Annotated in this window: 45 protein-coding genes and 7 pseudogenes (1 of these 52 only partly in view); 24 read left to right on the forward strand and 28 right to left on the reverse strand. The window is 42.4% G+C overall.

Annotation, left to right across the window (positions count from 1 at the left end):
• From melB to PGQ33_RS11635, 4 genes are all read right to left on the reverse strand, one after another.
• Positions 1–1,232, reverse strand: partial view of a melibiose:sodium transporter MelB gene (gene melB / locus PGQ33_RS11620; protein WP_117835955.1) — the 5' portion only. Its footprint begins 187 nt before the window's first position; only the first 1,232 of its 1,419 coding nucleotides appear in the window; it begins with the start codon at positions 1,230–1,232; the stop codon falls past the left edge of the window.
• Between the two features lie 177 nt (positions 1,233–1,409).
• A complete protein-coding gene (locus PGQ33_RS11625) occupies positions 1,410–2,327 on the reverse strand; it encodes an AraC family transcriptional regulator (protein WP_270205771.1) in 918 nt (305 codons plus the stop codon).
• Between the two features lie 196 nt (positions 2,328–2,523).
• Positions 2,524–3,762, reverse strand: a complete 1,239-nt coding sequence (locus PGQ33_RS11630; RefSeq protein ID WP_270205772.1) for a sensor domain-containing diguanylate cyclase — start codon at positions 3,760–3,762, stop codon at positions 2,524–2,526.
• A gap of 228 nt (positions 3,763–3,990) precedes the next feature.
• Complete coding sequence (locus PGQ33_RS11635) at positions 3,991–4,749, reverse strand: GntR family transcriptional regulator (RefSeq protein ID WP_270205773.1); 759 nt, start codon at positions 4,747–4,749, stop codon at positions 3,991–3,993.
• A gap of 416 nt (positions 4,750–5,165) precedes the next feature.
• Here PGQ33_RS11635 and PGQ33_RS11640 point away from each other — a divergent pair, with 416 nt between their 5' ends.
• Together PGQ33_RS11640 and PGQ33_RS11645 are read left to right on the forward strand one after the other, a co-directional pair.
• Entirely contained in the window at positions 5,166–5,927 is a 762-nt protein-coding gene (locus PGQ33_RS11640) for a creatininase family protein (protein ID WP_270205774.1), read from the forward strand.
• A gap of 12 nt (positions 5,928–5,939) precedes the next feature.
• Positions 5,940–7,016, forward strand: a complete 1,077-nt coding sequence (locus tag PGQ33_RS11645) for a M42 family metallopeptidase (protein WP_195502451.1) — start codon at positions 5,940–5,942, stop codon at positions 7,014–7,016.
• Between the two features lie 176 nt (positions 7,017–7,192).
• Here PGQ33_RS11645 and PGQ33_RS11650 read toward each other — a convergent pair whose 3' ends face one another.
• Genes PGQ33_RS11650 through PGQ33_RS11660 form a run of 3 tightly spaced genes read right to left on the reverse strand, consistent with a single transcriptional unit; the run spans position 7,193 to position 9,197 of the window.
• Entirely contained in the window at positions 7,193–8,134 is a 942-nt protein-coding gene (locus PGQ33_RS11650; RefSeq protein ID WP_270205775.1) for a TlpA disulfide reductase family protein, read from the reverse strand.
• A 42-nt stretch (positions 8,135–8,176) separates the two neighbouring features.
• On the reverse strand, positions 8,177–9,064 hold the full coding sequence (locus PGQ33_RS11655; RefSeq protein ID WP_117558043.1) for a 4Fe-4S binding protein: 888 nt from the start codon (positions 9,062–9,064) through the stop codon (positions 8,177–8,179).
• Complete coding sequence (locus PGQ33_RS11660; RefSeq protein ID WP_020435933.1) at positions 9,057–9,197, reverse strand: CD1871A family CXXC motif-containing protein; 141 nt, start codon at positions 9,195–9,197, stop codon at positions 9,057–9,059. Before PGQ33_RS11660 ends, PGQ33_RS11655 begins: the two co-directional genes overlap by 8 nt.
• Positions 9,198–9,344: 147 nt before the next feature.
• Between PGQ33_RS11660 and PGQ33_RS11665 the strand changes: the two genes are divergently transcribed.
• Positions 9,345–10,223, forward strand: a complete 879-nt coding sequence (locus PGQ33_RS11665) for a sensor histidine kinase (RefSeq protein WP_270205791.1) — start codon at positions 9,345–9,347, stop codon at positions 10,221–10,223.
• Positions 10,224–10,356: 133 nt separating this feature from the next.
• Here PGQ33_RS11665 and PGQ33_RS11670 read toward each other — a convergent pair whose 3' ends face one another.
• Positions 10,357–11,205, reverse strand: coding sequence for a LysR family transcriptional regulator (locus PGQ33_RS11670; protein ID WP_055248695.1), 849 nt, complete (start codon positions 11,203–11,205; stop codon positions 10,357–10,359).
• Between the two features lie 352 nt (positions 11,206–11,557).
• Between PGQ33_RS11670 and PGQ33_RS11675 the strand changes: the two genes are divergently transcribed.
• Both PGQ33_RS11675 and PGQ33_RS11680 read left to right on the forward strand, forming a co-directional pair.
• A complete protein-coding gene (locus PGQ33_RS11675) occupies positions 11,558–13,306 on the forward strand; it encodes an ABC transporter ATP-binding protein (RefSeq protein WP_117824030.1) in 1,749 nt (582 codons plus the stop codon).
• Positions 13,307–13,308: 2 nt separating this feature from the next.
• Positions 13,309–15,039, forward strand: a complete 1,731-nt coding sequence (locus tag PGQ33_RS11680; RefSeq protein ID WP_243273172.1) for an ABC transporter ATP-binding protein — start codon at positions 13,309–13,311, stop codon at positions 15,037–15,039.
• 174 nt (positions 15,040–15,213) lie between these two features.
• On the opposite strand, the gene PGQ33_RS11685 is transcribed toward PGQ33_RS11680, so the two are convergent.
• The 7 genes and pseudogenes from PGQ33_RS11685 to PGQ33_RS11715 all read right to left on the reverse strand — a co-directional run.
• Positions 15,214–16,548, reverse strand: coding sequence for a D-serine ammonia-lyase (locus PGQ33_RS11685; RefSeq protein ID WP_270205776.1), 1,335 nt, complete (start codon positions 16,546–16,548; stop codon positions 15,214–15,216).
• 293 nt (positions 16,549–16,841) lie between these two features.
• Positions 16,842–18,032 (reverse strand): site-specific integrase, encoded by a 1,191-nt coding sequence (locus PGQ33_RS11690; RefSeq protein ID WP_009271880.1) that lies wholly within the window; start codon positions 18,030–18,032, stop codon positions 16,842–16,844.
• 77 nt (positions 18,033–18,109) lie between these two features.
• Positions 18,110–18,313, reverse strand: coding sequence for an excisionase (locus PGQ33_RS11695; protein WP_004613735.1), 204 nt, complete (start codon positions 18,311–18,313; stop codon positions 18,110–18,112).
• Between the two features lie 374 nt (positions 18,314–18,687).
• Positions 18,688–18,849 (reverse strand): annotated as a pseudogene (locus tag PGQ33_RS11700) (helix-turn-helix domain-containing protein); the annotation flags it as partial.
• Positions 18,829–19,020: pseudogene (locus PGQ33_RS17040) on the reverse strand (conjugal transfer protein); the annotation flags it as partial. The pseudogenes PGQ33_RS17040 and PGQ33_RS11700, both read right to left, overlap by 21 nt.
• 17 nt (positions 19,021–19,037) lie before the next feature.
• Complete coding sequence (locus PGQ33_RS11710) at positions 19,038–20,045, reverse strand: bifunctional lytic transglycosylase/C40 family peptidase (RefSeq protein ID WP_008787622.1); 1,008 nt, start codon at positions 20,043–20,045, stop codon at positions 19,038–19,040.
• Positions 20,042–20,281, reverse strand: a pseudogene (locus PGQ33_RS11715) (YtxH domain-containing protein); the annotation flags it as partial. The gene PGQ33_RS11710 and the pseudogene PGQ33_RS11715, both read right to left, overlap by 4 nt.
• 155 nt (positions 20,282–20,436) lie before the next feature.
• On the opposite strand from PGQ33_RS11715, the gene PGQ33_RS11720 reads away from it, so the two are divergent.
• A complete protein-coding gene (locus tag PGQ33_RS11720; protein WP_005339720.1) occupies positions 20,437–20,763 on the forward strand; it encodes a YdcP family protein in 327 nt (108 codons plus the stop codon).
• A 15-nt stretch (positions 20,764–20,778) separates the two neighbouring features.
• Positions 20,779–21,039, forward strand: a pseudogene (locus PGQ33_RS11725) (YdcP family protein); the annotation flags it as partial.
• A 76-nt stretch (positions 21,040–21,115) separates the two neighbouring features.
• Here PGQ33_RS11725 and PGQ33_RS11730 read toward each other — a convergent pair.
• A pseudogene (locus PGQ33_RS11730) lies at positions 21,116–21,607 on the reverse strand (VaFE repeat-containing surface-anchored protein); the annotation flags it as partial.
• A 609-nt stretch (positions 21,608–22,216) separates the two neighbouring features.
• Between PGQ33_RS11730 and PGQ33_RS11735 the strand changes: the two are divergent.
• Positions 22,217–22,405 carry a hypothetical protein gene (locus PGQ33_RS11735; RefSeq protein WP_270205777.1) on the forward strand — a complete coding sequence of 63 codons (189 nt, stop codon included), beginning with the start codon at positions 22,217–22,219 and terminating at the stop codon, positions 22,403–22,405.
• Positions 22,406–22,469: 64 nt separating this feature from the next.
• Here the strand turns inward: PGQ33_RS11735 and glsA are convergent, their stop codons facing one another.
• Positions 22,470–23,420: a glutaminase A gene (gene glsA, locus PGQ33_RS11740; RefSeq protein ID WP_008371229.1), complete on the reverse strand. Its 951-nt coding sequence runs from the start codon at positions 23,418–23,420 to the stop codon at positions 22,470–22,472.
• Positions 23,421–23,611: 191 nt separating this feature from the next.
• Between glsA and PGQ33_RS11745 the strand changes: the two genes are divergently transcribed.
• Positions 23,612–24,847, forward strand: a complete 1,236-nt coding sequence (locus PGQ33_RS11745) for an MFS transporter (RefSeq protein ID WP_270205778.1) — start codon at positions 23,612–23,614, stop codon at positions 24,845–24,847.
• Between the two features lie 107 nt (positions 24,848–24,954).
• On the opposite strand, the gene PGQ33_RS11750 is transcribed toward PGQ33_RS11745, so the two are convergent.
• On the reverse strand, positions 24,955–25,851 hold the full coding sequence (locus PGQ33_RS11750) for a LysR family transcriptional regulator (RefSeq protein ID WP_117835992.1): 897 nt from the start codon (positions 25,849–25,851) through the stop codon (positions 24,955–24,957).
• A gap of 244 nt (positions 25,852–26,095) precedes the next feature.
• Here PGQ33_RS11750 and speB point away from each other — a divergent pair, with 244 nt between their 5' ends.
• The 7 genes and pseudogenes from speB (at position 26,096) to PGQ33_RS11785 (ending at position 34,676) form a co-directional block, all read left to right on the forward strand.
• Positions 26,096–27,046 (forward strand): agmatinase, encoded by a 951-nt coding sequence (gene speB, locus PGQ33_RS11755; RefSeq protein ID WP_055155955.1) that lies wholly within the window; start codon positions 26,096–26,098, stop codon positions 27,044–27,046.
• A 103-nt stretch (positions 27,047–27,149) separates the two neighbouring features.
• Positions 27,150–28,631: a YjiH family protein gene (locus PGQ33_RS11760; RefSeq protein ID WP_243263207.1), complete on the forward strand. Its 1,482-nt coding sequence runs from the start codon at positions 27,150–27,152 to the stop codon at positions 28,629–28,631.
• A gap of 76 nt (positions 28,632–28,707) precedes the next feature.
• Positions 28,708–29,757 carry a LacI family DNA-binding transcriptional regulator gene (locus tag PGQ33_RS11765; RefSeq protein ID WP_008371226.1) on the forward strand — a complete coding sequence of 350 codons (1,050 nt, stop codon included), beginning with the start codon at positions 28,708–28,710 and terminating at the stop codon, positions 29,755–29,757.
• 175 nt (positions 29,758–29,932) lie between these two features.
• Positions 29,933–31,885: pseudogene (locus PGQ33_RS11770) on the forward strand (glucose PTS transporter subunit IIA).
• 111 nt (positions 31,886–31,996) lie between these two features.
• Positions 31,997–33,421 carry a glycoside hydrolase family 32 protein gene (locus PGQ33_RS11775; protein WP_270205779.1) on the forward strand — a complete coding sequence of 475 codons (1,425 nt, stop codon included), beginning with the start codon at positions 31,997–31,999 and terminating at the stop codon, positions 33,419–33,421.
• A 360-nt stretch (positions 33,422–33,781) separates the two neighbouring features.
• Complete coding sequence (locus PGQ33_RS11780; RefSeq protein ID WP_055155958.1) at positions 33,782–34,276, forward strand: GNAT family N-acetyltransferase; 495 nt, start codon at positions 33,782–33,784, stop codon at positions 34,274–34,276.
• Positions 34,277–34,367: 91 nt separating this feature from the next.
• The gene (locus PGQ33_RS11785; protein ID WP_270205780.1) at positions 34,368–34,676 is read left to right on the forward strand and encodes a hypothetical protein; all 309 of its coding nucleotides are present in this window, start codon (positions 34,368–34,370) and stop codon (positions 34,674–34,676) included.
• Between the two features lie 22 nt (positions 34,677–34,698).
• Here PGQ33_RS11785 and PGQ33_RS11790 read toward each other — a convergent pair whose 3' ends face one another.
• Positions 34,699–35,586 (reverse strand): Rpn family recombination-promoting nuclease/putative transposase, encoded by an 888-nt coding sequence (locus tag PGQ33_RS11790; protein WP_055248710.1) that lies wholly within the window; start codon positions 35,584–35,586, stop codon positions 34,699–34,701.
• Positions 35,587–35,834: 248 nt separating this feature from the next.
• Between PGQ33_RS11790 and PGQ33_RS11795 the strand changes: the two genes are divergently transcribed.
• The 4 genes from PGQ33_RS11795 to PGQ33_RS11810 all read left to right on the forward strand — a co-directional run bounded on the left by PGQ33_RS11795 (position 35,835) and on the right by PGQ33_RS11810 (position 39,177).
• Positions 35,835–36,614 (forward strand): HD domain-containing protein, encoded by a 780-nt coding sequence (locus PGQ33_RS11795; protein WP_270205781.1) that lies wholly within the window; start codon positions 35,835–35,837, stop codon positions 36,612–36,614.
• A 281-nt stretch (positions 36,615–36,895) separates the two neighbouring features.
• Positions 36,896–37,288: a GntR family transcriptional regulator gene (locus PGQ33_RS11800; protein WP_117836004.1), complete on the forward strand. Its 393-nt coding sequence runs from the start codon at positions 36,896–36,898 to the stop codon at positions 37,286–37,288.
• Positions 37,285–38,700: a hypothetical protein gene (locus PGQ33_RS11805; protein WP_270205782.1), complete on the forward strand. Its 1,416-nt coding sequence runs from the start codon at positions 37,285–37,287 to the stop codon at positions 38,698–38,700. Before PGQ33_RS11800 ends, PGQ33_RS11805 begins: the two co-directional genes overlap by 4 nt.
• A 129-nt stretch (positions 38,701–38,829) precedes the next feature.
• Positions 38,830–39,177 (forward strand): Hpt domain-containing protein, encoded by a 348-nt coding sequence (locus PGQ33_RS11810; protein WP_117824018.1) that lies wholly within the window; start codon positions 38,830–38,832, stop codon positions 39,175–39,177.
• A 66-nt stretch (positions 39,178–39,243) separates the two neighbouring features.
• Here the strand turns inward: PGQ33_RS11810 and PGQ33_RS11815 are convergent, their stop codons facing one another.
• Genes PGQ33_RS11815 through PGQ33_RS11845 form a run of 7 tightly spaced genes read right to left on the reverse strand, consistent with a single transcriptional unit; the run spans position 39,244 to position 44,119 of the window.
• On the reverse strand, positions 39,244–40,299 hold the full coding sequence (locus PGQ33_RS11815; protein WP_270205783.1) for a type IV pilus twitching motility protein PilT: 1,056 nt from the start codon (positions 40,297–40,299) through the stop codon (positions 39,244–39,246).
• A 19-nt stretch (positions 40,300–40,318) separates the two neighbouring features.
• The gene (locus PGQ33_RS11820) at positions 40,319–40,771 is read right to left on the reverse strand and encodes a hypothetical protein (RefSeq protein ID WP_008371201.1); all 453 of its coding nucleotides are present in this window, start codon (positions 40,769–40,771) and stop codon (positions 40,319–40,321) included.
• Between the two features lie 4 nt (positions 40,772–40,775).
• Positions 40,776–41,174, reverse strand: a complete 399-nt coding sequence (locus PGQ33_RS11825; RefSeq protein WP_270205784.1) for a hypothetical protein — start codon at positions 41,172–41,174, stop codon at positions 40,776–40,778.
• A 10-nt stretch (positions 41,175–41,184) separates the two neighbouring features.
• Entirely contained in the window at positions 41,185–41,673 is a 489-nt protein-coding gene (locus tag PGQ33_RS11830; protein ID WP_270205785.1) for a DUF4860 domain-containing protein, read from the reverse strand.
• 12 nt (positions 41,674–41,685) lie between these two features.
• On the reverse strand, positions 41,686–42,024 hold the full coding sequence (locus tag PGQ33_RS11835; RefSeq protein ID WP_055248727.1) for a hypothetical protein: 339 nt from the start codon (positions 42,022–42,024) through the stop codon (positions 41,686–41,688).
• Between the two features lie 12 nt (positions 42,025–42,036).
• Complete coding sequence (locus tag PGQ33_RS11840; protein ID WP_270205786.1) at positions 42,037–43,089, reverse strand: type II secretion system F family protein; 1,053 nt, start codon at positions 43,087–43,089, stop codon at positions 42,037–42,039.
• Positions 43,090–43,147: 58 nt separating this feature from the next.
• The gene (locus PGQ33_RS11845) at positions 43,148–44,119 is read right to left on the reverse strand and encodes a transglutaminase-like domain-containing protein (RefSeq protein WP_270205787.1); all 972 of its coding nucleotides are present in this window, start codon (positions 44,117–44,119) and stop codon (positions 43,148–43,150) included.
• A 189-nt stretch (positions 44,120–44,308) separates the two neighbouring features.
• Between PGQ33_RS11845 and PGQ33_RS11850 the strand changes: the two genes are divergently transcribed.
• Entirely contained in the window at positions 44,309–45,553 is a 1,245-nt protein-coding gene (locus PGQ33_RS11850; RefSeq protein ID WP_270205788.1) for a BTAD domain-containing putative transcriptional regulator, read from the forward strand.
• A gap of 47 nt (positions 45,554–45,600) precedes the next feature.
• A complete protein-coding gene (locus PGQ33_RS11855; RefSeq protein WP_270205789.1) occupies positions 45,601–46,032 on the forward strand; it encodes a hypothetical protein in 432 nt (143 codons plus the stop codon).
• A 592-nt stretch (positions 46,033–46,624) separates the two neighbouring features.
• On the opposite strand, the gene PGQ33_RS11860 is transcribed toward PGQ33_RS11855, so the two are convergent.
• Together PGQ33_RS11860 and PGQ33_RS11865 are read right to left on the reverse strand one after the other, a co-directional pair.
• Entirely contained in the window at positions 46,625–47,707 is a 1,083-nt protein-coding gene (locus PGQ33_RS11860) for a P1 family peptidase (RefSeq protein WP_270205793.1), read from the reverse strand.
• A 68-nt stretch (positions 47,708–47,775) separates the two neighbouring features.
• Positions 47,776–48,285, reverse strand: a complete 510-nt coding sequence (locus PGQ33_RS11865; protein WP_117836398.1) for a peptidylprolyl isomerase — start codon at positions 48,283–48,285, stop codon at positions 47,776–47,778.
• Positions 48,286–49,085: 800 nt separating this feature from the next.
• On the opposite strand from PGQ33_RS11865, the gene PGQ33_RS11870 reads away from it, so the two are divergent.
• Together PGQ33_RS11870 and PGQ33_RS11875 are read left to right on the forward strand one after the other, a co-directional pair.
• Positions 49,086–49,979 carry a hypothetical protein gene (locus tag PGQ33_RS11870; protein ID WP_270205790.1) on the forward strand — a complete coding sequence of 298 codons (894 nt, stop codon included), beginning with the start codon at positions 49,086–49,088 and terminating at the stop codon, positions 49,977–49,979.
• A gap of 280 nt (positions 49,980–50,259) precedes the next feature.
• Positions 50,260–50,561, forward strand: a pseudogene (locus PGQ33_RS11875) (hypothetical protein); the annotation flags it as partial.

Consider the following 50,561-nt stretch of genomic DNA (forward strand, 5'->3'; position numbering starts at 1 on the left):
TTGTATCCTACAATCTGAAGACCAATTCCTGTTAATCCACCTGCTACTGCCGTAGCTGCCTTCATAAGAAATGTCTGTGCAGAGCATGTTACGCTTTCATTTCGTACACCAAATTTTACTTCTCCATAGTCGATAACGTCTGCCATACAGCATGTTGTTACTCCAAGTGAAAGACCTGATCCGAAGAAAAGCAGTGCACAACATACAACAACTAATACATTACTCTGTGGTGCTACATATCCTGCTGCACCGAGCAGTACAAATCCAGCAATTGGAAGTCCACATGCAAATGCGTATACCTTTTCACGGCTAATTTTTGCTGCGATTTTTGGGAAGCATAAAAGTCCTGCCATCTCAGCAATAATTGCAAATCCAAAGATAGAATACAGATATTCATCGTGGCATACACATTTGAAATAATACACAGCAAAGCTTTTTGCAATCTGTGTACAAAGGTTAAATGTCAAAAGTAATCCGATAAATGCAAGCAACTGATCATTTTTTACAATTACATGAAATGCCTGTTTCAGACTTGTCTTTTCTGCTGATATACCTACTGTTGATTCCTCTTTTACATTAAATACAGTAATTCCGATTGTAACGATGAAAATAACTGCGATAATAATTGCAAAAAGTGTATATCCTTTTTCTGCGTAGAGATTGCTCTCGCCTGCTGCTTTATTCAGGTAATTGATAATATAAAGCCCAAATGTTGCTACTGAAAATCCTGCAAGACTTGCGAAAAATCTTGGAATCACGGATACTTTCTCGCGTTCGTGCGGATCATTTGTCAAGTTCGGAAGCCATGACCAGTAAGGTACATCCATGATCGTATAAGTCATTCCATATAAGATATACATAACGGATACATATACGTACAATGCTGTTCCTGACAGGTTAAAACTGTGGAATAACAAAACAAATACAACTGAATTTACCAATGTTCCGATTACAAGCCAGATTCTGAATTTACCAAAACGTGTATGTGTATTGTCAACGATCATTCCCATCATCGGGTCATTGATCGCATCCCATATTCTTGCTACCAAAAACAGTACGCCGACAAATGCCGGTGCCAGATACAAAGTATCTGTAAAATAAAGCATTAAAAATGCTCCTACTAAATTGCAAATCGCATCTTTGCCGATTGCTCCAATTCCAAAACATAATTTTTCTCTTGTAGACGCATATTTATATTGCGGATTTTTCTGAGTTTCTTTTTGATTTTCCATGATTCTCCTCCTCTAATACTCTTTTGTTTATTTGTTATCTGAGTGAAGAAACCTGTGCACTTGTTCCTTATATCTGCTGATACTAGTATAGCGTACAAAAAAAGACATCCGTTATACCTTTTTGTTAAGTATTATATCTCAAATGTTAGGTATCGGATGTCTTTTTCAACATTTCGTCTATTCTTTTTCGACTTCTCCTACATAAATTTTTTTATGTTTCTTGTATTCTTTCAGTTCGTTTTGTGCACTGATCAATCGTTCTCGGGCAGCCTTTCTGTTATCATTACGATATTGGGTCGGCGTCATTCCCATTTTCTGTTTAAATACTTTGCCGAAAGCAAGTGAATTGCGATAACCACAAGAAACTGCGATTTCCTCCACAGATAGATCTGTAAGTGCGAGCTGCTCCTTTCCTCTGGAAATTCGAAATTCCGTCAAAAATTCTTTCGGAGAGATTCCAAGACTGTTCATAAATATTGTATATAAATAGCTTCGATTTAGTGCCAAATAATTTGCTATATCTTCCACTGTGATTTTCTGTGAATAGTAATTCTTTATATAGGCAATTGCTTCCTGCACATGTATGCTTTCTTTTGTATCATTCGAATATTGCTGAATTTCAATCCCACGAGCCAGTACTGAGAAAAACTGATAGAGCTTTCCCTGGAGATAATAAAGATTTTCTGCAGTTGAACACGTATGATGAAGCATTTCAAATACAATTTCTTTCAGTTCTTCTCCATATTCACACTCGCATGTAAGCTGACGACTGTTCAGTCCGAGATCTCCGACAAATCTCTGTGCCTCCGTACCACCAAATCCTACCCAAAGGTAAGACCATGGGTCCGTTTTATCTGCCTGATAAAAGGTAAGGCTTTCTGGTTCAATCAGAAAAGCCTGTCCTTCTTTCAGCGGATACTTCGTTTCACCTACCTGATAGATACCTTTGCCCTTCATTACATAATGCAAAATATAATTGGGTCTTGCGGCTGGCCCGTAGCTATGTAATGGCTTGCATTCTGCAAATCCGCAGAAACACAAATGAAAATCTTTAAACTTTGGTTTCAACAGTTGTAATACGTAAGAATCTTCCATAATCTGTATCCTCTCTTAATCCCTAAGATCACAAGCACTTTCCAGTCATGCTTACTTTTGCTGTTGCTCACTCAGCAATAGTTAGTTTAACCGTTTTCCTTATTCTATCGCAGTATCGTGTTATTCTTCCATCAGTTTTCAAACCAAGTATTAATATGAAAATAGATCATACGCTCTCTTTTTTTGCAATATTTTATTATCTTGCGAATTTATCATTGTAACGAATATGCATATCTTTCCAATCCATGAACAATACGTAAAATACCTTTCCGTATTGCGAGTTCTCTACAATTCTTCCATGATCAAGCACAGAAAAATAAGTTCCGTCAGCTTTTCGAAGATGGAAGTGAATATAGTCATTTTCATTACCACTGTCAATCTGTTCCCAGATACTTGATTCTATCTGTTGCTGTTCATCTTCCCGGATCAAGTTGCGAAAACTTTTCTTAGTAAGTCTGAACAGTTCATCTATATCTTTATATCCTGACATATGAAGAAATTCATCATTTGCAAAAAATAGTTCATCATCTTCTTTGTCAGCTCTGTATATGATGAATGCACCTGGAAGATGTTCCGCGATATCCTTGAATGCGAATCCAAGCTGTTTGCGGGCACCTGACCGAAATCCTTCTCTGTAGACCATACATCCATTTTTTCCATGAAGCTTTATTTCATAAAGAGCGGCATCTGCGCAGCGCATGAGTTGTGAACGATTGGATGCAAATGTTGGATATTCTGCATATCCTAGAGAAATATAAAATGCATGTTCCTTACCATGGTATGAGAATGATTTAGGAAGTTTGGTGAATTTCTGCAGCTGTATATCTGCTTCTGCAAAGGTACAATTTGGTAAAAGAATGCAGAATTCGTCACCACCATTTCTTCCAAGTAATGCATCGGATGGGAAAAAAGTCTTCATGCTGTCTGCAAGATTCTTTAGTGCCCTGTCTCCGTAATTATGTCCATAGATATCATTAATAAACTTGAAATCATCGATATCAAGGAGCGCAGCCACAAAATGTGCTTTTGGATTTTTTTGAATCATTTTTTCTGCAAATTCATCAAATCCATAGCGGTTATAAATATTTGTAAGAGAATCTGTGTGCGCCAGTATCTGAAACTTTTTCTTATGTTCTTTTGCTACTAACCATACTCTGGTAAGAACTGACAGGAGAAGGCTTATTGTAAGAAATATTCCGATGATGATTATCAATAATGTGGCATTTCTCCATCCACTTTTAGGAGTTACTTCAAATTTCCAGTTTTCATCTCCTATTGTAAATGTATAAGAAACAGGACGATTTATTTGCCCATCTGATTGATAAACCACTTTATAAGTATCACTCCATGGAGCGTCTGTTTTGTATACAATCAAACTAACAAGGCATATGCCCAGTAAAAAAATAATAAGAGGCACAAGTGTTTTCTTTTTCACTCGGTTCACCTCATTTTGTCCATGGGAATTATTATAATAAAGCATTATATCACAGAAGTTGAAAAACAGAATAAGTTTTATGAAAAAACGGACTGTGCATAATCCTTATACATGAAATGAAAGAAATCCTTGCTGATGAAGTCGATCCAAAAGACAAAAGAAACATATTATGACCCCCTCAAACCAAACCCTCAAGTTTGCCCCTCAAACCATTATCAATGAAACGGATCAAAAGCTCTGTTCTTTCATGAGTGAAAGTCTGTATACACGTCTGCCGGTTTCTTCATAATGCTGATCCAGAAGATCACAGGTTGTCTGGAGATCGTTAATCCGGATGGCCTCCAACAGACATTGGTGTGTCCATACTGCAGCGCTTCCGTTATGAGAGGTATTTTGATCCGGTGTGTTTGGTTCTAAGCATTTGGCATCCTGAAGCGTTTCAGCATCTCCGCTTAACTGTCCAAAGCGATTAGCATTTTGAACCGAGAGGAACATGGCACCATTCAGTGGACTCAGCAGCTCCCACATTTTGGTCAGTCGGTTAAGCTGGGCAGAACGAATGATCTGCAGGTGGAATGTCTCATCTGCACGAACAGCCTTCATAGTATTGCCTTCGAGAATAGCCTTTCGAAATTCTTCAATACTGGCTTCCATTATCATGAGACTATAGTCACTAAGGAGGCAGTTACTTTTTTGGATTGCCAGTTTTTCAAGGCTGCCGCGCAGAAAAAAGACTTCATAAGCGTCTTGTGGAGAAAGCAGTGCGACTGTACATCCTTTGTTAGGACAGTAATCGACTAAACCTTCGACGGCAAGCTGTCGGAGTGCTTCGCGCACAGGACCTCGGCTGAGTCCGAATTTCTTGGCAATTTCAGCCTCTACCAGTTTTTCTTGAGGCTGAAGGATCCCATTGATGATCTGCTCCCGCAGAGATTCAAGAACAATTTCTGATGTAGTAGTATTTGATATTTTTCGTTGTTTCTGCATATTTACCTCATAAAATTTTCAGAATAAGTATCCGTTTTCGATAGGTACGCTTGGTTCATAGTAGAACATACCGCCAATTTTTCGCATGTTTCATTTCCTTACTCATTAATAGAAAAGATTACACGGATGTCTTTTGTCCGTTAGCAAAAAACTTATTATAATTATAGTGGATTGTTAACAAAAACGAAAGTATTATTTCCGTTGTTAACATTAAATTGAAATTGTTGACAATCCTATTAGCCTAGACTATACTTGTTTTATCAAGAGTGGCTCGGGAATTCTGCATTGTCAGAAAAAAATAAATCCTAAAGAAAAACAGGAGGCAACGCAGTAATTGATGGTTGTCGGACTGTCTGGTTTCCGAATAGTCCGATTTTCAGCAGAGAAGAATAATTATTATAGGAAGGAGAGAAATTATGAGACTTACAAATTTGACTTGGCCGAAAGCCCAGGAATATTTTGAAAAGAATGATATGGTACTTATTTCTATCGGCAGTATTGAGTGTCACGGTCGTCACATGCCACTTGGAACCGATACACTGATTCCGGAGCATTTGTTGGAAAAAATCGAGAAGAAGAGTGATGTTTTGATTGCTCCGACCATTCCATATGGTTCCTGCCAGTATTTAGCTCCGTATCCAGGTACAATTGATATTGACAATGAGGTACTCTATCAATTTTGCCGTCAGATTTTTCTGAGTCTGTATCGTCACGGCGCAAGAAAATTCGTTTTCCTGAACGGACATGGCGGAAACATCAAGATGATTGAACGCCTTGGCATGGAATTCGAAGATAAGGGCTGTCTGGTGGCTTTGCTTAACTGGTGGCTGATGGCATGGGATATGAACCCGGCGTGGAAAGGCGGCCACGGCGGTGGTGAGGAAACAGCGGCGATTCTTGGAATTGATCCGTCTTTAGTTGATAAGAGTGAGATAGGCGGTGAACTCCAGTTTAAGCACCTGTCTGAAAATCTGAAGACAACCGGTTTCTGTTCTGTTGAGTTCAAGGGAGTTAACGTTGATATTATTCGCAATACTCCGCATGTAACAGACAACGGCTGGATCGGACCGGATCATCCGAATACCGCTACAGAAGAGTGGGGCAAGGAGATGCTTGAGACCACAGCAAACTATATTGTTGATTTCATGGAAGAATTCAAGAAAATAAAACTTTCATAAAGAGGTGTCAGAATGGATAAAAAAACAACGCTGGAAATGATTGCAGCAATTTCAAATGCAAACGGTACATCCGGTTTCGAAGATGAAGTGGTTGCAGCGATTCGTCCTTACGCAGAAGGACTCGGAGAAATTACAGAAGATCGCATGCGCAACCTGTATATCCGCCGTAAAGAAAATAACGGCAAACGTCCGGTTGTTCAGCTTGACGCACATAGTGATGAGGTTGGGTTTATGGTGCAGGCTATCTGCCCGAACGGAACTCTCCGCATCATTCAGATCGGAGGTTGGGTTAACCACAATATTCCGGCTCATAAAGTCTTGGTTCGCAACCGGTTCGGAGAATATATTCCGGGGCTTACTGCCAGCAAACCTCCGCATTTCATGACAGAGCAGGAGCGTAAAGCACCTCTGGATATGAAAGATATCACGGTAGATGTTGGCGCTGTTTCTAAAGAAGAGGCGGTTGAAAAGTTCGGCATTCGTATCGGTGAACCCGTAGTGCCGGATGTGACATTTACATATTCAGAAACCACAGATCTGATGGTTGGCAAGAGCTTTGACTGCCGTCTGGGATGTGCGGCAATTCTTAAGACTATGCATACCCTGGCTGGTCAGGAGCTGAATGTGGATATTGTTGGCGCTTGTGCAGCACAGGAAGAAGTTGGTGTACGCGGTGCCACTGTGACAGCACAGGTAATTAAGCCGGATATCGCAATTGTTTTTGAGGGATGCCCGGCAGATGATACCTGCGTTGAGTCGTATATGGTTCAGACAGCTATCAAGCGAGGACCGATGCTGCGTCACATTGATGCCCGTATGATCACCAATCCGCATTATCAAAGATATGCACTGGATCTGGCAGAAAAGCTTGGTATTCCGGTTCAGGATGCAGTTCGTAGTGCCGGTTCAACAAATGGTGCAGCTATACATTTGTCTGAAAAAGCGGTTCCGGTTATCGTTATCGGAGTTCCGGTTCGCTATGCACATACACATTACGGAATTTCAGCTTATGCTGATTTTGATAATGCGGTTAAGCTGGCATGTGAAATTCTTAAAAGACTTGACGAAGAGCAGATTATGAGTTTTTAAATACAATACATTAAAAAAATTCTGGATTTTATGCAGGAGCTGAGATAAGCAGAAACTGCATAAAATCCATTTTTTATCTTCGTTGAAAAGATTTCGGGTGAGATAACACTGGTGGTCTGCCCCAAATGTGCTCAACCTTTGTCAGCCTCATTTAGCATACATCTTCAGTAAATGAATTATTTCTGGTCAAGTACGGACTGGATCTGCTTCATCAGCTGATCGTAGTTTGACTGATCGTCAATGCCACCCATGAAAGGTTCCCCAACGATATTTCCGTCTTTATCTACAAGAACGGTTGTAGGGAATGCCATGATGTTTCCAGCATATTTTCCAACTGTTGAATTAGAATCGAAAGTCAGGTTCTTGTAGGAAGCGCCTTGAGCTTTCAGGATTTCTTTTGCCTCTTTAATTCCCGCTTCATTGTTGTCTAAAGTATCCGTGTTGATACCAACAACTTCGCCACCCATTTCTTTGAGTTTCTCATTTAATTCATTCAGCTTAGAGAGCTCTCCGACACATGGCTTGCATCCGCTGAACCAGAAGTTTACAACTGTAACTTTGTTTTTAGCGAAAAGACTGTCATCTACATCGTTTCCATCCAGATCTTTTCCTTTGAAACCTTTGAATACAGCTGTGGATTCGTCTGATTTGGAGGAAGAGCTGTCAGAGGAATCGGATGCAGCAATCTCTTTCTCAAGCTTGGCAATTTCTTCTTCAATTCCGCGGATTGTCTCGATGTCTTTGCACAGAGTTTCATATTCTTCTTCAGAGAAAGAGTCTTTGTTAGATTCCACTGTGCTTGCGAGGGAATCAGCATAGTTTTCGCTCATGGCATCACCGGCAGCGTTCTTGTTCATAAGACCAAAGGCTTTGTCCCATGCATCTTTGTGATCAGCAAAAAGCTGGTTTTCCTGCTGGTAAAGGTCATCCCGTTTTTTGTTCAGCTCGTCTGCGCTGCCCGTTTCTGTTGTGGAAGAAGATTCCTGTTTTGTGTTTGTATTGTCTGTTGAGGAGGAATTTCCGCAGCCTGTAAACGCAAAAAGTACAGAAATGGCAAGGGATGCAGCAATTACCTTTTTTAATTTCATTGAGTTTGTTCTAAGTGTTTTGTTTTTCATGAGTTTAAATCTCCTTTTCAATTTTATTTTGTTCGTTTTAGTTTATTTATTGTCAGCCTTTTTTTTGTTTGAAAATCCGTAATGATAGCAGATTGCATCAGTCGGACAGGCTTTCATACATTCTCCGCATCGGATACACTCCGGATGGTTTGGTGTGTCTACTACATTGACATCCATCTTACAGACACGGCTGCATTTCTGGCAGCCAACACATTTCTCATGATCAACCTGAATCTTAAGAAAAGATACCTTGTTAAACAGTGAGTAAATAGCACCCAGCGGGCAGATCCATTTACAAAATGGACGGTAAAACAAGATGCTCAGGATGATAAAAAGCGCAAGAATTGTGAACTTAAATGTAAATAAATGTCCGAGTGCGGCACGGATTCCTGAGTTGGCAAGTGCCAGCGGAATTGCGCCTTCAAGTACGCCCTGTGGGCAAATGTATTTGCAGAAGAAAGGATCTCCCATACCAAGTGAATTGGTTACAAATGCCGGAAGTAGTATAACAAAGACGACCAGAATCACATATTTCAGATACCGCAGAGGCTTCAGTTTTGCGGTGGAAAGTTTCTTGCCCGGAATCTTATGCAGCAGATCCTGGAACCATCCAAACGGACAGAGGAATCCACAGATAAACCGTCCTAACAGAACACCTAACAGGATGAAAAATCCGGTGATGTAGTAGGTAAATTTGAATTTTGAAGAACCGACCACGGCTTGAAAAGCTCCAATCGGACAGGCACCTGTGGCGGCAGGACAAGAGTAACAGTTTAGTCCTGGGACGCACATCGTTTTTACATTTCCCTGATAAATTTTCCCTTTAAACAGATTCGGGATGTGAATGTTGGTCAGCAGTGTAGCAGCTGCCTGAATCCATCCGCGGAAGCGGGCCAGAAAGTTTTTGTTTGATTTCATTTTCTTATCCAATTCCAACACACTCCATACATAATTTTATTGCCTTACTAAGTACAACCGCTGCTTCTCCGCGGAAGATCCCGACAAGGAAAAACACCAGACCGGCTGCAAGTAAAAGAATCTGTGTTGCTTTTTCAGATTTCATTAAAATACTCCTTTCAATGTTCAAAGTCCGTTTATTGACCTTTCGATGTTTGCATTATACAATAGAGGGTGTAAAATTCCTGTTAAGAAAATGGAGAAAAATAAATTGAGATTATTAGTTGTTGAAGATGAGAAGAAATTATGTGATATGATTGCGAAAAGTCTGCACCAGGCAGGATATGAGGTAGACACAGTAGAAAAGGTTCAGGCACAGAATCTGGCGGATTATACGATTGAAGAGAATAGAATCGCAGAATTAGACCGACTTCGTACTTCTTATAACAAGATGCTTTTGCGACTTTCGGAATCATTTGAGACACAGCGTCAGTTTACAGGAAATGCAGCACATGAGTTACGTACTCCACTGGCTTTAATCCAGGCACAGCTGGATCTATACCATACAACAGAACATCCGGATAGTACAACAGTGGCAGGAGAGACTATTCAGATGGTAACGGAGCAGAATGAACGTCTTAGCAAGTTGGTCAGAACGCTTTTGGATATGAGCGAATTACAGACCGTATCGCGAAATGACAGAATTGAGCTCCATAGTCTGATCGAGGAAGTGCTGACAGATCTGGAACCTCTGGCACAGGAAAAAAAGGTTGAACTGATACAGAGGTCACAGGGAGCAGGAGCAAAGGCAGATGAAGAATTATTTTTGACAGGAAGTGATATTCTGATTTACAGAATGCTATATAATCTTGTGGAAAATGCGATTAAATATAATCGGGAAAATGGATCCGTTACGGTATCGGCAATAAAGGAGAAGAACAAAGTTATTCTGAAGGTTTCGGATACAGGAAATGGAATTGATGAAGCATTCAGGGAGCAGATCTTCGAACCGTTCTTCCGGATAGATAAGTCAAGAAGCCGGGAACTCGGAGGTGTGGGGCTTGGCCTTGCGATGGTGCGGGAAGTTGTGCGGGTTCATGACGGAACGATTGAAGTTTATACAAATAAGCATAGCGGGACGACATTTGAAGTGAAAATGGGTATAGGGGCAGACTTTGAAAAAGCAGTATAATCGGAAAACAATTCGCAAATCGATCATACTGATGTTTATCGCTTCCACCTGCCAGAACATGGAGAATCCGTCTTACAATTCACTTACCGTATCAAAAATAAACCAAGGATTATTATTTTTGATACGGTTTAAATTATTTCAGACAGACATCCATAAAATCCTGCACTACCGCCGTCGGCTTCCGCCCCTTCTGCCAGATCAGAAGGATCTTCGTCACCAGATCCGGTTCATCAAGCACCTGACAAGTCAGCCCTTCGCAAAGCGGCTCCATGGACTGTGGAAAGATCGCCGTGGCAAGCCCTTCCTTCACCCAAAGGGTAGCGCCCCTGGCATCATCACACAGGCAGAACACCTCCGGAACCAGATTCTGCGCGTGAAATGCATCCATAATCAGCTTTTCATAGCGCCGATAGAGAATTAACGGTCTGTGGACTAAATCTTCAAGAATGAGCGATTTTCTCCTTTCTGAAGGCATCTCCGGATTGGAGACAGCGATCATCGGCTCCGAATGCAGAACTGCGGACTCCACATCATCCAGCCGGAGCGGCGTGCGGACAACCGAAATATCGATGATCCCTTCCTGAAGATAATCATATAACGTATACGTGATCCCGTCGTGAACCTCAAAATTCACGTCGGGATTTTTCTTTGAAAATTCTGCGATAAACGGCATGACTGTGCCGACCGTCGTCGGCGTGATCCCGATTCTCAGAACCCTTTTTTTACCCGTTTGGGACACCTCAAGCTCTGTCGATCTGGCATAATCCAGAAGGCTCGCCGCACGGTCATACAAAAGCTTACCTGCCGCCGTCAGGATCACCCCTTTATGGGTACGCTCAAACAGCTGCACGTTCAGTTCATTTTCCAACTGCCTGATCTGATAGCTGAGGGGCGGCTGTGACATATTGAGCTTTCTCGCCGCTTCATTGATGCTTCCCGTATTCGCGATTTCCCGGAAATATTCCAGCTGTCTGAGTTCCATTTTCTTTTTTCCCTCCGTTTAGTTATATGATGATACCAGGGTCAAAAGGTCAGAAAGCCGATGCAAGCTTGCTTGCAAGAGGATTTTTGACCTCTTAACCCGACAAAAACATGAGTAAGTAGCCATTTTTCAAAGAAAAATGAGCGGATTACGAATGTTTTTGAGGATTGCGAGAGTGCAAAGCACGTAGCAATCTGGTATCAAATAGGTCAAAATACCTTTTGCCACTCACATTGTTATACTTTTTTTATATTAAGCTGTCATAAAAACAATATTATTCATATTGATGGTAGCGCATTATAATGAGTAGGTCAAGAAAAAACTAAGAAGTAAAGAACAGGAGTGAGTGTGTTTGAAGAAACTTTGGGTTTATCTGAAAGAATACAAGACAGAAAGTATTCTTGCACCATTATTCAAACTGCTGGAAGTCGTATTTGATCTTTTGGTTCCGGTGGTTGTCGCCAAGATCATTGATATTGGTATTGCAAACAATGACCACGGCTACATCGTAAAGATGTTCCTGGTGCTGATCCTCATGGCTGCAGTCGGTCTTAGCTGCAGTTTTACCGCACAGTATTTTGCTGCAAGAGCGAGTGTCGGCTGTGCAACCAATTTAAGACAGGCCGTATTTGACCACATTCAGGGCTTTTCATTTACCGAACTTGATACGATCGGTACGGACACCCTGATCACACGGATGACCGATGATATCAACCAGGTCCAGAACGGCATCAACATGGGACTTCGTCTTCTTCTGAGAAGTCCGTTTATCGTAATCGGTTCGATGATCATGGCATTTACGATCAACTTTAAATGTGCGCTAGTATTCGTTGTGGCGATCCCTCTTTTATTTGTCGGCGTCATTTTCATTATGCTGGTCAGCATCCCGCTTTTCAAAAAAGTGCAGGCTGCCCTGGACCGCGTCACAGGACTTACCCGTGAGAATCTGACAGGTGTCCGCGTGATCCGCGCATTTTGCCGCGAAGAAGAATCGGTAAATGAATTTGAAAAGAGCAACACCGAACTGACCAGGTTAAATGAATTTGTCGGAAGAATTTCCGCCCTGTTAAATCCATTTACCTACGTGTTGATCAACATTGCAACTGTCATCCTGATTGCAAGAGCAGGACTCCAGGTCAATCTCGGAACCATGCATCAGGGACAGGTTGTCGCGCTTTACAACTACATGGCACAGATGATCGTCGAACTGATCAAGCTGGCTTCCCTGATCATTACACTGAACAAGGCGATGGCATGTGCAGACCGTGTAGCCGGTGTCCTGGATATCAGGACTACCATGCATTATCCGGAAACCCCTTCTGCAAAGGCAGATCCTTCTGCAAATGAAGTTGAATTCGACAAGGTATCCTTCACCTATGCAGGTGCCGGTGCATCAAGCCTTTCTGATATCAGTTTCTCTGTAAAAAAAGGGCAGACAGTCGGTATCATCGGTGGTACCGGATGCGGAAAATCCACTCTGGTCAGCCTGATCTCCCGTTTCTATGATGTAACCTGCGGAACCGTTAAACTGAATGGACGCAATGTAAAAGAGCTTACCAATCAGGAAATCCACGACAAGGTCGGAATCGTACAGCAGCGCTCCGTCCTTTTCAAAGGCAGCATCCGCGATAACATGAAATGGGGCAATGAAAATGCATCTGACTCCGAGATCTGGGATGCACTGAAAGTTGCACAGGCAAAAGAAGTCGTAGAAGGAAAAGACGGACAACTTGATTTCATGCTCGAGCAGAACGGAAAGAACCTTTCCGGTGGACAGCGTCAACGTCTTACCATTGCCCGCGCTCTTGTGAAAAAGCCGGAAATCCTGATCCTCGACGACAGCTTAAGCGCACTTGATTTTGCAACTGACGCAGCACTTCGGAAAGCCCTCGCAGGACTGGAAGGAGAGACAACAACCTTCCTGGTATCCCAGAGGGTTGCAGGCATCCGCCAGGCAGACAAGATTTTAGTATTAGATAATGGAGAACTCGCCGGATCCGGTACACATGATGAACTTATGAAATCCTGCGAAGTTTATCGTGAGATCTATTTCTCACAGTTCCCGGAAGACCGTGCAAAATATGAAAGAGGGGAGATGTAGGTATGAAAAAAGACAGTGTAATGAAAAAGCTTTTTAAATATATCGGAAAATACTGGATCCTCCTGATCCTCAGCATCATCCTTGCCGGAATATCAGTGGTTCTTCAGCTTTATGTGCCGGTTCTCTTCGGTAATGCGATCGATGAGATCGTAGCAGCGCACAATGTAAACTTTACCCAGATGTGGCTCTATCTGAAGCAGATTCTTCTGTTCGTAGTGATCGCTGCAGCCGCAATCTGGATCATGAACCTCGTCAATAACCGCATGACCTATCATATTGTACAGGATATCCGATCCCAGGCAATCCGCCACATCCAGAAGCTTCCGCTTTCTTATCTGGATCAGCACAGTACCGGCGATATTGTGAGCCGTATCATTGCCGATACCGATATCCTTTCTGACGGATTACTGCTCGGATTTACCCAGTTATTTTCCGGCGTTGTGACCGTTGTTGTAACCTTGATTTTCATGTTTTCCAAGAACGTGTGGATCACTTTGATGGTCATCCTTCTGACACCACTCAGCTTCCTGGTGGCAAAATTTATTTCCTCACGCTCTTTTACCATGTTTAAAAAGCAGAGTGAAACCCGTGGAAAACAGACTGCTCTGATCGAAGAAATGATCGGAAATCAGAAGGTTGTCAAGGCATTCGGATATGAGGACAAGGCTTCAAAGCGTTTTGATGAGATCAATAAAGAACTCAAAGAATACAGCCAGAAAGCCGTATTTTACAGCAGCCTTACCAATCCGTCCACCCGTTTCGTAAACAACATTATTTACGCTGCCGTAGCGCTTGCAGGTGCATTCCTGATCCCGCTTGGAGCCCTGACTGTCGGCGGTCTTTCCGTACTGCTTTCTTACGCGAACCAGTACATGAAGCCATTCAACGACATTACATCCGTAATCACGGAAATGCAGAACGCCCTTGCATGTGCAACACGTATCTTTGACCTCTTAGAAGAACCAGAAGAAGTAAACGATTCTTCTGAAGTACTTGAAAAGGTGGATGGAAATGTGGATATCGACCACGTAGATTTCAGCTATGACAAGAGTAAATCTCTGATTGAAGACTTTAACCTTCAGGTTGAACCTGGTATGCGTATTGCAATCGTAGGTCCTACCGGATGCGGAAAAACAACATTTATCAACCTCCTGATGCGCTTCTATGACGTGGATTCCGGAAAAATCTGTATCGACGGTAAACCGATCGATGAGATTTCCCGACATTCACTCAGAAAGAGCTTCGGTATGGTGCTTCAGGATACCTGGATCAAATCCGGTACTGTCCGTGAAAATATCAGCTTCGGAAAACCGGATGCCACGGATGAAGAAATCATCCGGGCAGCAAAAGAAGCAAAAAGCTGGGATTTCATCCGCAGACTTCCGCAGGGACTTGATACCGTCCTGCATGAGGACAGCATCAGTCAGGGACAGAAACAGCTCCTGTGTATCACAAGAGTTATGCTCTGTCTGCCGCCAATGCTGATCCTGGACGAAGCGACTTCAAGTATCGATACCCGTACCGAACTGCAGGTACAAGAAGCATTTGATAACCTGATGAAAGGTCGTACAAGCTTTGTCGTTGCACACCGTCTGTCTACGATCCGCAACGCTTCCCTGATCCTCGTCATGAAAGACGGTAAGATCATTGAGCAGGGAACCCATGAAGAACTGCTGAAAGAAGGCGGCTTCTACAGTCATCTGTATAACAGCCAGTTCCAGGCAGTGTCATAAAACAGAATACGTCACGGTTCTCGTATACGGCATTTTCAAGAGTTGACGTGCACAGCCTCGATTCGACAGCTTACATTATCATCAGCGAAGTGGCTGATATCTTCTCGAATAATATGGGAAATGAATAAAGAAACGCGGTCTTCTTCTGCCACTTCAGAGGAAGACCGCATCTTTTTATTTCTCCAGATACGTGTTTTTGTATTCTTCACGAATTGCTTCCGGCACGAGACTTCCGCCTGTTGCCCATGCAATGTGTGTCGCATTTTTCATTTTCTCTTCAAGATGATTCTCCTGTAAATATTTGCGTGCAGATTCATTCCTTTCAATCTGTATTGGTCCTTCAAAAGAAGCACAAGCACTTGGCTCAAGGAAAATGTTCTCTGTTCCGAGAAGGTCTCTCATGTAATCATATAATTTTCCATCGCGGATAGTAAATTCGCCGCCAAGCAGATTCTTCATTACTCTGCCTACAAATCCAGAAGGACGTCCCACGGCAAGCCCATCTGCATGGGTAAGTCCGGTAAGCCCAATATCCTGTACGGAAATCTCCTGGTTCAGTCCGGTTGCCATTCCGACTAACATACACGGTGCCTGTGTCGGTTCTATGAAAAAGCAGTGTACATAATCTCCGAACAGCAGCTTAAGTCCAAAGCATACACCACCCGGTGCTCCGCCTACTCCGCAGGGAATATATACAAAGAGCGGATGTTCTTCGTCTACTGCAACATTCTTTTCTTCCAACTGCTTTTGCAGACGTTTTGCCGCTACTGCATAACCAAGAAAGAGTGTTTTTGAATTTTCATCATCCACAAAGTAGCTGTTCGGATCTGCATCAGATAAAGCACGTCCGTTTTTCACCGCTTCACTATAATCTGACTCATATTCCTTTACTGTTACCCCGTGGCTTCTGAGTAAGTCTTTTTTCCACTGTTTCGCATCTGCTGACATGTGTACGATCACCTGATAGCCAACTGCTGCACTCATGATTCCGATACTCAGTCCAAGGTTTCCGGTGGAACCCACCTGAATGGTATACTTTTTGAAAAACTCTCTGCATTCTTCACTCGCCAGTTTCTCATAATTGTCTTCCAGACTCAAAATTCCATGCTCTATTGCAAGTTCTTCTGTGTGTTTCAAAATCTCATAAATACCGCCGCGTGCCTTGATCGAACCGGCGATCGCCAGATGGCTGTCCTGCTTTAATAATAAGTTCCCTTCCAGATTGCTGTCGTATTTCTCATTCAGCAAATCCTTCATCTTCGGAACCGGTGTCAGAACAGATTCGATGATTCCGTTTCTCTCTTTTGTTTCCGGGAAACATTTCATAATGAACGGTGCAAAACGCTCCAGTCTGCGCTCCGCATCTTCTACATCTTCCATACCAAGTTCGATCTGTTCCATTGCTTCCCCACAAGCTGTTTTGTCCGGATTTTTCCAGAACACCTCTTTTTCACTACAGATCTCCTTCAAGATCGGAGTCTTTTCCTCCAGCATTTTCAAATCAACCATTGCTTTCATCCCCCTCTTTCCATGACTTGATTCATATCTATATATTACCTTATTTCTTGTATTCTGATTACCATATTTTTCTTGACCATTCTTCAATCAGAATGCATTATATCATTATAAAAACTTACTAAATTTCTGATTATCTTTTCATAAGTTGGTAAATGCCGATATATCCCGTATTTTAGGGCTTTATCGGTATTTTCTTTTTGGAAGATACCTTGCATAAGCTGGCATTTACCAGCATGAAAATGCAACCAAAAGTAGTAAATGAGTAGTAAATATAAGCTCCGATATTAACAAGCCAGTCTTTCCAGTTCCGCTTTTGCAGATTGAAATGTACCGTGTGCGTAATAGCCAAGTGTCATGGTTATGTTAGCGTGTCCCATGAGATATTGCAGGGTGTTTGGGTTCATTCCTCTATTTGCCATATTCGTACAATAAGTATGCCTGAATGAATGTGGTGTGATGTTCGGTAACTTATCCGTGTGATACTTGTTATATTTCTTAATCAATCCTCGCACCATACCCTCATAGTTTCCTGCAACTTTAGGCAAGCCCTCACGGTTTAAGAATAGGAAATTGCTGTAACCACCTACAATCAGCGGTTGTGCTTTTCCTCTGCTCTTTAGTATTCTTTGGATTGCTTGATAAGCCCGTTCTGTCAATGGAAGTTCCCGTTTTCCGTTTTTGGTCTTTGGTGTTTCAATATAGTAGCCTATTTCGCTATCTTTCAATAGCTGGTGGTCTATATTGAGTATTCTGTTCTGCATATCAATATGCGTCGTCAGTCCGCAAAATTCAGAAATACGAAGTCCCGTTTCCAGCAGAAGCACAACCTCATCATAATACTTGCTGTAAATCTTGTCCTTTTCCATAAAGGCAAGCAGGCGTTCTTCCTGCTCTGGTGTAAGGATAACTTTCTGCTCCGTATCATCTTCCAGAACATCACTTAGCTTAAATTCAAACGGGTTCTTTCTGATACAGTCGTCTTGTATCGCCATGTAAAATGACGCTTTCAAGGAACGCTTATAGTTATCAATCGTTTTATAGGCATATCCTTTTTCACTCATTCTGATAGCCCATTCTTTAGCGTCCGATTGCTTCACAGTATCAATCGCCCTCATACCCAACGGGTCGTTTTTCAGAGCGTTCATAAGATACTGTCGTCCTTTTTCAGTAGCCCTTTTGATGTTCTTTCTTTGGCTGTTCTTCTTGTCGTAGAGCTGGCAGACTGTCATTTTACCGCCGACTGTGTCGATACCGTCGTTAAGGTCTTTTTTTATCTGTGCTTCTTTTTCCCTCAACGATATATCATCACGCTTTCCAGCAGGTGTCTTGTCTGTCGGTACAAGTTTCCAAGAATAGACAAATTGTGGCTTTCCGTATATATCGGTATATTTATAAACGTATCTTCCGTCTTTTCGCTGGCTCTCTCCATTACGCAAATTGCGATTTTTACCGTCTTTTCGTTTTACATTAGACATAGTGTAAAGCTCCTTTCCGTCATGGAATGAGCCGTGATACACTATATTTATTATACCATATCTACGGCTCAATGACATTAGATTTCGTCCAATGTATCTATGATTTTTTCAAATTGTTTTCGCTTAATCTGAATACGGTTACCGTTCACGATAACCCAGCCAGCGTCAATATTTTCTTCGGCTAATTTACGCAATTTCTTTTCGCCAATGCGGAAGTATTTGGACGCTTCTTCAATCGTCAGCGTATATTTTTCCCAGATAGGCACATCAGTATTGTTCATAATCTATGCACCCCCTTTACTGTGTGTCATTTTTTACAAGCAGGCAGACGGCTTTGGAAAGCTCCGTTAGTATCTCAACTATTCCCATTCTTGTGGGCAGAACCGCACCATGCGGACGTATCATTATTCTGTGAGGATAGGTCGTGGCAAAACGACTTTTCCAACAGTCGCTCTCGGATCACTGCGTGGGTCGCTCGCTTTCTTTTGAAAAGGTCGTGGCGTACAGTCCCCGTGGCTCGCTATCTCACAAACGTATCTGTCTGCTTTATTCAGTTGTCAAAGAGCTGTGGCGAAAGCGTGTTGCTTTCATGTAAAAGCAGGGGCAGAGCAGGAAAGAGGGGATTGAACAAATCATGCTCTGCGGTTACTGCTTGTTATTCTTCGGTTTCTAAAGGAATATCAAAGTCCAAAATCATTTTGATAAGTGCTTCTCTGATACGTCCTTTTAATTCCATGTCTACGACTATGCAGACATTACCATATTTGTCGTAGAACGGACGCAAACAACATTTTGATATGTACGGGTCATGGGTCGTGTGCTGGTCGATAGCCGTAAAATTCTTATACGCCCCAAAGCTCACGCTTGCGATAAGCACCACCCACAATGCAATCACGGATTTTTTATGTGTGCCTACCTTGAAAGTACGCACCTTTTTTTCTTTGGGTTCTTTGATAGTTTCTGTCTGTTTCTTATTCTTTCTAAACATGATGAAATCCTCACTTTCTATTGTTTTACTCGTCCTGCACCGATTAAGTGCTGTTGCCAGTAACTACTACTTAGGTCTGCATATCCTATCGGGTCGCCTGCGTGGTACATCTGTGTCGGCGAAACAAGAATACCGACGTGTGTTACATAACTTCCAGCGTTATAGGTAGAATGGAAAAATACCAAGTCCCCAGCCTTTGCCTGCGAAAGTGGAAGATGTTGGGTTGCGTCATACTGTGCTTGTGCGGTTCTCGGTAAGGAGATACCAGCTTTTCCATAGCACCATTGCGTCAGTCCCGAACAGTCAAAAGAAGTGTTGGGATTGCTACCGCCATACACATATTTCCAGCCTTGATATTTTAACGCTTCATTCATGACCTTTTGTGCCAGCTCTCCCGATACCTGCGGAACAGTTAAATACTGATTGACTAATTCGACGTAAAATTGATTGCCATACTGATACCGCCAACCCCCGTTCTTCGCAACGGCTATCGGGTTGGTGTAGGTTACTTTCTTTCCACCCGATTTCTCACGGGCGAAGCTCTCTGCAAGGTTAAAGGTGTGTTTCTTTCCTTTTCCTGCCACATATCCCACATAACCACCGCCATAGTTATAGGACTGTATCGCTACATTCAAATCGTCGATACCTTGATTTTTACAGGAAGAAAGCAGGGACGCAAAATACTTACACCCCTGCTTGATTGAGCTTTCCGTATCTAAAGAGTTGGGCGGTAAACCAAGACTTTCTGAACTCTGCATAACATCTTCTGCCGTACCGCCACTTTCTACTTGAATGATAGCCAGTAGCACGTTGACATACTCGGAGATACCGTTTTCTCTGGCGTATTTTTCCACCATAGGCTGATGTTTCAAGACTTCTGCGGATAAATTCATACCCGTAATGCCAGAAGAAAAGTTGCTGTTCTCGTCGTCGCTGTCCGCACTAATGAGGACACCAAAGAAAAGGACTATGGAAAAGAGGATAGGAAACAGACTGCCAATAAGAGCGATATGTTTCAGTTTCATTTTTTCTTCTGTCCTTTCTTCGTTACAAGGTTACGGTTCTTTTCGGTATGTTCCGTTGTACGCTTTGATTGTTCAAAGGTCTGTTTCTTTGTAGTACGCTCTGCTTTGTAATTCTGGCGTGTTTCCTGCGATACTACTTTTTCTACATTCTGCCTATGTACTGGCTGTGCAGGCTGGGTCGCTTTCTTATCAGAAGCACCAGAAGATAACGGACGCTCTTTCACAACATTTGTCTTGTCTGCTACTTACCTGCAAGAACACGGATAGTCAAGGGTGCGTAAGCATTGATTTTACCCTTTACTATCGGTGGGATTGCTGGTACTTCCCAAACCGCCAGAATAAGAAATCACAATCAATTTATCAAAAATAGAAAGAAACGAGGTAAAACAATATGGAAATGAAATATGTCGTGCCAGATATGGCACAGTCTTTTGGAACTCTTGAATTTGCAGGCGAAAGTGAGCCAGTCTTTGAAAGAGATAAAAATAACCGCAGGGTCTTAGCCAGACGAAGCTATAACCTTTATTCTGACGTACAAAAAGGCGAAAATGTTGTGGTGGAAATTCCCGTGCAGGCTGGCGAAAAGAAGTTCAAGTATGAACAGAAAGTAAAACTTGTCAATCCGAAGTTATACGGCAGAGGTTACGCAATCGGGGATATGGGACATACCGATTATGTGTTAGTTGCTGATGATATTGTAGCAGTTGAAGAAAAGTAAAGGAGTGAAGAATTTATGAGATTATCAAACGGGTTTGTTATTGACAAAGAGAAAACATTTGGAGAATTAAAATTTACAGCGGTGCGTGATGTGTTCTTACAGAATGAGGACGGGACACCGAGTACCCAGCTTAAAAAGCGTATCTATGATTTGAAGTGCAGTCTGCATGGTGGAATTATCCCCGTGTCCGTACCGCCAGAAGTACCGTTAAGGGAATTTCCGTACAATGCAGTTGTGGAGCTTGTCAATCCCGTAGCCGATACGGTATCAAGAAAGCCAGAATAAGCGGAAGTCTGCCGTTTGACAGCTTCGGCGGAGAGCGTGATTTTTCTTTCCTCATACCGTTACCGCCTTATGATTTCTTCATTTTACGGCGTTTGTAGAAGAAGATACCTGCCAGCCCAGCACCAGAAGTTAAAAGAAGTGCAAGCAGTCCGTAAAGGTTTGTGTTATCGCCCGTTTTGGGACTGTCGCTAGGTCGGTGTGGCTTCTCTGGTGTCGGCGGTGTTTCGGGTTTCTCTGGTTCTTCTGGGACTTCTGGTTTTTCCTTAAAGGTAATCGTCTGTCCCTCGTCCTCAATGTCTTTATGCTCGGTAACTTTCTTCGGCTCGTCTGGATTGCTTAAATCGTACAATTCTTCAAAAGTTACAAGCTGTTTGCCATCAAGAGAAGTAGCGTCAAAGGTAAAGGCAACTTCCACTTTCATAGTTTCGCTGTCAGCGGTAAATGTATAATCACTTTCCACACGTTTTCCGTCGATAAGAAGCTCTGCATTTTCTTCTTTCAACATCTGCCAGCCTACAAGTTTGTACTGTGTACCGACTTCTAAGCCCTCTAAGGTTAGGTAATAAAATAGCCGTCCAATAAGAACGGCTGGAAATAGAAAAGGAACGTCATTTTAGGCGTTCCATAGTCTATGAAATATTCAATTTTTTGTTGTTTCAATACGGATGTGCTGTACCATATCTTTGCATATCTAAGAAAACTTGCGTATCAAGGCTCATTCTTTAGTAGTAAATAAGTAGTAAATTGATGTGTTTGTTTTCTTGAAAATGCTGATAGATACTGTGTTTTAGCGGATAATCAGATTTTTATTGTGTTTTTGGAATCAAAAAATTTCATCTGTACACATTTTAACATATTTTTAATGGGAGTGGTTTTCATAAAAACAATTCATAAAAAACACGGCTTTACACTTGTAGAACTCATTGTTGTATATCTATTCTTGCAATACTGGCAGCACTGCTTATTCCGTCTTTGACAGGATATATTGAAAAAGCAAAAAAGCAGGCTGTTTTAACTGAGGCAAAAGAAGTCTGGACTGCTGCTCAGGCTGCTTTGTCCGAATGTTATGCTATGTACCCGGAAAGCTTTGAAGAATCTTGCAAATTTACCTCCACAATCGGCGGCGAAAAGATGACAAAGCTCGGAAGAATATCAAACAGTGCATTAAATGCTTTTCAAAGGAATCCCAAAGATCAGACCGACTTCAAAAGATATCCTTATTCAGATTTTCCATACAAAAAAAGGAAAAGTCGTTGCAATCAATTTTGGAAAAAATGGATACATGGTAACCATGATTGCAGGAAAAGAACCAACCATTGTTAAAGATGGAAATTGTCTTCCATCCTCTGAAAAATAAGCGGACAAAAGAAAAGCGACACTGCAAAACCACATGCCAAGGGAGTTTTGCAGTATCGTCTTTTTTATTCTTCTACCTTCCACTCTCTGGTATCAAAGATGTGAAGATGCAGTGCTTCTGAAATATATCCCAACAATTCGCAGCCTGCGATACAGTTTCCTTTTTTGTCAAGAGATGGTCCGTAGATCCCGATTCCCATTTTCTTTTTCGACACGCTGAGGAGACCTCCGCCGACTCCACTCTTAGTCGGAATTCCTGTTCTTAATGCAAATTCCCCCGATCCGTCATACATTCCGCAAGTAAGCATAATGGTCTGCACCATCCGCACAGTTTGAGATGAGATCAGACGTTTTCCGGTGGAAAGCTGCACTCCGTCATTTGCCAGCAGAAGACCGAACCTTGCCAAATCTCTTGCATTTACCGACATGGAACACATCTTGGTATAAAAGGTAACACTTTCTTCTACATCGGTATCAATGATGTCCTTACTTTTTAAAAGATAGGCAATCGCCTTATTTCTTGCGCAGGTCGCCATCTCAGACTGAAATACGGCTTCGTCTATCGCGATCTCCGGATCTTCGCATACTTCCTGCATATACTTCTGCATATCTTCGATGGAATAATGGTTCACTAGCAGACTTGCAACCGTAATTGCTCCGGAATTGATCATCGGATTAAAGGGCCGGTTGCTCCGGTTATCCAGTTCTACCAGTGAGTTAAAAGCCTCTCCCGACGGCTCCACGCCCACATGATCAAACACAAACTCTGCTCCAAACGTTTCCAGCGCCAGACACAGTGCCATTACTTTGGAAATGGACTGTATCGTAAATCTGTCCTCTGTATTTCCGGTCTCAAATTGATTGCCGTCTATTGTGTAAAGGCAGATCCCCAGTTTATTCTTATCTGCCTTGGCAAGCTCCGGAATATACGATGCGACACTTCCATACCGGATCACACCTTTTCCTATACGGATGGCATTTTCCAGTATTCTCGTAACTTCTTCTGATTTCATCATATTCTCCTTTTTCGCTCAGTCGTAATCCCCTACAACTGCTATTTCCTAAGTATTAACATACATCATTTTCCGGCTTCAATCAACCACCATTTTTTGCTGAAACCCGGCGGAATAAGATAGACAAAAAAGTGCCCGCATTGTATATTATTAGTAGTTTGAAACTGGGGAATATGCAAAGGGGAAAACGTATCATGAATCTAATTTCGCAATACAAAGGTCTTAGAAAAGAAAACTATGTCTTATGCTTTGGACGCTTTGTGACGGCCATGGGGGCAATGGTCCGTCCGATGCTGACGATGATCTTAAGCCAGAAGCTTGGGATGAATGCCGTGCAGGTTGCCTGGATCACGGCACTGATGGGGATCCTGACGATCCCGGCAAATCTGATCGGTGGAAAGATGGCCGATCGTTTTAATAAGAAAATGAATATCGTTTACCTGGATATGATTTCCGTCATTTCTTATATCATCTGCGGACTGATCCCGCTGACGACAAAATCCATTGTGCTGATGTTTATCGCATCGACCTGCCAGAACATAGAAAATCCGTCCTACAATTCGCTTACTGCGGACATCACCCTCAGCAAGGACAGGGAGAGAGGGTATTCCCTCCAGTATCTGACAGCAAATCTCGGCGGCGTGATGGCTTCTGCTGTAGCCGGATTTATGTTTCGCAATTACTTATGGCTTGCATTTTTGCTCAGTGGAATTTCCATCGGCACTTCTTCTGTGCTGATCTATTTCTTTGTACAGAATATCACACCGGAAAAAGAAGAAAATGATAGCAACGCCATTTATCAGGCCGAACGCCACGGGGAAAGCCTGCTGACGATTCTTAAAGAAAACCGGCTTGTTCTGCTGTTCATTCTGATCACCAGCGGGTACACAGCACTTTACCAGATGTATAATTATCTCTTTCCTATGGATCTGATCCGTCTGCACGGGGATACCGGTGCGGTGATATTCGGAACAGTTACAAGCATCAACTGCTTTATCGTTGTTCTCTTCACACCACTTATCACCCAGATCCTGAAGCGATCCTCCGAACCCAAAAAGACAATCTACGGATTTTTACTGACACTGGTCGGCTACGTGATGTTCATCCTCTTTTCCGGACACATTCCGTTCTATTATGCGGCAATGGTCGTACTGACATGGGGTGAGATTTCTTACATGCTGGCGGAAAGCCCGTACATGACCAGGCGTATTCCATCCAGCCACCGCGGAAGAATCCACGGGCTGATGGAGATCATCCGCATCGGATTTATGAGTCTGTACCAGCTTTTGATCGGATTTATTTACAAAAATCATACGCCGATCTTTACCTGGATCATCGTTCTTCTGACAGGAGTCGCATTCATGCTTCTGGCTGTTATCTTAACGAAAGAGGACAAAAAACGCTATAAAAATCTGTATCGCAGATTATAATAGAATACGTCACGGCACGCAGTGCCTTTTATTTAACATCCTAAATTTACGGGGATACAGATCAGTTATATAATCTGCATCCCCGTTTTATTTGTTCGCGCATATTTTCAGTCGTTAAACAGTTCCTTTAACTGCCGGATAAAGATTTTCTCTCGCGGATTCGGTATATATGCCGAATGGTACATCAAGTACGCGCTCATCCCACACGGTGCATTCACAACAGGAATTTCCACACACTCCGGACTATAAGACACATCCGAAAAACGCTTCATCATAACGGTAGAATAATTGCTTTGCTTGATTGCATCCAGAAGGCCACCCCGGTCAAACACATAAAGAATCTTGTTATCATCTTCAAAACCTAGAATCCCCAGCCACTCCTCAAATTTAAAATTTTCATACATAATACAGCGGAGCTCTCTGATCCGTTCAAATTCAATCTTCTTGCGCAATGCCAGCGGATTCTTCTTCGATGTCAGAAGAATCAGCGGTTTGCTTTTGGCAATCGGGATCAACTTCATATTATATTTTTCCGCCATTTCAAAATAGCTTTCACTGATTGAATCAAAGCAGTAAAATAATCCCATCCGGTATCTTTTATCCATAACATCTCGGATTACCTGGATCAGCCCTGTTTCCTTAAATGAATCTTCTATATTTCGTGCCGGATTTCTCTTCTTAAACTGCATAAAAAGGTTCATAAAATCAAAAGAATAGGTACTTGAAACCGAAATATTTCCCTTATTTGCAAAAAGAGAAGGGATGTTCCCGATCGCGTCCAGCTCTCTGACGATTTTACGGGCGGATTTCAGAAACAATTCTCCTTCACTCGTCAATTGTATTCTGTTATTGTTTCTTGAAAACACAGAAAATCCCAGTTCCTTTTCCGCATTTTTAATACAAACACTTAAATTTGGCTGTGACAAACCCAGATGTTTGGCTGCTTTGTTAATTGATCCACATTCATAAACTTCAATAAAATATCGAAAACATTTGCTATCCATTTTCACTCACTACCTACCTGTTTTTTCATACTCTGGATCTATTGACTTTATTGATATTTTTTATATGTTAACACAAAAAATCTCTGTAATCTATATCTTTTTATATTATTTCTTATATGGTTTTTCATATAACTTATCAAAGATCGATATAACACAAGCTTTTAACAAAATGCTATCATACATTCAACGAAACAAATATCGAACGTTCGCAATGATTACATATGATTTTAAGGAGGATACAGATATGTCAGAAATCAAACAGCCAGCAAGTGCTTTATCATCACCAAGATTTTGTAACATGGGAACTTTTATGAGAATGCAAAAGGTAGACACCGCAGAAGGTCTTGACTTTGCGATTGCAGGTGCACCATTTGATACAGGGAGTTCTTTCCGTTCTGGTTCAAGATTTGGTCCGAACGCAATCCGTAATATCTCTGCAATGATGAAACCGAACAATGTAATCATGCAGGTTAATATTATGGAAAGCCTGAAGGGTGGAGATATTGGTGATTTCAATATCACCCCTGGTTATATTCACCCGAGTTACGACGCAATCGAAAAAGGGGTTGCTGGAATACTTGAGAAAAATGCCTGTCCGATCGTTCTCGGCGGCGATCATGCAATTACACTTGCAGAACTCCGGGCAGTAGCCAAAAAATATGGTCCAGTAGCTCTTGTTCATTTCGATTCTCATTCAGATCTGTGTGACGAAGTATTTGGACAGAAATACAATCACGGAACACCTTTCAGAAGAGCGATCGAAGAAGGACTTATCGATCCATCTCATTCTATTCAGATTGGTATGAGAGGTTCCCTTTATGATCCAAACGAACACAAGATGGCTGCAGAACTTGGCATGAAACTGATTCCTGCACACAAGGTACGTGAAATGGGACTTCCGGCTTTGATTGAAACAGCAATTGAAAGAGTAGGAGATAAACCTTGTTTCCTTACTTTCGACATTGACTTTATTGATCCTGCTTATGCTCCAGGTACAGGAACTCCGGAAGTTGGCGGATTTACTTCTCTCGAAGGACTGGAACTTGTAAGAGCACTGAAAGATCTGAATTTTGTAGGATTTGATATTGTTGAAGTTCTTCCAGCTTATGATCATGGTGAAATTACCGCATATCTTGCAGCTAATATCGTATTTGAATATCTTTCTATTCTTGCACTCAAGAAAAAAAGAAAATAATTTATCTTAGATTATATTTTTAAGATAAATGACAGCACCAGTTTCTACTGGAACTGGTGCTGTTGTTCTTAAAATACGCATTTTTCAGGAAAGGAGACTCTTTATGGTTAAATCTAAGACTATGACCACGGAAAGTACCATAGCTACTACCGAACAAGTTACTTATGACAGCGATATGATGTCCGCCGAACTTGATAAAATCCAGTTGAACAAAAGCCAGACTATAAAGGGCATTCTCAGATTAGTCATCTGTTCAGCTATCGGTATCGCCGCTTTTTTTGTTTCTGTACCACACAACGGTAAGAGCGAAATTATCTTTAGTATTATTTATAATGCCTTTGTAAATATGTTTGGCAATTTTGCCTACTGGATCTTGACACTCATCGTTGCCGGAAATTTTGTCTGTCATATTTATTTTAAGTATGTGAAAAAAGGTACTCTTGAATCACCTTTTGCCAAAATTTATGATAACGACACGATTATCCATACATTTTTATACGCTCTCGGCTTCATCTATGTGGTCTTATATGCCTGTCATATAAATATCACAGGATTCCAGGGACCGGAAATCATCATTGGCGATTCTACCGGTGGAAGCGTTATTCCTCCGATCGTTCTTGGTGTTTTTGGAATCATCATCGTAGGTGCTATTTTCATGCCATTCCTTTTAAATTATGGAATCCTGGAAATTATCGGTGCCATCCTGGAACCACTGATGCGTCCGTTATTCAAGGTTCCTGGAAAAGCTGCTCTGGATGCCGTATCTTCTTTTGTAAGCTCTTCTTCACTTGGTGTCTTAATCACAAACAGATTGTGGAAAAGAAATGTTTACACTGAAAAAGAAATGGTCGCCATCATGACCGGATTCAGTGCTGTAAGTATTGGTTTTGCATACATGGTAATCAATACAGCCAAACTAGGTGATCATTTCGTAAAAGTTTACGCGATCAGCTTTGTTCTCGTATTCATTATCGAAATGATAACCGTAAGAATTCCACCGATCAGCAAGAAAAAGGATGTATACTATTCTGGACATGTGCAGACAGAGGCGGAACGTAAAAATGATACCAAATTCAGTTTCAGCCTTCTTCCTCTCGGTATAAACCGTGCAGTCAAGCGTGCTTATATTGCAAAGAATGTATCCGTAGAAGTTAAGAACAGCTTAAAAGACAGCTTACTGGTTCTCCCACAGGTTCTGACTATGTTATCGGCCATCGGTGTAAGTGGTCTGATCCTTGCAGAATACACTCCTGTATTCAAATGGTTAGGTTACATTTTCCAGCCACTCCTTGTTTTATTCCGGATTCCTGACGTATCAGCGATTGCTCCGTCAATCCCGGTTGGAATCGCAGAAATGTTCCTTCCTGTATTAGTCATGATGGGAAGCGGCGTTACCGTATGTGTAAAAGCAAGAGCATTCGTTGTTCTGGTATCCATGGTACAGATTATTTTCTTCTCAGAAACAGCAACAGTAATGTTAGCAACCAAATCCCCAATTAAATTCTGGGAAATCGTTGTATGTTTCCTGGAGCGTACTATTATCGCAATTCCGCTTGCTTCCTTAGTAGTCCATATTTTATTCTGATTACAATGAATTTTTCTGTTTGACATCCTGAAATCTCCTTTTTATACTTGTTGTATAAGAAGGAGATTTTTATATTATGACCATCAAAGAAATCGCACAGCTCGCCGGTGTATCCAGCGCAGCTGTATCCAGATATCTGAACGGCGGCTACGTCAGTGAAGAGAAAAAAGAACAGATTCGTAAAGTCATCGAAGAAACCGGATACCAGCCATCCGCACAGGCGCGTATGCTTCGTACCAAAAAGGCAAGCCTGGTGGGCGTGGTCGTCCCGAAGATCAATTCTGAATCCATCAGCCGGATCACTGCCGGAATTGAAAGTGTTCTCGCCGAAAGAGGCTATCAGATGCTTCTTGCCGGAACCGACAACACCCCTGCAAAGGAAGTAGAATACCTCCGGTTATTTGAAAATTATCCGGTGGACGGAATTATTCTTGTCGGTACGATGTTCACCGCCGGTCACCGGAAATTTTTAAAAGAGACAAAGGTTCCTGTTGTCGTGATCGGGCAGCGCACCTCACACGCAAACTGCATTTACCACGACGATTACGGTGCAGGAAAGGCAATGGGACAGGCCGTTGCCGGATTCAGTAAAAAAGGAGTTGCTTACATCGGCGTTACTCGTGATGACAAAGCGGCAGGTGCCGCAAGAGAGGACGGATTTATCGCAGGACTCAAAAATGCAGGTGTCACGCTTTTCGAGGAAAATAAGCGAACCTCAGCCTTCACGCTGGAATCCGGATATGAGTCTGCTCTGGATCTTTTGGAAAGCAAATGTGATATCGATGTCATATCATGTGCAACCGATACCATAGCAGCGGGAGCAATCGAAGCCATTCAGACCTACTTAAAAAAGCAGATTCCGACAAATGCAGCCGATGCAGGTGCAAGAATGCGCTATATCCTTGAAAATACGTCCATCCGAGTAACCGGATTCGGAGATAACCAGATGTTAAAAGCCGTCACCGGAGGAATCCCAACCATCCATTTCGGCTACAAAACCAGTGGAATCCGCGGCGCAGAGCTACTTCTTGACAGTATTGAAAGGGGAGAACAGATCCCGATCGAGATGAAGCTCGGCTTCCGTCTTGTTGGAGCAGACCCTTCAGACTCCGAAAATCTTACCTGATTTTCCTGATTTTCCGAAGTTTCTTAAGGAAACGAAAGTTTCTTTCAACACTTTTCACAAAAAACAATATGAATTATCAGTAAAAATGCCATATTTACAAATGGCATTTTTTTTCATATTATTTAAGCATAAGATATGAAATCGATTACACATTGTATCTAAAGGAGGAGAGAATATGGATTACAGAAAAACCGCAAAGGAAATTCTGAATCATGTGGGTGGAAGTAAGAACATCGTATCTGCTGCCCATTGTGCTACCAGACTTCGCCTTGTCATTGCAGACAACACGAAAGCGGATAAGACAGCACTTGAGAATGTAGACGGGGTAAAGGGGGTATTTGAAGCATCCGGACAGCTCCAGATCATTCTCGGAACAGGAACCGTCAACAAAGTATTTGGTGAATTTATTGCAATCGCAGGCATCACAGCCAGCACGAAAGCAGAAGCAAAAGAAGCTGCTGCCGAAAAGCAGAACTGGTTTATGAAAGCCATCAAGCTTCTGGGAGACATTTTCGTACCGATCATCCCGGCAATCGTAGCCAGCGGTTTCCTTATGGGAATCATGAACGCACTGGATTTCATGAACAGTAACGGGTTCTTACACATCAGCACAACCAGCTCGATCTATGTATTTGCAACCCTTTTCAGTAACATTGCTTACACATTCCTGCAGATCCTGATTGCATTCTCCGCTGCAAAAGCATTTGGCGCAAATCCTTACCTTGGCGCAGTTATCGGTATGATCATGATCCATCCGTCCCTGCAGAACGCCTACACAGTTGCAACGGAAGGTGTTCAGCAGACACAGAGCGTGTTCTTCGGACTGTATCACATTGACATGGTCGGCTATCAGGGACACGTTATTCCGGTTGTCATTGCTGTATGGATCTTATCCGTACTTGAAAAGAAGCTTCACAAGATCGTACCGGAAGTTTTAGACCTTTTTGTCACACCGCTTGTCAGCGTATTCGTAACCGGATACCTTACACTTTCCATCGTCGGACCAATCTTCGTATGGGCTGAAAATGCAATCCTCGGAGCAATCCAGTGGATGCTGACACTTCCACTCGGACTTGGAAGTCTGATCATGGGTAGTTTATATGCACCGACCGTTGTTACCGGTATCCATCAGATGTACACAGCCATCGATATCGGACAGCTTGCAAAATACAGTGTAACCTACTGGCTGCCACTCGCAAGTGCAGCAAACGTGGCACAGGGTGCAGCAGCACTTGCCGTTGCTGTAAAATCAAAAGACCAAAAGATCAAATCCCTTGCACTTCCATCATCACTCAGTGCATTTATGGGAATTACAGAACCTGCAATCTTTGGTGTAAACTTAAGATTCTTTAAACCATTTATCGCCGGATGCATCGGTGGAGGATGCGGAGCCCTTTATGCTTCCCTTGTTCACCTCGGTGCAAAAGGAACAGGTGTAACCGGTATCTTCGGAATCCTGCTCTGCCTGAACCAGCCACTTCAGTACGTCATTGAGATGGCAATCGCAGTCGGTGTTGCATTTGCAGTATCCTTCGCACTTTACAAAGACAAGAAGAAATAGCCAGTCGCAGAAGCTCCTGTTACTGTTGCAGCTTCCGTAGAGGAAACAGACAGCGAAGAATCTGCTGCTTCCGAAACCAAAACAGCTTCAGGCAATACAAAAACCACTTCTTCCGAAGAAGTGTTAAATGCTCCGGTAAATGGAAAAATCATTCCAAATGATCAGATCGCAGACGATACATTTGCAGCAGAAGTCCTTGGAAAAACCGTAGCGATCGAACCTGCTGACGGCATCATCACCGCACCTTGTGATGGCGAAATCATAAGCATTTTTGATACCGGTCACGCAGTATGCATCCTGACTGACGGCGGCGCAGAGCTTCTGATTCATGTCGGAATCGACACTGTAAAAATGGATGGAAATGGATTTACAAAGAAAATATCTGACGGTGCAAAAGTACACGCCGGAGACGTGCTGATCGAAGCAGATTTAAATGCAATAAAAGAAGCCGGACATCCGGCAACAACCATGATGATCCTTACCAATACAGATCTGTATGATTCTGTAGAATGTGCCGCACCCGGCACTGTAACCGGTAAATCATCTGTTATGAAACTTACGAAATAAAATAACTCATGACAAATAATCAAATTTGTCTCCCGCAGCGGGTGTCGGATATCCGTATCAATACGTTTTCCGGACCGTTGCCTGCGGAACTATTTCCAGGAGTGAATCAATATGAACGCATTAACCAGAGATTTTGTAAACTTAGTAAATACAGCAGAAGAGAACCAGACAGCAAAAGAACAGACATCCGGCACACAGTTCCGCGAGAAACTGCACCTGATGCCTCCGGTTGGCTGGCTCAACGATCCGAACGGACTTTGTCAGATGGATGGTGTGTTCCACGCATTTTTCCAGTACTCCCCATTTAACGCCGAAGGCGGTGTGAAAATGTGGGGTCATTACACCAGCACCAATCTGATCGACTGGGAATACAAAGGTGTATCCCTCTACCCGGATCAGCCATTTGACTGCCACGGTGTATATTCCGGATCTGCCTTCCTCGAAGACGGTACAATGTATCTTTACTACACCGGAAATGTCAAGCTGGAAGATGGAGATTTTGATTATATCAACACCGGCCGTGAGGCAAATACCGTACTCGTCACAACCAAAGACGGAATCCATTTTGGCAGCAAAAAAGAGCTGCTCCGCAACAGCGATTATCCTTCTGACCTGACCTGCCATGTGCGCGATCCGAAGGTCTGGAAAAAGGACGATATCTACTACATGATCCAGGGCGCACGTACTAAAAATGATGTCGGTCAGGCACTGATTTTTGAATCCTCCGATAAAATAAACTGGCACTTTCGCAGCCGTATAGAATCCGAAAAGCCTTTCGGTTATATGTGGGAATGCCCGGATTATTTTGAAACGGACGGCATCAAAATCCTTTCCTCCTCCGTCCAGGGCCTGGAAGGCAAAGAGTGGGCTGACCGAAATGTATACCAGTCCGGTTACTTCCTTGTGGACGGCGACATTTTAGATTCCTACAAATTATCCCCATATCATCTGTGGGATTATGGTTTTGACTATTACGCTCCGCAGAGCTTCGAAGCAGAAGATGGAAGACGCATCCATATCAGCTGGATGGGAATGCCGGATTGCGAAGAATATACCAATCCGACCATCAAAGACGGATGGCAGCACTGCTTTACATTTCCAAGAGAAGTCTTCATAAAAGATGGCAAAGTCTGCCAGAAACCGGTTCGCGAGCTGGATGCAAAAAAACAACAGCTTCAGGATGTTCAGAATGAACTTACCCAGAGCGACTGCCCGGTATATGAAGTAAATGTAAATGGAATTAAGGAGAATCATTTCCAGGCTGTCCTTTCAGATGAACTGATCCTTGACTATGAGAATGGACGGTTCCAGATGCATTTCACAACCAAAAGTAAAACTTCCGCATCCGCAGGCAGAAGCCTTCGCTACGCCAACGTCGGCACTCTGGAAAATGTAAAAATCCTTGCAGATACTTCTTCCGTTGAAGTATTTGTAAATGACGGAGAATTCGTATTCTCTACAAGATATTATCCAAATGATTATAAGATTGTGGTGCATTCCCCAAGTGCCCACATTACATTCGATAAAATTCAGTAAATCGTATATGGGAAATCTCCCCAAGCTTCCCGTATACGAAAACGCCAGACGGGGTACAGCAATCCCTTTTCCTCCTTTGCATGCTGTATCCTGCCTGGCATTTTTTAATTCTGATTGTTACACAATTTTTAATTCTGACTGTTACACAATTGCTTTTCCCGTAAATAAAAGCGAATAGAGCATACTGTTCAGTTCCGGATAGCTTTCCAGTTTTTCACGCAACGACTCAAACAGCATATTTTTTTCTGAAAGCAAAATCCTTACCGCTTCCAGAAAACCCTTCTTCTCCACCTTTTCTTTTTTTATTTCAAATGTTATACTTCATATACAACAAAAAACAGATAAAGGTAACGAAACACCATGTTAATCAGAAAAACACTTCCAGAAGATGTAGACACGATTTTAAATATTTTTGACACCGCACGCCAGTTCATGCACGCAACCGGAAACCCGACACAATGGAATGCAAATTATCCGGCTCTCGAAGATCTCGAACCGGATATCCAGAATGGTAACAGTTATGTCTGCGTAGAAAATGATAAGGTCGTTGCCACTTTTACACTTATCATCGGAGACGAGCCGAACTATCAACTCATTGAAAATGGAAGCTGGCGTTCCGAGACTCCATACGGAACCGTTCACCGCCTTGCATCTGACGGAACAACCAAAGGGATTGCACGGGCTTGCTTTGATTTTTGCAAGACACAAATCTCACATCTGCGTGTAGATACCCACAAGGATAATCAACCAATGCAGGCTTGCTTTAAGCAGAATGGATTTGAAGAATGTGGGATTATTTACGTCAGTGACGGGACTCCGCGGATTGCTTATGAATTTATTAGGATATCTGAATAGAGGGGTATTTTTATGACAATCAATAGTATTTTAGAAGAAATTATAAATCTGGCAAAAAAATATTCTGCAACTTCAAATGATATCAACACAATTGAAAAATGTTGTCCGGGAAATGCTGGCAAATCCTCACGTTGACCTCACCAGAAAAATCCGAATCCTCTGGCGACCAGAATTGTATTCAATCCAGCAAAAATATCATCTGCCAGAATATAAGCAGAAGAGTAAGGCTTTTGTCCAGAAGAAGCTTGTAGAAAAATTGCCGGAGATGATATTAAATGAGCAGATCAGCCAGAAGCTTTTTGAGCGAGACTATACACAGATTGCAGAAGAAATCCGCAATTATAAAAAAGAAAATTCCCGTGTCAGATGTCAGGAGAAAGTAACTTACACTTTCTCCTGACATCTGACACGGGATTCTTATTTTACTCTATTCCATATTCTTTCAGGAGTTTTTCCTGATACTCGGTATCTTTCGTTGAGCGTTCTAAATCACTGTATCTTTTATCTGCTAACAGATATCCGTTCAGTCGATTGATATTTTGTATCCCTTCATCACGCCCTTCTCTTCTCAACGTCTTCTCATGCAATTTTTTATTATATGTTGTCAAAATCATTTCCAACACCTCCGCTCGATGTTTCTTCAAAAAATCCGTCAACACATTCTGCCTGATACAGGCATCCATTGCTTTAGAAACCGCATCTTCCATTGTATCTTCCAACTGCATATATTCCCTGACACATCGCACAAATATTGCATACTCCTCCAGCCGTCTGCACTGATGCATCAGCTCCTGATTATGACCATAATTGATATTCAGCATAATCGCTGTACATTCCAGACACGATTTTTCATCATCTGTCGCTTCAAAACAATCAGACAGCTTTAATTCCATTGAATCTGGTTCATCCTTTGTTCCATTATAAAAAACAATGTACTTCGGTATCGGGAGCCGTAGTCTTTTTTCTCCGTATATATCCAGATCATTCTTTGCTACATATCCCTGATATAGCCTTCCGAAATAGAACACGCCACGTAGTGGCATATTGGGATTAAAGGTACTTTGATGTTCATACAGATTCATTGTACCACCCACCAGAAAGGATACATCATTTTTCATAGATAGATAAAGGACATCTTCTAATGTGTTTACTTCCAGATCATCAGGATTCTGATAGTCTGTGTGATTGATTGCATTGTAAAGCTGCAACAGATCTTCTTTGTTATTAAAGATCATTCTCCATAATCGGTCTTTATATTGCCGGTTATGAGTTTGTTTGTTATGACGAATCTTTTTCTTTTGTTTTCTCATTTCTGCCTCCATTATAATCGAAAAAGGTTAATAAGTAAATTCGTCATAACTCATGTTTCGTGTAGATATAAAATTTTATCTACAATAAATACACTCATATCTATATATGATTTGATTTTCTACATTCGCCTTATTTCAAATAATACTGGTTTCTCTTGGCAGAAGCAATTAAAAAATAATAAAATTTGTGTTATCATATTCATAAATCTTTTAATCACTAACCATATATTTTCAGGAGGTTTAACTTCATGTACTATCCACTCGCACAACAAGAATTTGAATCTTACCTTAACGGATACGACCGCGAAAATGACCGCATAAAATTAAAAATCATCCACACCTACGGCGTTGTAAAACAGGCAGAAGCGCTTGCCGGAAGGATGCATCTTTCAGCCGAAGACACCGACCTTGCAAGGCTGATTGCACTCCTTCACGACATCGGGCGTTTTGAGCAGTTAAAGCGCTACGACAGCTTTGAGCCTGGCACAATGGATCACGCTGCTTACGGTGTAAAGGTGCTTTTTGATGAAGGCATGATCCGCCGCTTTCTTCCGGATGACAAATGGGACTCCATCATTTACACTGCAATCGCCCACCACAGCGATTATGAACTCCCTGAGATCTCAGATCCGCAGACACTTTTACACGCAAAACTGATCCGTGATGAGGACAAGCTGGACAACTGCCGGGTAAAGCTCGTAGACTCCACAAGCACCTTTATTAACGTTTCTGAAGAAGAACTCGGTACACAGAATATAACCCAAAAGGTATACGAAACAGTTTTTAAAAACAAATGTATCCTTTCCGCAGACCGCGTCACACAGATGGATTACTGGGTATCTTATATCGTCTATTTCTTCGATATTAACTTCAAAGAAAGCTTTGATATCATAGCGGAAAATGACTACTTAAACCGCATTATCGACAGGATTCCATATAGCAATCCGGTTACAAAAGAACAGATGGAAAATATCCGCGTTTATATGCAGAATTTTATTAATTCCCATACAAACAGCCAATCCTTTTAACTCACTCAGCTTGCAAAATTACCAGGCTGTAAAAAATGTTTTTAAACTTTTACAATTTTAGTCAGGCGAATATTTGCCCGCTATTTGTTTAACTTAATCAAAACACAAACCACATAAAAAATCAGGAAACTGACATATGCGCTTTCAGGAAAACAAATTCTAAGATTTATTTGCACCTTGAAAGCGTGTACATCATTTTCCTGTTTTTTTATCCTCCTATTGTATTATTTGTATTATGTGGTATAATACAATTAAATCTCACAGAAAGGAGATGCCGATATATGATCCTCAAGATCAACATGCAGTCCGAAGTCCCGATCTACCTTCAGCTGCGCAACGAGATTGTCAAAGGAATCGGGCGAGGGGAATTTGAGCCGGGGGAATCGCTTCCGACCGTCCGCCAGATGGCAACCGATCTCGGTATCAACACCATGACCGTCAGCAAAGCTTACCAGCTTTTGAAAACAGAAGGCTTCCTCGAGACAGACCGCCGTAAGGGAACAACCATCTGTTATCCCACTTCCTCTGCTCCACAAGATAACCGCTTTGACGAAAAGCTGGCAGATGAACTGGAACTTTTAAGCGCAGAAGCAAAATTCCACGGCATGACTTTGACCGACTTCCTGGAATTCTGCCAGAGAGCATTTAACGAAATGGAGGTAACAGCGAAATGATGATGCTGATTATATTTTTAATTACAGACATTTCCATGGTCGGCATCTTTGCCGGAGTCTATGGAAATATTGCAAAATACCGGGAAGGAATGCTGATGGGAGTCCATATTCCTAAATCTGAGCTTGAACATCCCGACATAAAAGAGCTTCTCCAGCTTTATAAAAAGCGCAACCGCCAGTTTTATTTGTGGAACATACTGGCAGGAATTGCGGTATGCCTGCTTTGCTTTACTTACTTTTCTATTTTTATTACCGTATGGACACTGTGGTTCGTAGAATTCTGCCTTCTTACCATCCTCCGTGTCTATCATTATCACCAGAAAGTATACGACATTAAGCAGAAAAATGGATGGATCAGCTCAGCAAATGCAGATGTGTCCGCTGCAGTGGATACCCGCACTTCCTCACAAATTGCGAAAAAGATACTGCCAGCAAAGCTTCATCTGATCCCGGCTGCAGTAATTCTGATCCCTCTGTTTTTCCCACAGGTCCGTACTTATCTGCTGACCGAAAGTGATGGAAGAGTCATGCTTCTCTGCACAATTCTTGTCGCGGCAGCTTACATGGGTACCGGCTATTTATTCGCCCATATGCCAAACAAAATTTACAGTGAAAATTCACAGATCAACCTGCAGATCAATGCACTGGAGAAGCGTTTATACACCATATTCCTTTTTGTCTCCAACATTTGCAATACCGGCGCCTATCTCGGGATCATCCGGGATATTGCATCCAGCAACTGGATTGGCGGAGTTGGAATGGGCATCTACATTTTCCTCGAACTGATACCGGCTGCCATCATATTGATCATGTTTTTCTGGCTGCGTAAGGAAAAAGAGCGGATCCTCTCCCAGGACAGCACACCATTTTATATTGATGATGACTATTACTGGCGAAAAGGCTGGTACAACAATCCAAATGACAAACGGTATTTTGTACAGGACCGTGTGAACAGCATGAATTATTCTCTAAACTACGGACACCCTTCTGCAAAATATGTCACCGGAGGAATGCTCGTAGGCACCGGGCTTCTTCTCCTCTGGATGTGTATCCTCTGTATCCGGATCGATTTTACACCGATCCGCCTGACGGAAAATGCTGCCCAGTATTCTATTACATCCGGCTATAAAACAGCAACCTTTGCTCTCGCTGATGTGGAATCAGTAACTCTTCTGGATAATCTGCCGGATGAAAAATTCTACCGGTCTGATGGCTCCGAAGATAACAGCAAACTTCTCGGTAATTTCCGTGGCAGCAAAACCGGACATTGCCAGATGTATATCTGGATTGAACATCCTCCGGTTCTTCAGATAAAGACAACAGATACCACCATTTTTCTGAACAGCAGCAACGAAGCACAGACTAAAGAATGGTACGATCAGTTAAATGATGCAATTTCTTCGAATAAATAAGCCTTTTTCATTACCATGACAATGCATAATACGAAATATCTTGTAAAGCGTAACACGTCATGTTAAAATGTTGGGGCAAAAATATACGGATTTCACAAAGATAAAAAAGTTCAGAAAGGACTGTAGACAATGACACTTCAAGAATGTTATGTAAAAATTGGTGGCGATTATAATGATATTCTTCACCGGTTTATGAATGAAAATATGGTACGCAAATTTGTCCTTAAATTTCCGCAGGACAACAATATGGCTTTATTTGAAGAATCCTGGGTTAAAAAGGACTACGAAACCGCATTTCGTGCAATGCATACCTTAAAAGGTGTTGCCGTAAACCTTGGATTTACTGCACTTTACAATGTCAGCAGTGCTCTGACTGAAAAGCTCCGCAGCCAGGAATACGACAACCTTGACGGTTTGATCGCCGATGTCAAAAAACAGTATGATATCGTGATCGAAGCAATTGCAGCCCTTGGCTAAATCTTAAAACACTGACGATAAACAGGAAGAGACTGCTTCACCGCAGCCCCTTCCTGTTATGTTTTTCTATAGCTTTTTCTTCAGCATTTCCGGATTTGATGCATAGGAGAGAGCCGTCTCCGCCGTGATCCTCCCATCTTTATACAGATTCAGAAGACCAAAATCCATCGAATGCATTTCTTCTTTATTAGACGAATACACGACTCCATCAATCTGCGGAACCTTATTGTCGCGGATCATATTGCGGATCGCCGGAGTGATCGTCATGATTTCAAATACCGGGACCTGTTTTCCATCCACTGTCGGCACAAGCTGCTGTGAAATTACAGCCTGCAATACCATGGACAGCTGAACTGCAATCTGCCTCTGCTGGTTTGCCGGAAATACATCAATGATACGGTCAACCGTATTTGCTGCTCCGATCGTATGCAGGGTAGAAAATACCAGATGCCCGGTTTCCGCTGCTGTCATTGCCACATCGATCGTCTCATAATCACGCATTTCACCAAGCAGGATCACATCCGGGCTCTGCCGGAGCGAAGCACGTAGCGCATTGACATAGCTTTCCGTATCCACATTGATCTCTCTCTGGCTTACAATACTTTTATCATGCCGGTGCAGATACTCGATCGGATCTTCCAGCGTAATGATATGCTTTTCCATTGAATGATTGATCTTATCCACCAGACAGGCAAGCGTAGTAGATTTTCCACTTCCCGCCGGGCCCGTCACAAGCACCAGACCTTTTGACAGGTTATAAAAGCTCATCACCGGGTCCGGAATCCCGATCTCATTCGGCTCCGGCAGTTTAAATGTGATCACACGGATAACGGCTGAGAGCGCACCCCTCTGTTTGTACGCACTGACACGGAATCTCGAAAGTCCCGGAACAGCAAAAGAAAAATCATCATCTCCTTTTTCTTCAAGAACCCGGATGTCCCGTCCTCCTGCCAGCTTATATAATTCCTCAACGCATTCTTTCGTCTGCGGCGGCATCAGCTTTTCTTCCTTCTCCCTGCAGATTCTTCCATTTGCCCGATAAGAAACCGGAAGACCTGCTACAACAAATATATCCGATGCATGATTTAAAACTGCCTGCTGAAGCAGTACAATGATATCCATAGCTCAAACTCCTTTCGCGTCAGTCACTTCCAAGGACCGGAAGTGTTGACTTTTCTTCCCATTTCTCAGATGCTGACTCTTTCCATTTTACAACCTTCTGCGTTCCCTTTACCGGATCTGCCAGGATCTCGACTTCCAGATTCTGACTGTCCGTGACCGGAACCACATAGGAAATATCCAGATTCGCTCCGTCTTCTTCAGCTGTCACGCCCTCAATCTGCCGAATCGCAAATACAGGATCCTCTTTTGCAAATGCATCATCGATCTGCGCCATGATCTGCGCCGCTTTTGCATTTGCCTCACAATACGCCGTTTCCCGGCCGGCAAGCTGCTGACTATAACTCTGATCCCTTTTTGCACTTGACAGTGAGAGTGTGGCAAATGTCACCAGACACAGGATTACAAAGATCACAAGCAGGTACGACGTTCCGATCTGAATCCCCGGGTATGATCCCCTTTTCTTTCTCTTCATCCTGTCACTCCCTTTCCGTGCCTGTCATCCGGTCTGTTTCCACCGAATAGATTTCTTCCGGCTGTTCTCCGGACAGGCGCTGCACCGTAAATGTTCCATGCAAAAGCTTCCCATCCGGCTCCACCCGGATCACGATCTCATACGAAGCCTCATCCTTACTGCATTCCTGCCAGTCTGCGTCATAGAAGACCTCCGTGTCCTCCATCAGCGCATCTGCAAGAAAAAGCTCTGTATACCCGGAAACCTTCTCAAGCGCCGTATTCAGTTCCTGTGTCTCGCGGCTGATCGTGTGCGCCTTCACAAAAATCTGCACACACACCGCAGAAGCAAGGCAGAAAAATAAAATTGCAATCATCAGTTCCAGCAAAAACAGGCTGGAACGCTTTGCCGGTGTCCGTTCCATAAATCTTCTCCTATCTTGCAGCGCTCTTCACACTGACAAATGTATCTATCTTTTTCCCGTCTTCATTTTCACAATACAGATGAAAAATCCCATCTGAAGTTTCCTTAGCCTCGAAGTCCTTTGTTGCCAGGATCTTCCGTCCATCGGATGCTTTTGCTTCCGTTCCATCCCGGATAAAAAGCTCTCTTAAGTATCCATCATACGCATACAGATATGTCACATAATCCTTCTCATCATAACGCTGCCGGATCACGAGAGCATTTTCCCCATCGAAAGTTCCCTCTGCTATCGCACCATTTTCATCATTCTGGTGCATTTTCTCCGTCACATAGGCAAGTGCCGTCCGTCCCGAATAGGAATCCGACGAGGCCTTCACCTGCCGGCTGTAAAATCCCGATGCAAGAACCACAATGGCGACCGATGATGCCGCCAGCACGAAAAAGACTGCAAGAGGAAAAAGAAAATCAATCACATGCTTTTTTTCATTTCTACGCTTCATGTCCATTTCCTCCTATCGTTCGATCACCGTAATGTCCGGAAGAATATTGGCACCGGCAATCTGATAATCAATAAAAAACTGCTTCTTGTCATACTGGATCCCACAGTTTTCCGTCAGATCATCAAGCGTCTCCGGATAGTGTCCTTCCAGCGCATAGTACTGCGTCACACCACGCCAGAGTGCATTTTCCAGACTTTCCTTCTGCCTGCGTCTTGTCGTGTCCGAAAGCCTTTCAAATCCACTGAAAAAAGCACTGCAGATACATACAAACAACAGAAGGGACAGACAGAAATTCCGAAGTGGACGCTGCCGTTTTCCGTGATAAAACCGTTCCCGTTCTTTTCTCCACATAGCATATGCCTCCTAAAGTCCTGACATAATTCCAAGAAGCGGAAGCATAACCGACAGAAGGATCGTTCCGACGATCACCGACAGGATGATCACCAGAGTCGGTTCCAGAACTGCGATCATCGAAGAAAGCTTTTCATCCACTTCCTCCTCACACTCATCGGCAATCCTTCCCATCATCTCATCCATCATTCCGGCTTTCCCGGCAATGGATGTCATCCGCGCATAAACACCTGTGAAGATTCCGGCTTTCACCAGCGCCTCTGCGATATCCGTTCCATTTTCCATATCCGCTTTGCATTCTGCTACTTTCTTCCGGAAATCATCATCCTCGATCAGGTTCTCCGAAAATTCCATTCCCTGTTCCGGAGTCAGTCCACTTTTCAATGCCAGTGACATTCCACCTGCAAACCGGCATGCCGACAGCTTATCCTTCAGCTCCCTTGAAAATGCAAACCCGGATCCGATGTGATACAGTTTCTTTCTGCCGCTCTCTGTCTTTGTAAAATAAATACCCGCACAGACGATCACCGCCAAAAGTACCGCAAACACCGCCGAATATTTGGAAAGAGCATTGCCTGCAAGCAGGATCCCTCTTGAAAATCCGGTCATTTCCTGACCAAACTGGCGGAACACCTGATCAAATACCGGCATAACCTTTGTCATCAAAATGATAATGATCACCAGCATCATCCCGATCATCAGAAGGGGATAGGAGATGGCACTCCGGACACTTCTCCTGATCGCTTCCTCTCGGTCATAATGCTCTGCCAGAGATTCCATTACTTCATCTAGAGTTCCTGTCTCTTCTCCGATCTGCGTCATACGGATCAGATACTCCGGAAATACTTTCGTCTCTTCCAGCGCCTGATCCAGCCTGCCCGTATCCATCACTGACTGATAAATCTCATCCAGCAGCTTTTTTTCTGCCTTCGTCTGCGCATCCTCCCGGAGAAGATCAACTCCCTCCAGGGAAGAAATCCCAGACTTCAGGATCATTGCCATTTCACTGCAGAACGAAGCAATTTCCAGATTCGTAAGCTTCCCCTGCTGTGTCCGCTTTTCCATATATGTCATCCTCCTTTTCACATTCCTGCCACATTCTTCTTATCCGGCTTCCTTTTATCTAATAGGTATACTTTGTGACATAATTCTTTCCATTTCCCACATACTTCTTCACATCCGAAGCACTGTTGTTTGCAGCAAGTGTCGGATCCATGATCGACCAGTTCTTTCCGTCAAATTCAATGATGTTATCCACCCAGCCGATCTCATCAACATAACAGCTGATCCATGCATGATACACATCACCGGAATAGCCAACCTCCAGCTTCGTCGGAATCCGCTGCGACCGGAGCATTGCCGACATCAACGCCGCATAATCAAAACAGATTCCTTTCCCGGTATCCAGTGTCTCATCCGGATCCGGTGTGTACCCATACGGAACATTCTCCGCTTTCTTTTTATCATAGGAAATATTTTTAATTACAAAATTATAAATCTGCGTTACCACATCCAGATCAGAATAGCAGTCCTTTCCTGCAAGACTCTCACCCTTTTTTACACACTTGGAATCTGCCGTGAAATTCACATAATAATTCGGATGCAGAAACGGGGCAAATTCATCTGTGATCTGTACGTCCAGATCCTGGGTAAAGCTTACCGCATACAGATTGTCCTCTACAGACACACTCTCCAGAAGTGTTACCTTATAAGAACCATTCCCGCCCGGAAGCGGATAAACCGCATAATCACCAACAACCGTAACCGGATAGGTATACTCTGTGCCATCCGGGGATGTCACCTGGAGCTTGACTTTTTCATTACTTCCATTATAACAGATCATCACATAGCCATCTGCCGTATGGGATGCATCCAGTACAACCAGGTCATTTCCATATGTCACTTCACCGGAAGCCTCCGTCTGAAGCACCTGCGCCGATGGATCTCTCGGATCCCCCTTTTCCCCGGACTGGCTTTTTTTTCCCCCCGATGCACATCCGCCAGGTATCAGTACACCTGTCAGAAATAGCAGAAAAAAGAAAAGAAAAATCCTCTGCCAGCGTCTTTTTTGTTCATATAAATCGTTCTGCCGCACAGAATTCCTCCTTTCTTTTCCACAGTGAAACAGTCCCAAAAACTCAACTAGAAAAATTATAGCATAATCAAAACATTAAAAGAAGTTATTTGGTCTAATATGCTTTAATTTATTTGACAAAAAAATCAAAGACCATTACAATAGAAATCAGTTATAAACCATCACAATAGTAAAATTGGGGGTTAATTTATGAGTGATCATTTACCTGTCTTAAAGGTTCGTTTATTCGGAGGATTCTCAGCAAGCTACGGAGAGATTCCCGTATCATTCGGACGCAACACAACGACAAAAGCAATGAAATTGTTGCAGATATTACTCTACCATGGCGATACCGGTATCTCCAGAGATAAGCTTCTTGATGAATTATACGGAAGAGAAGAACTTGCCGATGCTGCCAACAACCTTCGGGTAACCGCACACCGTCTTAAAAAGATCATCGTAGATGCCGGACTTCCGAGTCATGATTATATCAACATCAAAAAAGGTATTTATCGATGGGATGCTCCGATGCCGACCGAAGTTGATGCACATCAGTTTAAGGTTCTGTCAAAAGACGTGCAGACGTGTACCGATAAGGTAAAAAAGCTGGCACTTCTTAAGAAGATCTGTCTGATATACCGTGGGGAATTTCTTCCGGAGCTTTCGGGAGATGAATGGGTTCTTGTTGAAAGCGTCCAATATAAGAATATTTATTCCGAATCCCTTCAGGAGCTCTGTAAGCTTCTGATCGAACGCGGAGATTATGAAGAGACACTTCGTTTCTGTGAGCCGGCATGCCAGTTATATCCGTTTGATGAATGGCAATCCGTCCGCATCGACTGCTATATGGCATTGAACCGCTATAAGGATGCTGTGCAGGAATATGAGAGCACTGCCAAATTATTTTTCGAAGAGCTTGGAATCCGCCCTTCTGAACATATGATGCAGCAGTTCGAGCAGATGAGCAGTCGCCTTAACTACAAACCACAGGAACTCGGCGACATCAAGGAACGTCTGAAAGAGGACGATATACGCGGCGGTGCTTTTTACTGCAGCCTGCCAAGTTTCCGTGACAGTTACCGTCTCGTTTCCCGAATCATTGAGAGGAACGGACAGTCCGTATACTTAATGTTATGTAGCATCACCAACGGAAAAGGAATGCCGATGGACAAGCCGGACAAGCTTGAAGTTCTTTCAGGTGAGCTTCAGAATACGATCCAGCAGTGTCTGCGTAAAGGAGACTCCTTTACCAAATACAGCCCATCACAGTTTCTGATACTTCTCGTTGGTACGAACAAAGAGAACTGCAGCATGATTTTCGACAGAATCCAGAGATACTTCTCCAGAGAGCATAAAAGCTGGAAGCAGTACCTGGACTACTTCGTGTCCTCTGTAGCCGAAGTAGACCGGCAAGATTCACCGATTCAGTTCAATACTGAGAATAAAACCTGGTAAGCTGCAATCATGTTATCTTCGCAGCAGGGCAGAAATGGAGATAATTTATGGAACAAAGCTATCAAATCAGTTGGTATGCACCAAACTTTATTAACATGTGTATTGATAATATTAATGATGGAGAGCTGTCCGGTCGGATTTATCACTGCTACAGCAAAGAACCCTGGAAATTCACCAATATCCTTCAGCTGATCGAATTAGCTGATGATTTCTTCGACAGACTCGAATTTCCACAGGCATCCACCAGCGCACGTTCTTTCACTTCAACCCAGTTTTCAGGTGTTGACCGGCTTGATAAAGTACAGTCACCGGAAGATTTCATCGAGAATCGTGGACAAAAAGGGACTTTCTTTCTCAATGTCAGATACCGCCAGAATTCATCCTGGCAGGGCATCGTCCACTGGATTGAAGGTAACTCTACACAACAGTTTGTAAGCGTACTTGAACTGCTTAAAATTCTCAGCAATGCATTCGTTTAAAGGAATGGCATTGTGTGAGATATCATTACATGAATGAATAAGAATTATACAGGCATTGTCTGATCACGGAATATGATCGGAGGGTGCCTTTTAATTATCTTAAAATTTTATTCTTTCTTAATTGCTTTTCATAAAAAACTCCAGTACCATCTGAATAGGCGTATGTAGAAAATCGAATCATATATCATATATGAATTCTTTGATTGTAGAAAAAATTACATATCTACATGAAACATGAGATATGGCGCATTTACTTATGAACTGTTTTCTATTATAATGGAGGTAAACAATGAGAAAACAAAAGAAGAAATCTCGCCATAGCAAACAAACCCACAACCGGCAGTATAAAGACCGGTTATGGAGAATTGTAGAGCAACTTTTTATAAGTGATTGAGATAGCAGAAAAGTAACAGATAATAAGAAAAGAAATATCCTTGTTTTGAATTACAATAATTATTGTGTAAAGTTTTCATCGCAAGTTAATTTTACCACAAAAATAGAACCTTTCGCATGAACGAATGGTCCTATTTCTTTTAGGGACTTATTTCACAGACCCTTTCTTTTTAATTGCACTTATTCTTTTGTCCAGTCTTTAGTTTTCTCTATCCTCAAGATATTCCGCAAGGCTGTAATACAGTTCGCCTGCTATTCCACGTGTCTGATTTGCGGCAGTCATGGAATTCAAGATTGCCTCCTGCTCTGCTTCTGCCGCAGCAAGGAAAGCACGGTCGATTATGTTTTCCGGAATTGCTGATATCTGCACAAGTTTCTCCTCATAGCCGGATGGGATTCTGTTTGCAGTCGTAAATCCAATCATAATCTCCCCACTGCCATGACCTGTATAACTACCGGTTCGTGCGATACCAACACCGGTTCTTTTCAGAATCCGTTTGAGCTGACGACTTGTCAATGGAAGGTCTGTAGCCAGAATACTCATAATAGAACCTTTATCTTCTTCAGATGCAGCCATATCACTCTTTTCCTGTTTCCATTCCAGAATTTTAGGACCAACAGCTTCGCCATTCAGTACAAAATCTTTCGTTGCACCAAAGTTTGACTGAACCAGAACACCGATGGTGTATTCTTTTTCTCCAATCGTGATCACGCGGGATGCAGAACCGATTCCACCCTTCATGCCATAGCAGGTCGTACCGGCACCGGCACCTACATCACCTTCTTCGAATTCTTCCGATGCTAATGCAAAAGCCTCGCGCACTTCTTTTTCACCAATTGCACGTTTCTGGATATGATTGATCCGACAGTCATTGCACTCGCCTACGACCGGATTGATACTCTGAGGTTCTATTCCATCCTTCCGGCACTGTTCAATCACGATCTCAACCATTGCATCCAAAACCTTTCCGACATTTAACGTATTGGTAAGAGCAATCGGTGTCTCGAGGGTCCCCAGCTCCTCAACCTGCACAACACCGGCACTTTTTCCGAATCCATTATGAATGTATGCAGCTGCCGTATAGTGCTTGGCAAATGCATTGTCCGGTCCAGGAACGATCACGGTTACACCAGTATGATTTTCTTCTGTCTTCACCGTACAATGCCCTACCCGTATACCAGGCACGTCCGTAATTGTATTCCTTTCTCCTGTTTTTACTCTTCCGGGTACAATTCCAAAGTCCCGAATCCTTTTTGCCCCATTTTGGTTTCCTCCTTGGATTTTGTTGTATTTTTCAATACATGCTGATTTCAGTATAGCACATTTTCTCCGTTGAATGATTTAATATTTCATTTTATGAGTCTGACTTTCGTGATCATCTCTGTTTTTACCGGTCTGTGATAGACAAATCCTGACTGCGGTTCAATGGCTTCTTCTACTTCTACATGTTCCAGTCGTTCAATCTCATCCCAGCCATCGATCACTTTTCCGATTACGGTGAAATTACCATTCAATCTCTCGGAGGCAGCAAGGGTGATATAGTACTGGCTGCCGGAACTATTCTCTGGATCTCCTGCCATGGCAACAATCCCCCGATGAAAAGTAATTTTGGCATTTTCAGGATTGGTTTTAAATTCCGGTTTGATCATGATATCGATTTGTGGATCAACACCATCAAAAAACAGTGGCTGAAGGACAAATCCCGGTTCCAAACGTTCAATGGCTCTTCCGTCAAATATTCTCTTCTCTGCGAGTCGCATAACACTTGCGCAGGCAATCGGTGCAATTTCCGGCCATAATTCAAAGTGTATCACAGCATTCTCATTTACAGTTATTTCGATGATTGGTTTTTGATTCATTTTCATATTTCCTTTATCTCATTATTTTTTTCGAGGGTCAACCCACCCGTGTATGTCCCTCTTTGTATTTCATTATACAGCTTTTGCTGAAATACTCAAAGTGGAAGTTACCGCCCAAATCCTACTTCGACCAGGTTGGTTCTTCTTTCCCGGTATAATTGAATTTACCATCATTTTACTGCGATATACTTGCAAGAGATTTTTACACCTTTCAGGTTTCTGTTTGTGTGTAACAAACAAAGTGATTTGACTTTTTTGTACGCCAGAATAAAATAAAAATGGTGATTTTGCATTTTATTGACTGTATTCTGACCGGATACTCTGATTTGTGCGTAAAGAATAAATGACAACATAACAAAAATAAAAAGAGGAATACAGAATGAAGAGTACAAAATTATTTCGGAATGTAAGGCTAAAAGGTCAAAAAGAACTTGTTTCGATATTACAGCGACCTCGAACGTGCTACCGAAGATATCGAATACCAAAAGAAACTATTAAAAGAATTCGGCATTGAATAATCCCAAAACATAAATCCCATGTCCGATCACAAACTAAGATGCAATTCATCTTTTCCTGTCATCCGGCATGGAATTTTTCTTTTTTATTCTATAGAAAATTTTATTCTTTCTTAATTGCTTTTCACAAAAGACTCCAGTACCATCTAAATAGGCGTATGTAGAAAATCGAATCATATATCATATATGAATTCTTTGATTGTAGAAAAAATTATATATCTACATGAAACATGAGATATGGCGAATTTACTTATGAACTGTTTTCTATTATAATGGAGGTAAGCAATGGAAAAACAAAAGAAGAAATCTCGCCATAACAAACAAACTCACAACCGGCAGTATAAGGACCGGTTATGGAGAATGATCTTTAATAACAAAAAAGATCTGCTGCAGCTTTATAATGCGATCAACCACACGGACTATCAGAATCCTGATGACCTGGAGGTAAATACATTGGAAGATGTTTTTTATCTGTCCATGAAAAATGATGTGTCCTTTCTGGTCGGCGGAACCATGAATCTGTATGAACATCAAAGCACTTTTAACCCAAACATGCCGCTTCGCGGAGTCTTTTATTTCTCCCGGTTATATGAAGGGTATGTTGCAGATAATAATCTGATGATCTACCATGAAAAAAGAGTCCGGCTTCCAAAACCGAAATATATTGTCTTTTACAATGGTACAAAAAACCAGCCAGATTCCATGGAGTTAAAGCTTTCAGACTGCTTTGAAAATACAGATAACGAAGCACCTTGCCTGGAATGCACCGCAACCATGTTGAACATCAACTATGGTCACAATCAGGAGCTGATGAAGCACTGCAGAAGGCTTAAAGAATATTCCATATTCGTCCAATGTGTCAGGGAATATATACAGTCGGAACCTTCTGTGGAAGATGCATTAGAAAAAGCAATTGATACCTGTATTCACCAGGATGTGTTGGCAGATTTTCTCAAGAAACATCGAGCGGAGGTGACGAATATGATCCTGACGACATATGACAAAGACTTATATGAGAAAACCTTGAAGGAAGATGCCAGAGAAGAAATCAGAGCAGAATTAAACCAATTAACCATATGTCTTCTAAATACCAAACGCTACAACGATCTGGAACGTGCCGCAGAAGACATCGAATACCAAAAGAAACTATTAAAAGAATTTGGCATTGAACAGAACTAAATAATACCCAAAATCCCCGTGGCTGATCACCAGCGAAGATGCAACATATCTCCCCTCATCAGCCACGGGATTTTTCTTTAAATCATATCGGGAAAATTTTATCCTTTTTTAATTGCTTCTTCCAAAAGAAATCTGTACCATTAGTAACAAGCACAGGTAGAAAATCAAATCATATATCATATATGAATTCTTTGATTGTAGAAAAATATTATATCTACACGAAACATGAGATATGGCGAATTTACTTATGAACTGTTTTCTATTATAATGGAGGTAAGGAATGAGAAGACAAAAGAAAAAATCTCGCCATAGGAAACACCCCCACAACCGGCAGTATAAGGACCGGTTATGGAGAATGATCTTTAATAACAAAGAAGATCTGCTGCAGCTTTATAATGCGATCAACCACACAGACTATCAGAATCCTGATGACCTGGAAGTAAATACATTGGAAGATGTCCTTTATCTGTCCATGAAAAATGATGTATCCTTTCTGGTTAGCGGAACCATGAATCTGTATGAGCATCAAAGCACTTTTAACCCAAACATGCCGCTTCGCGGAGTCTTTTATTTCTCCCGGTT

This window comes from Coprococcus sp. AM100_B19A (genome assembly GCF_027662015.1).
GTDB classification, from domain to species: domain Bacteria; phylum Bacillota; class Clostridia; order Lachnospirales; family Lachnospiraceae; genus Allocoprococcus; species Allocoprococcus comes.

Excerpts from the sequence above, each read along its gene's own strand:
- PGQ33_RS11635 (WP_270205773.1), bottom strand. The coding sequence starts at position 4,749 with ATGCAGAAACAACGAAAAATATCAAATACTACTACATCAGAAATTGTT.
- PGQ33_RS11760 (WP_243263207.1), top strand. The coding sequence starts at position 27,150 with ATGGTTAAATCTAAGACTATGACCACGGAAAGTACCATAGCTACTACC.
- glsA (WP_008371229.1), bottom strand. The coding sequence starts at position 23,420 with ATGATGAAATCAGAAGAAGTTACGAGAATACTGGAAAATGCCATCCGT.
- PGQ33_RS11625 (WP_270205771.1), bottom strand. The coding sequence starts at position 2,327 with ATGGAAGATTCTTACGTATTACAACTGTTGAAACCAAAGTTTAAAGAT.
- PGQ33_RS11775 (WP_270205779.1), top strand. The coding sequence starts at position 31,997 with ATGAACGCATTAACCAGAGATTTTGTAAACTTAGTAAATACAGCAGAA.
- PGQ33_RS11800 (WP_117836004.1), top strand. The coding sequence starts at position 36,896 with ATGATCCTCAAGATCAACATGCAGTCCGAAGTCCCGATCTACCTTCAG.
- PGQ33_RS11670 (WP_055248695.1), bottom strand. The coding sequence starts at position 11,205 with ATGGAACTCAGACAGCTGGAATATTTCCGGGAAATCGCGAATACGGGA.
- PGQ33_RS11815 (WP_270205783.1), bottom strand. The coding sequence starts at position 40,299 with ATGGATATCATTGTACTGCTTCAGCAGGCAGTTTTAAATCATGCATCG.
- PGQ33_RS11765 (WP_008371226.1), top strand. The coding sequence starts at position 28,708 with ATGACCATCAAAGAAATCGCACAGCTCGCCGGTGTATCCAGCGCAGCT.
- PGQ33_RS11750 (WP_117835992.1), bottom strand. The coding sequence starts at position 25,851 with ATGGATAGCAAATGTTTTCGATATTTTATTGAAGTTTATGAATGTGGA.
- PGQ33_RS11780 (WP_055155958.1), top strand. The coding sequence starts at position 33,782 with ATGTTAATCAGAAAAACACTTCCAGAAGATGTAGACACGATTTTAAAT.
- PGQ33_RS11745 (WP_270205778.1), top strand. The coding sequence starts at position 23,612 with ATGAATCTAATTTCGCAATACAAAGGTCTTAGAAAAGAAAACTATGTC.
- PGQ33_RS11650 (WP_270205775.1), bottom strand. The coding sequence starts at position 8,134 with ATGAAAAACAAAACACTTAGAACAAACTCAATGAAATTAAAAAAGGTA.
- PGQ33_RS11805 (WP_270205782.1), top strand. The coding sequence starts at position 37,285 with ATGATGATGCTGATTATATTTTTAATTACAGACATTTCCATGGTCGGC.
- PGQ33_RS11690 (WP_009271880.1), bottom strand. The coding sequence starts at position 18,032 with ATGTCTAATGTAAAACGAAAAGACGGTAAAAATCGCAATTTGCGTAAT.
- speB (WP_055155955.1), top strand. The coding sequence starts at position 26,096 with ATGTCAGAAATCAAACAGCCAGCAAGTGCTTTATCATCACCAAGATTT.
- PGQ33_RS11850 (WP_270205788.1), top strand. The coding sequence starts at position 44,309 with ATGAGTGATCATTTACCTGTCTTAAAGGTTCGTTTATTCGGAGGATTC.
- PGQ33_RS11820 (WP_008371201.1), bottom strand. The coding sequence starts at position 40,771 with ATGAAGAGAAAGAAAAGGGGATCATACCCGGGGATTCAGATCGGAACG.
- PGQ33_RS11795 (WP_270205781.1), top strand. The coding sequence starts at position 35,835 with ATGTACTATCCACTCGCACAACAAGAATTTGAATCTTACCTTAACGGA.
- PGQ33_RS11665 (WP_270205791.1), top strand. The coding sequence starts at position 9,345 with ATGATTGCGAAAAGTCTGCACCAGGCAGGATATGAGGTAGACACAGTA.
- PGQ33_RS11830 (WP_270205785.1), bottom strand. The coding sequence starts at position 41,673 with ATGAAGCGTAGAAATGAAAAAAAGCATGTGATTGATTTTCTTTTTCCT.
- PGQ33_RS11865 (WP_117836398.1), bottom strand. The coding sequence starts at position 48,285 with ATGAATCAAAAACCAATCATCGAAATAACTGTAAATGAGAATGCTGTG.
- PGQ33_RS11645 (WP_195502451.1), top strand. The coding sequence starts at position 5,940 with ATGGATAAAAAAACAACGCTGGAAATGATTGCAGCAATTTCAAATGCA.
- PGQ33_RS11790 (WP_055248710.1), bottom strand. The coding sequence starts at position 35,586 with ATGAGAAAACAAAAGAAAAAGATTCGTCATAACAAACAAACTCATAAC.
- PGQ33_RS11710 (WP_008787622.1), bottom strand. The coding sequence starts at position 20,045 with ATGAAACTGAAACATATCGCTCTTATTGGCAGTCTGTTTCCTATCCTC.
- PGQ33_RS11810 (WP_117824018.1), top strand. The coding sequence starts at position 38,830 with ATGACACTTCAAGAATGTTATGTAAAAATTGGTGGCGATTATAATGAT.
- PGQ33_RS11855 (WP_270205789.1), top strand. The coding sequence starts at position 45,601 with ATGGAACAAAGCTATCAAATCAGTTGGTATGCACCAAACTTTATTAAC.
- PGQ33_RS11720 (WP_005339720.1), top strand. The coding sequence starts at position 20,437 with ATGGAAATGAAATATGTCGTGCCAGATATGGCACAGTCTTTTGGAACT.
- PGQ33_RS11660 (WP_020435933.1), bottom strand. The coding sequence starts at position 9,197 with ATGAAATCTGAAAAAGCAACACAGATTCTTTTACTTGCAGCCGGTCTG.
- PGQ33_RS11685 (WP_270205776.1), bottom strand. The coding sequence starts at position 16,548 with ATGGTTGATTTGAAAATGCTGGAGGAAAAGACTCCGATCTTGAAGGAG.
- PGQ33_RS11640 (WP_270205774.1), top strand. The coding sequence starts at position 5,166 with ATGAGACTTACAAATTTGACTTGGCCGAAAGCCCAGGAATATTTTGAA.
- PGQ33_RS11735 (WP_270205777.1), top strand. The coding sequence starts at position 22,217 with ATGCTTTTCAAAGGAATCCCAAAGATCAGACCGACTTCAAAAGATATC.
- PGQ33_RS11825 (WP_270205784.1), bottom strand. The coding sequence starts at position 41,174 with ATGGAACGGACACCGGCAAAGCGTTCCAGCCTGTTTTTGCTGGAACTG.
- PGQ33_RS11695 (WP_004613735.1), bottom strand. The coding sequence starts at position 18,313 with ATGAACAATACTGATGTGCCTATCTGGGAAAAATATACGCTGACGATT.
- PGQ33_RS11840 (WP_270205786.1), bottom strand. The coding sequence starts at position 43,089 with ATGGAAAAGCGGACACAGCAGGGGAAGCTTACGAATCTGGAAATTGCT.
- PGQ33_RS11680 (WP_243273172.1), top strand. The coding sequence starts at position 13,309 with ATGAAAAAAGACAGTGTAATGAAAAAGCTTTTTAAATATATCGGAAAA.
- PGQ33_RS11835 (WP_055248727.1), bottom strand. The coding sequence starts at position 42,024 with ATGTGGAGAAAAGAACGGGAACGGTTTTATCACGGAAAACGGCAGCGT.
- PGQ33_RS11870 (WP_270205790.1), top strand. The coding sequence starts at position 49,086 with ATGGAAAAACAAAAGAAGAAATCTCGCCATAACAAACAAACTCACAAC.